This window comes from Collinsella sp. OM08-14AT (assembly GCF_003438115.1).
GTDB lineage: Bacteria > Actinomycetota > Coriobacteriia > Coriobacteriales > Coriobacteriaceae > Collinsella.
The window spans coordinates 19,848-75,606 of sequence record NZ_QSTE01000010.1; the positions used below are offsets into that span (position 1 = coordinate 19,848).

Sequence of the window (55,759 nt, forward strand, 5' to 3'; positions counted from 1 at the left end):
CCGCCGCGATCGAGGAGGGCGTCGAGGAGGAGCGCGCCGCCGAGCGCGAGCACGAGCGCGCGGCCGTGGCCGACGACGAGGCGCGCGAGGCCGGGCGCGTGGCGGAGCTGCGGCGCCAAGGGCTCATCTGCGAGGACTCCGCCACACATGCCGCGGCGACGGCCGCGCCCAACGGCATCGCGAGCGGCTGCCCGGACGATGTCGCCGAGGCCGCGCGCTGCTCGGCGGCGGCATCCGCCCGCGAGGAGGCCGGCGGCGGCGAGAAGCACAAGGCCGGCATGTAAGCCGCGGCGCTTTTAGGGTATACGCCATAGATGACACGTCCGACAGGGGGCCGGTCTCCGGCCCCCTGTCCCATTGAAACCGAAAGGACACGCCATGCAGCCGCTCGAAATCGACTCCGCCGTATTCTGCGACGGCGCGCACTACACGATCATCTCCCGCGAGGACTCCAGCATCCTGACCTGCCCCGTCACGAGCGGGGCAGGCGGATACACGCTCAACAGGGTCGAGGGGCGCGACATCGACCGCGAGATCAGGCGGCTGACGGGCCACGCCGCGTGCATCGCCGTCGACGTCCCGACCTGGTGCCGCATCGCCGGCGACCCGCTCGACGCCGTGGCCGACGCGCTGGCCGACCTGCTCGACGAGACGCCCACGCGCTTCGAGCTCGAACGCCTCGCCGCCGCCTCGCCCGTCCTCACGGCCAACACGCCCGGCATCCCGGTTTTCCCCGGGGGCATCGCGCCGACCGCGAACTCCTACACGCTCGCCGGGTGCTGCCGCTCCGCGCTTGTGCGCGGGCTGTCGAGCCCGGAGCTGTACCGCACCGCGCTCACCGCCGCGGGGGCGGCGATCTCGGGGGCGCGGCGCATCGCCGCGAGCAGCCCCGACACCATCGGCGCAGCCGACGCCGTCCTCACCGCGACGATCGGCCTCGGCGACACCGACACCGCCGAGATCGGCGCCGGCTGCGCCGACGCGCGCGAGGACGGGAGCCTGCTGATCGAAGGCGCCGCCTGGCCGATCTCGGAGGGCGAGGACGAACGCGCGTTCTTCGGCTTCGAGGATACCGCCGAGGACCCGAGGAACCGCATGCGCGAGGTGCCGGCAGGGGCCGACGGGGCCAAGAAGCTCGCCGACGCGGCCCTCGCCGCCTCGTGCGCCACGCTGTCGCCCAACACGGCCGACCCCTGCCTCGTGGCGCGCCTCGCCGCCGAGGCGCGCGAGCGCTCCCTGTCGCTCACCGACCCCGAGACGCAGGCACGCGGCGCCAAGAGGGCCGCGGGCTCGAGCGCGCAGGACGAGGCCGCCGGGCGCGGGCCGGCGCTCTAGGGGCGGGGCTTCCCGTTCGGGAACATGCGTTCACACGGCGGGGCCGCATTCCTATCATCAGGGCAATATCCGCGCCGCCGGCACCTTCCGCGCGGCGGACTGCCTAAGGAGTTTCGCCATGGAGCACATCGTCCTCGAATACGACAAGGACACGCGCACCGCGCTCGTCGTCGCCATGTCGGGCGGCCGCGAGCCCGTCCTGAGCGGGCACGCATCGCCTTACATCGTCGCCGACGGATACGATTTCGAGTCCCGCACCTGGGGCGCCGGGCACTACTTCACCGATATCGCCCAGGCGAAGATCGACTACGAGCGCTCGTGCCGCCATGCCTACCCGTTCGCGGAGGGCAAGCTGCGCGACGACGAATTCTGCACGATCCGCTGGTGTCGCGAGGATATCGCGGAAGCGCTCTCGGAATACCTCACCTACCCCATCCCCGCCACGGAGAAGAACATCGATGCCGCGATCGGGCAGCTCATGTTTCGCGACGGCCTCCGGGACCGCTCGACCGAGGACGGCTGGGAGACCATCGGCGCCATCATCGACGAAGACGAGCTCGACTTCGGAATCTCGAGCGCGCAGGGCGTTGACTTCTACAAGGAGGCCTTCGACCTCTCCGTGCGCACCGACGCCGTGATCTGGCCGAGCAGCGAGGGGGGCGCCGCGTTCGTCATGGCATGTCCCCCCGACAGCGAGGACGGCGACCTGGCCGTGTACAAGATCGACGGCGGCCTCATCGGGGATGACGAGATCACCGTCGACGACATCGAGCGCCTGGGCGGCACGCGCATGCTGTGCGTGTACAAGCACGGCCTCGACGGCATCGAGGGCATCCGCGCCTTCGCCAACCGCATGGCGATCCACAGGTTCCGCGAGCGCATCACCGTCCGCGATCCCTTCGGCGACCTGCCCGACCTCGCGCCGGCGCTGCGCAATGCCGCCGTCCCAGCGCGCGCGGCCGTGCAGCAGCCCCGCGACCCGCAGGGCATCGCCGCCGCGGCGCTCACGGCCGCCGAGGGCGGCGGCAAGGCCGTCGCCGAGCACGGCGGCAACAAGCACTGACGTTCTTCTATTTTGCGGCCGCCGGCCCTCGCCGGCGTGCCGCCTGTCCATTTAGGAGCTTTCGCCATGAATCAGAATACGGTTGCGGTCAATGACGATGACGAGGTCGTCTTCAAGATCAAGCGATCGGCTATCGCCGAGGCGCTGCGTTCCGATTTCGAGATGCCCATTCCCGTGACGGATGAGAATATCGAGGTGGTCGCCAACCAGATCACCGCCCTGATCGAAGAATTCCCCACGGGCGTCCCGACCGAGTTCTTCGACCTCGGTATCGACCACCACAAGGGAATCGATTTCTACCGCAAGGTTTACGGATTGCTCGACGGGCCGCGCTGCGGCACAGCATGGGCATCTGAGGACAGCTCCCTCGTCTATTTCGCCGTGACGGACGAGGCCGGCGGCCTCACCGTCTTCCACGTCCCGTCAGCGGCCCTAGCCCAAATCGACAGACGCGACCAGGGCGACCTTCACGGACTCAGCGGCGCGATACGGGATCTCCATGTCGATGACGCCTATGCGGAAAGCGATCGCGTGCTCGAATTCGCACGGAACTCCCCCGCGGCCGCGGCGTTCGGTTCGGGCAGCGAGCCGGAATTAGGATTTTACGGAGTCGTCTACCTGTATCGCGAGGACGGGAAAATCGACTTCAGCGCCGCAGTCGACCATTTCGCCTTCAAGGCCGACGGCCGTGACCTGGCAGCCCTTCGCGAGCTCTCCGATGAGGAGCTGGCTTCCGAAATCGAGAAGGCCAGCGTCGCGATGAACGGACTCGTGGACGCGCACATGAGCCATGTCCATGGGCTCGGCGGGACCGAGGACGACAGCGCCGCGTACTATGCCGCGCAGAAGCGGTACTCGGACCTCAAGTATGAATCGGCGCGCCGGCTGCATGCGTCTCTCGATTGCAGGCAGAAGGAAAGTGCCCACGACCCGAAGGCAATTGCCGCGGCCGCCTCGAAGGCCGCGCAGGGCAGCAGCGAGGATGCCGTCGAGCGCGGGCACGGCAACATCAAACACTGACACCTCAGGAGTCCCACCATGAACGAGAATATCGACTTCATCATCCTCGAGCACGATGAGGGCGCCGGGTGCGCCCTCATCGCCGGCGCCGTCGACGGGGTCGTGCCGGCCATCGACGGATACAACACTCCCTACGTCGTCGCAAAGGGGTACGACCATGCGACCCGCGAGTGGGAGGACTGCACGCTGTTCGACGACATCGGGAAGGCGAAGCTCGCCTATGAGCGGCTGCGCAGACGGGAATACTCGCTCCGCAGCGACTTCTATCCCGACTTCTATCCAGAAAGACTGGTAGAGATCGCTGAAGCGGATGTGGCCCTTCATGGGAGCCCGATTCCGCGTGTTCTGATTCCGCGTGATTGTCCCGCCTTTAAACTCGGCGACAGCGTTGACGCATGGAATAGACGTTCGGAACTGCTTTCCGAAAGGATGCGCAGACTGCGCGCACCCCTCAATTGCGATCATGAGCGCGAGTCTCACGATCCGCAGTCCATAGCCGCGGCTGCGGCGAAAGCCGCGGAGGAGCGCGGCGAGGATGCTGCCAAGCGCGGCGGGTATAATCATCAGTAACCTTGCGGCGGGCGTCTCGACTCGCTGCTTTAACTGTTAGGAGTCATAACATGAACGACAAGCTGGACCATTTCGTGCTCGAGTACGACCGCGGGAGCGGTTGCGCCCTGCTGTCTATGACCAAGGCCGAGGGCAGCCGCGGCGCGGACGGCGAGCGCCTTCCGTATGCCGTTGCCCGCGGCTATGATGCATCTGCGCGCACCTGGGAGTCGATCGAGTCTTTCGACGACGTGACGCGCGCCAAGCTCCGCTTCGAGAAGGCGTGCGGGCGCGAGTACGTGCCCGCCGGCGGCAAGCTCTACGACGACGAGTTCATCACCCTGCGCTGGCGCCGCAAGGACATCGCCGACTCGCTCGAGGACGACTGGGGCAACTTCGGCTTCCCCATCCCCGCGACCGAGGAGAACGTCGAGTGGGCCATGGATCAACTCGGGAACCATATCGACGATGCGATTCACGCGGCGGGATGGGGCATTATCCACGACTGCCTCGACCCCAACTCGTTCGACCTGGGGGTCGGACATGGCGTGCAGGCCAAGGAGTTCTACGAGCAGGTCTTCGACTGCGACGGCGACTACGATTCCACCGTCAACGTCTGGCCCTCGGTCGACGGCAGCGGGGTACACGTCTCCGCCTGGCCCGTCACCCCCGGTGGATGCGACCTGGCCGTCTATTCGGTCGATGCCGGCAAGATCGGCGATGAACCCATCACGGTCCGCGACCTCGAGGACATCGGCACGCGCGAGGTCCATGTCGATAACTTCGCGGAGAAGCCCGAGGAGGTGCGCTTCTTCCTGCGCACGGATGCCGACGTGTACCTGTTCGGCTCCAGCCTGGGTAAGTCCCTTGAGGTCGAGGACCGCGCCGGAGAGGATATCGCCCCCGCCCTGCGCGAGGTCCGCACCTACTGTAAGGACGCAACCGAGAAGCGCGACCCGCAGCTCATCTGCGCCAAGGCCCAGGCCGCGGCGGCCAAATCGGCCACGGCCGAGGGCGAGGCCGGCGGCAAGAAGCTCTAGCAGACCATGGCCGCCCCGACCGTCCGAACGGTAAACGCGCAAAACCAAAGACACCTGGCCGAAGCCGCATCGAACGAGGCGGGGTGGCGGCGCTATCTCGAGACGCTTTCCAGGCACACGGGATGCGCCAACGCCTTCTACAACCTGTCGGCGATGAACTGCGCAGGGCTCGCCGCATCCGATTGGCACGAGTGCCGCGAGATCCTGCCCATCTCGACATGGAAGTCGCTCTTCCCCGGCGCTGACATCAAGGCCGCCGATGGCTGCACGGGCGTCTACGGCGTCAAGTCCAGGCCCCGCGGCTCGGACGGCGGGCTGTTCTTCGTGGACGAGCTGTTCCCGCCGGCGCTGCTCGTGGGACTGCCCCCCACGAGGCTGAGGGGAGCCGCGCGCGTGCTCGACCTCTCCGTCGATATCGCGGCTGCGTCATGGAGCGACGCCAAGGCCGGGCTATACCGGCTCGTCAACGTCGCCGACATGGACAGCGACGCCGAGGCCGTGCCGGAAGCCGAGCGCGTGCCGGTCGCATGGGACGACCTCGACGAGAACGCGCGCTTCGTCATCGAGGCGCACTTCCGCGCCCAGGGCCCCGGGTGCGCCAGCCCCGTGCCGCCTTCTGACGACGTGAGGGCCAAGGCCTCCTCGCTCAAGAGGTACGTCAACGAGATCGTGAAGACCGCCGCGCCCCTCATCAAGCAGATGCGCAACGGATACCGCACGGCCTTCGAGAGGCACCGCCGCGAGATCATCCCCGAAAGCGATCCAGGGCGGGAGAGCGTGCACGACGCCGCCGAGCGCGGCGCCGTTGATAAGGCGAAGGCGGGAAGCGCCGCCAGGCATCCCGGTGACCGCATTGCACCGGTCGAGACCCCGAGAGACGGGGCCGAGCCGCACGTCGATACGGAAGACCTCGCGCGCGAGCCCATCGAGAATGCCATGAGGACGATCGGCAGGCATTCCAGGGCGGGAGACCATGGGGCGGGAGCGGTGCCCGCGGCATCCCCCTCCCCCGGCAGCGCCGGCACGGAGAGCGCCACCGGGCGGCACTTCGCGCGGAAGGACGACCCTGTAAGCCTTCCCGGGGCGCCCGCCCAAGACGGGAGGCGCGTGGAGACGCATATGGAGTCCGATCCCCGCCCGGCAACCACTCCCGCACCGGTGCGCGCGGCGAGAGCCGCCGATGGAGGTCCCGACGTCAAAACAGATCGGGTCACAGCCGGCGATGCAGGCGGGGCCATGGCGGCGAACGAGGGCGCGGGGCTCGCCAAATCACGGGCGCAGGCCCATGATCGCCGCCGCGACCGCATCGGGCGCCACGGGCGCCCATCCGAGCGAGGCGCGGACGACGGCGGAGAGGTCGACGTCCTTCGCCCGCGCGGCAGGCGCTACCGCCGAGATGAGGGCGAAGGGACGGACGCCATCGGCCCCGAGCGCCACGCGATGCGCCGCCGGCGCACACCCGATGCCAGGCCCGAGCCCGAGTCGCCGCCCGAGAAGTACTACCCGCACGGAAGGCCGCCACGGGAGGCGGCCGGGCACGCGAAGAGCGCCGCCGCCAGGACCGCCAAGGACCGCGGCAAGAAGAAGAAGCCGCCGACGGGCAAGGGCTCGTCGTAAGGAGATCGATATATAAATGGCCGAACAACTCGAGGCCGGCGCCGCGGACGGCGCCGAATACTACATGGTGACGATCTTAGAGTCCGTCACCTTCAGCTATCCCGTCCGCGCCACGGACGCGGAGGCGGCGCGCGAGAAGGTCGCCGCGCTCATCGAGGCGGGGCGCGTCCGCGCACCGCTCGACCTCGTCGGAGCTCCGTGCCGCCGCGAGGGAATCGAGGTCGTGGGCGCCGTGGAGTCCGAGGACCTTAGCTGTAGGCAGGTCTGCGCCCAGACGCTCACGCCGGGCGAGGCCGAACGGCTCGTGGAGGACGTCGAGGCCGGGAAGCTCTACGAGAAGACGCCGCCGCAGATGGCGCATGCCGCCAAGTCGATCCTCAAGAAGACCGGATCGGGAAAGCTGACGCCGACCAAGCGGGCAAGGAGAAAGTGACCTGGTTCCCGTTCGGGAACCTTATGGGCCGCCGGGCCGCATCGCGGGCCAGCGGCCCTACCATCTTGGGTACCAGAGTGCCGGCTTTCTTGATTGGAGCGCAGAGACGTGAACGAGCATGGACGGAATGAGACGGATATCTTCAGATGTCTCGATGTGGAGTACACGCCCGAGGGCCATTCCGAGGTGTACCGCTGGGACGATTTCCTCAAGATTGCGGGCGGCCACGTCCACAGCACCATGTATCTCATCGATATGGTCTCGGCTGGCGGCGAGTACGAGGGGGATGAGCCGGAGTATGCCTATGCCTGCGAGATCGTCGGATGCTGCGGCCTCCGCGACGGAGTCGCGCTGTTCCGCCCGGTGTCCCACGACGGGGCGAACCTGATCCAGATCGCGTTCCTGCGCAACGATGTCGACGACGCCACCGGGGCGTATACCGAGCGATTCGAGGCGGGATCGTTCGGTGTCCCCTCCGACGTCCTCCCGTGTTCCGAGTTCGGGGTCGACCTCCTGGAGTATTTCAACGGCAGGTCGTTCAAGTACACGCCCGGCGTGAACCGCGGGCTAGACGCCCGCGAGGCGGTCAACTCCATCGAAGATGCCATCGGTTGCGATCTCGGACTGTTCGACGGTTTCTGGCTCGGCGTGCCCGGCGAGACGGATATGCGCGTCGGTCCCTATTCGAAGAAGAGCCTCCTCGACTTCTCGTATTACGCCAAAGAGCTGTCGTGCAGATACGGGTTCGCCGATAGCGATATCCTCGAAATCGCCCGGCACCTGCCTCAGGAGTGCCCCGACCGCCTCGCGGCGGTAAAGGCCTATCTCGATTGCGAGTACGTGCCGGACGGCAATGAGCTTGATGAGAAGACCTACCGCTGGGGCGACTTCCTCGAGATCGCCGGCGGAGACGCCCGCTACGCGGCCATGCTCATCGACAGGACCTCGCCGGGCGAGCCCGAGGAGGGACTTCACCCCGAGACGCTGGTGGACCAGGATATCCGCGACGGCGAGGCCTTCATGCTCGCCGGGCGGCCCATCGTCCCGAAGGACATCTACGACCTCCCGGAGACCGTTCGCGAGCTGTATAAAGAGCTCCTGAACAATGTCGACCGCTCCGGCATGCTCCTCCGCGACTGGCGCGGCTTTCCCGCCGGCACCGATGCGGACGACGTGCTGCGTGCAATCGACGGCGCGTTCGGCGAGACCGAGTACAGCCGCGCCGGAACGGTGTTCGGCGCCTATGCCGCCAACACGTTCATGTCACCCTTCCATGTGGCCGAGGATGCCGCCCACGACGTCACGCCCCTCACGCCCTGGGAGGACGAGGACGGCGTGGCGTTCCTGTCGCGCACCCTGGATGCCGATGCGGGCGCGACCGTCCCCTGCCTTTGGTACTGCATGAGCGGCGGGGAGGAGGGCTTCGAAGTCGACGGCGTCAAGCTCGACTGCTCGAAAATCGGTTTCGACGAGGTCGCCGCGGCGGCAGCCTCCAACGGTCTCGACAGCGTTCTCGCCTATCTCGAGGAGTCCCCCCCGCGGCCTGGAGCCGCTGTGCGATATCGCCGTGCGCCGCGCCGATGGCGGGCAGGCCGATGCAGTCGAGCACTTCGGCCGCCAGGACGAGGCCATGGCCATGCTCAGCGCGATCACGGGATGCAGGATCCAGGCCTACGGCGCCGACACCCTCATCTATCGCGCCTCGCTCGACAACGCCCCCGCGGCGAAGCTCGCCGCGGGGGCGCTCGCAATGAAGGATTGCCTCAGCGGGCGCGGCGGTGCTGTCGAGCATGGGCCCCGTATCTAGCGGACCGGTTCGCAGGTGGCGTGATTCTCGGCCCCGGGCCCTTTTCGGGTCCGGGGCCTTTTGCGTGCAAGACCTCGGCGAACCCGTCGGCTTCCCGTTCGGGAAATGGGGACCATGGCGGGTGCCGGCGGCGATGCGGGCGGGTACTATCGGTCTATAGCGGTGACCGGGTCGGTCCCGTCTTCCCTGTTTGCAGCCGAAAGGACTTCGCCATGGATCTCTTCATGCCCGCGGAACGCGTCTTGTACGACCGGGCCTACTATCTCTCCAATGAGGCGGAGAAAGACTACGCCTCCGAGGTCGCCGAGGAACATGGAATCGACGTCGGCGAGGTGCTGTCTTCCGACGAGCTCATGGACGAGGTTCACGATACACTCGAAAGGCATATCGATATCGATCTCGACGATGAGATCGGCAACTTCGATTCCATGCTGCGCGAACTGAAGCGCGGCGACGACCCGGAACACCCGGCTGAGATCTCCGTGGTCGCCAAGGGGACGGTCGAACGCTGGGACAAGCCCTCACGCGGACTCGTCATTGCCGACTCCCTGCTTTCCCTCGTCTCGGGCACCGGCAGCGCGGATGCCCTCAAGGATTGCCAGATCGACCGTATCGTAGACATGAACGGCGAGTTCCATATCGAAGCCTCTCACCATGACGGCTCAGCCTATCTGGACGTCCGGCTCATCTCCGGGGTATCGCTCGATGCAAATGGGTTCAAGCTCGGCGGCGAATATTACGCGCCCGGCAAAATGAACATAGGTGATTTCCATATCCTCCTGGACAACCTCTACGATTCACCCGATGTCGGGCCGTGCTCGCTGCCGCGCCTCGCGGAGCGCGCCTACGGCACGGCACGGGAGTCCTACCGTTTCGGGGAGACGAGGTTCGACATCTACCAGGTTGCCGCCTCCCCCGACCGGCCCTATACGGTGAAAATCTCGACGGGTGGAGGTGCCTGCGGAGATGCAGGACTACAGTTCGCCTCCGTCGGGGAGGCCAAAGAGTGGTGCTATCGGTACTCCCTTCGCGAACTCGCCGAAGGAGAGAAGAGGCCCGAGCCGGCCGCTGCCGCCGCGACGGCGAAGAGGGCGGCCCGACGCACCGGCGGGGACGGTGCCGGGGATGCCGGCGCGATCAAGCTGTAAAGGCGCGTTTGAAAGGATAGGGTCATGGCTGAGAATTACGAACCCGGCAAGTGGGATGCGGTCGTCTGCAACGGATTTGCCGCCGTCAACGTCCTCTCCTCCACCAACGTCGAGGAGCTGGGTTGGGACTATACCGAAATGGAGCTCGACCCCGCCGGGCGCCATGTCGGGTTCTTCACGGTATCCTCCAGGACGTCCAGGAACCTCGCGATCATCTCGGCTCCTGGTGAGATATCCCTTTTGTCAAGACGAAAACGCAGGGAAAAACGAGCGGTACGCCCTGCTAGACGCATCGCGATTCCGAAAGACCACGAGGGCTCGCAAGGCATCATTAAATGTAACTAATTGATTTGCTATGTACCATTCATAATGGTACATTGATAATTGTTTAGTTACATGAGGAGGCAGAGCATGAGGGAGTACGTCGAGAAGGCGCTGCACACGAGAGTCGATTGCGAGCCCGTCGACGCCTCGGGGCTCCCCCTCTACCTGAGGGGGCTGTACTCCCTGGAGCGGTGGACCGCCTTCGGCGTGCCGTTCGCCGTGGCCTTCCCCGTCGAAAGCCCGACGGTGAAGACCATGGCGAAGCACCGCGACGCCCTGGAGGCGGCCCTGGGGGCCCCTGTGTCCTTCGCCCTCGAGAGCGCCACGGGCTACAGGGTCGGGCGAATGCTCGAGGCGGGCCTGCCCTTCATCGCCCCGGACAAGCAGGTGTACCTGCCGTTCCTGGGAATCGCGCTGAGCAGCGGAAGGAGCCACGCGCGCGACAGGCGGCAGACAGACGTTGGCACGTTCTCGCCCCAGGCGCAGCGCCTCGCGCTCATGGCGCTCTACGGCGACCTCGACGGCGCCAGCGTCACCCAGGCGGCAGGCCTCCTCGGCACGGCGAAGATGACCGCCTCTCGCGCATTCGACGAGCTCGCGGCCGCCGACCCCTCGATCGTCGCCGCCGAGGGGCGGCGGCGGGTGCTGCGCCCCGGCAGAGACAAGATGGCGATGTGGCGTCGCTTGGAGCCGCGCATGTCGAGTCCGGTCGCGAGGGAGCACCGCCTGGGCCGCGTGCCCGATGCGGAGCTTCCCCTTGGCGGGCTCTCGGCGCTGTGCGGACTCTCGATGCTGCAGGACGACCCCTGGCCGACTTTCGCCGCAACCAAAGCGCAGGAGCGCACTCTGGAGCTGGCGGCCGACGCGCGCGACGCTGGTCTCGACGAGCCAGAGGATCCCGCGTGCGTGGTGCAGGTGCTGCGCTACGAGCCCGTGCCGGCGCCGGGATGCGCGGTCGACCCGCTTTCGGCCATCCTGTCCCTTCCCGCCGACGAGAGGGACGACCCGCGCGTCGCGGGCGAGATCGAGAACGTTTTGACCCGGGTGTTTGGAGGCGATCATGAGGGGAATCGATAAGTTCAAGGAGCGCTTCGCGGGCCACGACGGCGAGTACGTCCTGATCGGCGGCGGCGCCTGCGACCTGCTGTTCGGCGAGGCCGGGCAGGACTTCAGGGCCACCAAGGACCTCGACCTGGTCCTTCTGGTGGAGGCGCTGACGCCCGAGTTCGGCCAGATCTTCTGGGATTTCGTCAAGGAGGGCGGGTACGAGAACAGACAGAAGAGCAGCGGAAAGCCTCAGTTCTACCGGTTCTCCAAGCCGGATGACCCGGCCTTCCCCGCCATGCTGGAGCTGTTCGCGCGCACCGACGTCGACCTGCGCGACGCGGAGTCCGGCCTTATGCCGATCCACATCGACGACGAGGTGTCGAGCCTTTCGGCGATTCTGCTTGACGAAGATTACTATCGGCTGCTCGTCGAAAACAGAGCGTCGGCCGGCGGCGTCGCCGTCCTGTCGGTCGAGGGGCTGATCCCCTTCAAGGCCAAGGCGTGGCTCGACCTTTCCGCCAGGCGGGCGGGCGGCCAGGCCGTCGACGAGAAGAGCGTGAAGAAGCACCGAAACGACGTCTGCCGCCTCGCCACGCTGCTCACGGGCGGCGAGCGCCCCGCCATGAGCGAGGGGGTCCGCGCCGACATGCGACGCTTCCTGGAGGCCTACGAGTCGGACCCCGTCGACCCCAAGGCGCTCAAGATCAAGGGCGTCGGGGCGCAGCAGGTCGTCGAGGTGCTCAAGAGCGTCTACCTGCGGTAGCGCAGCTGTCCGATAGCGCTACCGTGCGGCGTCATCTAGGACGGGCCGCAAGGCGCACCCCGCGCCTTTCATCGCCGACTATCTGCGCCACACCGCAGCTACTGGGTATCCACCAAGTAGTTACTGGGCACTACTGAGCAGTCCAGCAGGTTGCGAAGGCTGAGCTCGACCCGGATAAGCTCGACCCCCTCCACCTTTTCCTCCGGCATCAGGTTGCCTTCCACCAGGTCTTTCACTGAGATGCGCCTGAGGGTCACTCCGTCTATATCGGCGGTCTTCACGCTGTCCCGGGACATCAGGGGAGGCACGACGGCGAAAAGGTCGCCGACCGTGGCCTCGTATCTCCTCAGCATCCCCAGCATCGACTTCGCATCGAACTTTCGCTCTACGGTCATGTCCTCTCCGAACTGACGGGTCTTTTGCAAAAGGATACCCTCGGCGCGGTGGTGGAGGGGCGCCCCTTCCCGAACGGGAAGGGGCGTTTCCGTGCGGGTTTTCGGCGAGTAGCATCGATGGGGACAACCGTTTCACTGGAGGTGCCGACATGGCCGATATCAACCCTAACGACAGCGCGACCCTTACCGATGACCTCGAGATCGACAGCTACGATGACGTCGTGAACCTGCTCGGCGCCGGCGAGGCCGCCGCGATGCTCGCGGATGCCGCCGGCAACCGGTTCAACCGGCAGGACATAATGAAGGCCATCCTGAACGGAGGGGATATCCACCTCGACTACTGGCCCGAATACGGGGAGTACGACTATGCCGCGCGCATCTGCGGCGAACTTCTCGCGGACACCTCGCTTGCGTGGGCCGATGGCCTCGTCGACCCGGATAAGATCAAGACGCACAAGGGGCTAACCACCGGCGACCTGTCGCACGCCGTCACCTGCGTGCTCACGGACAGGTTCAACGACGGGCTTGATGAGGCGAGACTTGCGGATTGCAAGAATATCGCCGATGAGTTCGCCCGGGCAATCGAATCTCGGGTCGGCTCGGGGCGCCTCGGGCGCGAACTCTATGTCGACAGCGGATGCCTCCGCGACGACCTGGCCGATAAGTTCGGGTTCTCCTACGACATCGATTTCAGCGGGCTCACCTTCAAGACCTCGCTCATACTGTCCGTCAACGGCCTGTATTCCGAGGGCGACGTCATCGACGCGGCGAGCGACTGGCAGGAAGATTGCCTCCCATGCGTCTGCCATAGGGGCGGCCAGGGCGAGGACGACAGGTGGGAGTACGAGCCCGCCGAGGACTACAGGCCCTTCACGCGTCCCGCTGACATCCCCAAGAGCATCTTCGACAAGCTGTGCGCCTCGCAGGGCACGACCATCGAGAAGGTCGTCAACGACCCCGTTACGCCTTTCGAGCGCAGCTTCCGCGAGGATATCTTCAATATGCCGCAGAATCGCCCTGTCGGACTCGCGGTCCTCGCGACGCTGCCGCTCGACGCGTTCCTGGATGCCAGCCTGTCGATGATCTGCCGCGGCGAGGGCGAAAACGCCGGCACGTTCACGGTCAAGCCCGGAACGTATGAACCCATCTTCGGTATCTACGACCCCGTCGGCGGGTGCGGCGGCACCATGGGCACCGTGCTCGACAGGGATTTCGAGATCGACCCGCACGACATCGCATACACGATGATGGAACCCGTGCGCGGCGAGTGGAAGTCCGACCGCATCGACCTGTACACCCCCCAGGACTGCTTCGGCTTCTCCGACCCCTTCGGAGGGCGCATCGAGTATTCGGAGAAGAAGCCCGAAATCGACGTCGCGGTGAAGCCCGATCCCGTCGAACTGGGTCACCGCGCCTCAGTCGCGGCCAGCTCGACCGCCGGCGACCGTGCACGCGGCGCCGGAATTAGGCAGTAGGGGTGCCGCCATGGACAATCGGGACGCCAAACGCAAGAGGCCCATCACGTGCCTGGAGTCCGGGGTGACCTACGACTCCGCCTACCGGGCGGCCAAGGAGCTCGGTTTCGCCGACTCGCGCAACATCTTCCGCTCCATCCAGCGCGGCACCTGCACCCAAGGGCTGCACTTCTACTATGCCGACAAGCCGAAGCCGGCACCGGAGTTCTTCATCCCGCCCAACAGGGCGCCGCGCCCCGTGGTGTGCCTCGATACCGGGGAGACGTTCGAATCGGCATTCCAGGCGGGCCGCGCGTTCGGCATCACGCCCGGAGGCGTGCGCACATCGGCCAGCACGGGCGTCGAGCGCGGCGGGCTGCACTTCTATTACGGCGACGAGCCGAAACCGGCGCCGGAGTTCTTCAGGGAGCGCCATTCGAAAACCCGTCCCATCGTCTGCCTGGAAACCGGCGAGACCTTCATGGGCAACCCGGCCGCGGCCCGTCCCCTGCATGTATCGCCCGCCGCGATCAGCCAGGCCGTCCGCTACGGATCGTCCGTAAACGGGCTCCATTTCTACCATGGGGACGAGCCGAAACCTGCGCCGGAGTTCTTCAAGCCGGCGAAGGTCAAAGGCGGCAAGAGCCCTGCGGCGATGGCTGCCGCGGCGAAGGCTGCCGCGGGGAATAGCGCTCCGGGTACCGATTACCGCGAGCACGGCATTCAGCGTAATCGGCGTGCGGTACAATAGGTGCGGTCGGTAAGGCGCCCTCGGTTTCCGAGGGCGCCTTCTTTCGCTTTCGGGGTCGTGGCGATGTGATGCGCAGCGCCCGCCGGTTTCCGGCGGGCGCTATCGTGTTGGGTTTTATGGAATGGTATTCTCGGTGTGAGTGGTTTATATTTAGACCACATGGGTATAGTTGTCGGTAGGGAGACAGGAGGGTTTCTGTGAAAAGCGTCGAGGCAATCAAGATTCTGCATGGGTGCGACCTGGAGGGCCGAATCCTTTTCCGCAGCCGCGAGCTGGGGGCCCTTTTCGGTGAGTCCGGCGATACGCTCCGCTCGACCATCAAGAGGCTCACCGCGGACGGCATCCTCGAGCGCATCGCCCATGACGCGTACCTCTACCTGCTTTTCCACCCCGACGGCTGCGACCTGCTCGGCCATATCGCGGCGTTTTTGTGCCCCGGCGAGGTCACCTATGAAAGCCTCGAGTCCGCAGCATCGCAGTGGGGCTTCATCTCGCAGATCCCGCTCGGACGCATCTCATGCGTGACGACGGGCGCGGAAGGTCTCGTCGATACCCGCTTCGGCGCCATCGAGTTCGTTCACACGAACGATGGTTTGAATGACGTCAAACGGGGAATACTCGACCGTATGCCGAGGAATCGGCTGCCGATCGCGACCGAGGAGCGCTGCCTGCACGACCTCGTCTCGAGGAAGCGCAGCCTTGAGCTTATCGATTGGGATGAAGTGAATGCTGATTGACCTTGAAGAACTTGCCGGGGAGATCGCCAGCAAGGTCAATGGCGCCGGGATCACGCCCGTCATCGAAAAGGAAATCGTCCATTACGAGATCATCCGGTCTCTAGGGAGGAACGGTCTGCTTCAAGACATCACCTTTCAGGGCGGGACCTCACTGCGCCTCTGCTACGGATCGCAACGATATAGCGAAGACCTCGATTTCGTCGCCGGCGATAAGTTCGATTCGCTTCCCCTGGACGACTTCTCCAGGACCCTGCGCTGCGACCTGCTGAGGTCCTATGATACCGAAGTGAGCGTCAGGGAACCGAAGGTCGTCAACGATCTCGACGGCGTCGGGATGCGGAGATGGACGGTCTCGGTAAACACCAACATCGCGCGCCCCGATTTGCCGAAACAGCGAATCAAGCTCGAGATCGCGTCCGTTCCGGCGTATACATCCACGGTCCGCCGCGTCGCGGTCAATTATCCCGAGCTCGCCGGAATGTATGACGACCTTACAATCCGGTGCCAGACACTCGAGGAAATCTTGGCCGATAAGCTGATCTCATTCTCCGCCACCGATACGCATATCAGGCACCGCGACCTCTGGGACATTCCCTGGATCGTCCGTGCGCAGGAAATCGACTTTTCTGCCGTAGCCGCACTCGTCGCGGCAAAGCACGATGACTACCGCTGTCCCGTGCCCCTTGCCAGCATGATCGCTGTCGGTACGCAACGCGCACACGTCTGCTATGCCGACGGGTCATTCACCGGGCAGATGCAGCGTTTCCTATCCCCTGCCGTTCTCGACCGCATGCACGATTTCGATAACCACTGCGATGCCCTCAACGCTATCGTCGAAAAGTGCTACGGCCGCGTCGCCGCCTCCCTCGGCATCTCGGATCAGGTCGAGCATGCCAGGCGCAGGCTCGCAACCGAGATATCGTCGGGATCGATTTCGGCCGCCGGCATGCCGAAAAGGAATCTTGGACTTTCCTAAAGAGATGGGTGTGGGGGCATTATCTTGGCCGCCGGCACGGTCTGGGCGGCGGTCATATCCGTTTCGGGCGTCTCGCGTATGGGAGTTTATCGAATAAAATGCACCCAGTGTCCGGGTGCCTGCCTAGGGTCGATGTGGTCCCCGCCGATTTCCGGCGGGGACTGCCATGCTGTCGCTATCGCTTTTTAGCCGGGTGCTCCTTGCTCCAGGTCGCACGGCATGAGTTGCTGCAAAATGAGCGTTCGCCACCCTGGGTTCCCGAGAGCACGGTCCGCATACATCTCCTGCATGTCAGGAGGTAGCGGTCGGGATGGTCTCTGGCGAGTAACCACATGGCCTCCATTATGTTTCGAGGCTTTCGCTCGGGGGCGATCTCGGTCATCTTCACACCGGAATACGCCAGGCGGGGCTGAAACAGCCTTCCATCAAATGCCTGTAGCAGTCGATTCGCTATCCGCATCTGATCTTTCACGGGCTTACTGCCGATATCTGAACTTACGACCAGATAGCACCATCTGTCCTCTTCCGGGCGGCCTTTGCGGTCGGTACCGTCGGGCTGTTTCGTCTCGAGCGAGGTGAGAAACCTGATGAACCCGTTCCCCTCGCCTTTCAGGCGATGATCGATGGCGGGCCGCGTCGACGGCCTTCCGATGTCGACTAGGTCGGCGTAAAGGGGCCACGCCTTTCGTATATCGAGAGGCGCGTCGGAAATCGCCATGGTATCTGTGCGGTAGAACGGGTTGTATGCCACTGGGATCGCAAAGCAGGCTGCCGGGCCCATATCGAACCGGTCTTTCTGACCCGATGGCTCGACCTTGCGAAACCGTGCAGCCTCCAGGATGGCCTTCGGGTCGGCGCCGGCCCTGTAGAGCCCTCCTATGCGCAGGACTATCGAGAGCAGGTTCCTCGCAAAGACCCAATCGTGCAACGGCTCGACGACGGCGCGGAACTGCGAATCGAGGTAGGATAGGTCTTCGGCATTCGAGAAGTCGAACCCGTCGATAAGCTCCCTTGCGGCCTTCTTTCCCGTCCTGCCGATTTCCCTATAGCCCGTGCCGCCTGTTCCTACGGGCTCGGCATATGGATCGAAGTAACACTCGGACAGCAGACCTCCTAGGTCGGATGGGACTAGGTCCATTTCGCCCTCGATGCCACGTTGGAGCTCGCTCGGTACGAAGATGCGGCTTGCGAGATCGCCTTCCGAGGCCAACATGGGGCCGAGACCCTGGGCCGCCAGGACCAGCGAGCGCGCATCCCTCGCCATCATGAGCTCATTGAAACCGTCTGGGTCGATCGGGAGACAATCTGCCCCTATATCGCCAACTGCCAGGATCCTGACGAGGACATGCATGCCCGACTTCCCGTCTCTCGCGATATAGATTCGATCGGTGCGCATATGGCTCCCCTCTTTCAGTCTTCCTCGGTCTGGCGGTATACGCGGAGCTCCCATTGCTTCCGCTCGACTTTCGCCACGGCGTCCAGGATGAAGCCCGTGGCGAGCGAGATGGCGGCCGTGAACATGAGCGCCGCGGCGAGGATGGCGGTCGGGAACCGCGGCACGAGGCCGGTGGCGAGGTATTCGGTCACTACCGGCATGCCGGCACACAGGCCGCCGATGCAGAATATCAGGGCGACCAGCGAGAAGAACTTCAACGGGCGGTAGTCCTTGAAAAGGGTGCCGATCATCGCGATCACCTTCAACCCGTCTTTCACGGTGTTCAGCTTCGAGACCGAGCCCTCGGGACGGTCGCGGTACTCCACCGGGACGTCGGCGATGCGCCAACGGCGGTCGACGGCGTGAATCGATAGTTCGGTCTCGATCTGGAAGCCCTCGGATAGCACCGGGAAGGTCTTCACGAACGGCCTGGACATGGCCCGGTACCCGGTCATGACGTCCTCGAAGCCGTAACCGTATATCCACCTAATCATGGCGCGCACGAGGTCGTTGCCAAAGCCGTGGAAGGCACGGGCGTTCTGCTGCGCATAGGCGCCGTTGGACAGGCGGTCGCCCACGACCATATCGGCCTCGCGCGCGAGAACGGGAGCGCAGAGGGCTCGCGCCGATTCCGCCGGATAGGTGTCGTCGCCGTCGACCATGAGGTAGCAGTCGGCATCGATGTCGCGGAACATCTGGCGACAGACGTTGCCCTTGCCCTGGCGCGGCTCGCGCCTGACGGCGGCGCCGTGCGCGCGGGCGATCTCGGCGGTGCCGTCGGTCGAGTTGTTGTCGTAGACGTAGACGGCCGCCTCGGGCAGTTCACGGCGAAAGTCGTCCACGACCTTGGCTATCGTCGGAGCCTCGTTGTAACACGGGATGATAACGGCGATCCTGTCTCGGCTCACTGTCGACTTCCCTATTCGATGTCCAGGTAGGTGCACGGGACGCTGACGTATCCGCCCCGGGGGTCCAGGACCTTGATATGGTCGTGGGAGGACTCGATAACGTCCGCACGGGCGATATCGCCCGGAAGGCGGAACAGGTCCTCATGGTCGATGTAGGCGGCGCAGTACGTCCAGCCGCCCCTGCGGATGATGACGAGCTCGCGGACGCCGGTCTCGTGTCGGCAATATTCGGAAACGGTCATCGGTCTACTCCTTGTCCTTGCCGGATAGATTCCTCTCGACCTGCTTCAGCAGCTCGAGCTTCTGGGCCTCGATCTCGTTACGCTTGCGCAGCTCGTCGGCAACCCTCTCCAACCTGTCTTCAAGGCCATACAGACCACTTACATTTACGGACATTTCGATTTCCTTTCCCACAAATGCGATTTCGGGTCTTCAATCGATATGCGGGGATACGCCCCCAATGTCCAGAGTTCTACCCGCGGTGGAAAAATCTATTCGTTGAACGGGGTAAATATCGAAAAAGGCACCCGGTTTCCGGGTGCCTTGGCGTAGGTGTCGCGAGCATATGAAGGCGTAATACCATTAGCTTGTTCTGACAATTATACGAACGTTGCCAATGCTTACGCGGTATTTAGCCGTGAAGAAGCCTTCGAAGCCAGGGCGGAACTCCCCCACCTCAATCACTTGCGTCACTCTAAAGGTGCGACCGTCGCGCCACGCGATGCTTAGTGGCTCCAAAAAGCCATCGTCGCGCACGTGCGCGACGACGTCAACGTATCGCTTGTGAACGCGTCTCATTCTGCCGTTGCCGTCTTTTATCCAATCTTCCATATATCCGATTATCAAACAGGAGCCCGTTATCAGGTAGCGAACAAACGATGGAGATTCACTGAGTGAGCAAGCAGATCAGCGTTGCTGTCATCTTGCGAAACAAATAGATCAAGCGGTTTATAGCTATGCTTTCTTTCGCTCGATCTTCCTTGTTAACTTCCATGGCTTAACTTCCCCAAGTGTTTCAATTTGTAACGGGAAGGTGAAACGCCCGCGGCGGCCGTTTTGCCGCCGCTGGTATCACTGTTGTTACTTTCTAGAAGAGGTCGGCGAACATCGAATCGTCTTCCTCATAGTCGTCGCTGTCATCATCGTCGTCACTGTCTTCATCGAACGCTGGATGTCCTTGTCGACCTCGACTCGCCAAGTCAAGGCTTTCCTCCAGCTCGTCGAGCGTCACGGTCTCAAGCCTGCCAGCCCGGTAATCCTCGACCTTCTTCAATAGACCGTACTCATACTCAAGTCTGTCAATCTCGGCGGACTCAGTCTCCGAGCCGCCGGGTTCGAGGTCGATACCTGCCTCCGAGCCGTCTCCCGCGGTGTCCGCGGTAGACTCGGGTGAATCCGCATCGGGGCCGTCTTCCGCTGAGGCTCGGTCGTCGGTGCCGTCTTCGGCGGCGTCTGCCGTAGCGCCATCGGTTTCCGCGTCTTGGGACGGCTGCGGTTCGCTTTCGGTCTCGGCATCGTCGGCATCGGGATCGTCCGAGACGGTGCCGCCGCCGCTCACCATGCCGCCCGCGGTCTTCATGGCCACGAGCGCGCCGCCGAAGGTCATGAGCTCCATGTGCGCGTACTGCTCCGGGTCGACCACGACCGTGGGCTCGGGGCGGAGCTCCATAAGGTTCCGGTCGCCGCGCGTCCAGGTTCCGCGGGTCCAGGTGATGCCCGAGTCCAGGTCGTTCCAATCGATCAGGTCGTCGGCCATGAGCATGCCGTCCCCGAATGAGAGCACAGTCGGCACGATTGTCTCGTAGCTGCCGGACTCATAGTAGATGCAGAGGCCCTGCCCGTGGTCGCCCAAGTAGTTGCCGCTGTCGTCGAACAGCACCTCGAAGACGGCCGGAGCCAAACGCGAACCGTCCTCGGTCCTCACGAGGATCGGCTTGCCGTCCGCATAGACGCCGTCTATGGCGTCCAGCTCGTCCGGCTCGATGATCGTCACGGCGCGCTTGAGGAGTTGCATGTCGTCGCTTGTTGTGATGAACACGCTGCGCTCTAGAAGCACGCCCTGGTTCAGGTAATCGGAAATGTCGAGGAAATCGTCCTCGAGCATGATGCCGCTGTGCAGGTCCATGCGCGTCGTCTCGATCACGCGGGCCCTGTCATGCATCTTCACGATGATGTTCACCGTCTATCTCCTCCTTGTGTAGTTCGCCGGCGTATAGCCGTCGTCGTCGATATCCTCTCGGATCTGCGTATACGTCCGCGCGTCTCTCGTCTTGCCTTCGTCCCTCTTCTCGAGTTCGAGGTTCTTGACCTTCGGATGGCTGTTCAGCAATGCGTTGACGTCGGCGATGGTCGGCTCACCGCCGAGGCTGTCGATGTCGGCCTTGGCGATGACGCCGGACTCCACGAGGTCTTCGAGATATTTCATCTGCCTGTCGGTTGCGGGGCGCTGGAGGTACGGCTTCCATCCGGGCTTCGCGCTCCTGTCCGTCTCGCCGGGCGCGGCGATCGTCACGGGGGCGTCCTGCGCCCATTCGCTTCCGGCTATGCCGTAGGCCGACCGCTCCGCGCGCAGGTCCTCCTCGCGCTGCTCGCCGATGATCTTCGCCTTGGCGCGCTCATGGTCGCGCTCGATCTGCTTGATCTTGTCGGGCGTGAGCGCGCCCGCCGCGATCGACTCCGAATAGGCCTTCCGGTAGCGGACGTACTCGCTCGTCAGCATTGCGGTCTGCTCGGCGGTGATGACCTTGGCGCCGCGGCTGTTGCGCCCGGCGCCTTTTTGTCTCTCGCCGCGGCCCCGCACATCGGTGGGGCCGATCGGCATCTGCGATGAGGTCAGGACATCGACCGCGGCGGAAAGGCGGCGCGAGCGGTTGCGGATATCGCCTGCCGCGGAAATGAGGTTTGCGGCGTCCGCCCTGACGCCATCGCGGCGCTCGAGGAGGTCCGTGTAGGTCCTAACGGTGAGCTCGATGCCGCGCTCGGCCATCCATTTGCGGATCACCTCCATCTCGCGAAGCTCGGCGGCGTTATCCTCGCGCCATGCCGCGAGCGCGCCGTGGCCGTCCGGGCGCGCGGTCAGCTGCGCGGCGCAGGCCGTGTACACCTCGACCTGGCGGATCGCCTCGGCCGTCTGCTCGGCCTCCAGCTTGAGTGCGTCGGCCCTCGCGTCGAGCGCTTCGACCTCTGCGGCGAGGCGCTTGGCATCGGCCGCCATGTCCGCGTAGCTGAGGTAGCCGCGCTCGCGGATGATGTTCACGGCGTCGGCTGCGGCGGCGAGGCGCGCGGCGGAGCGCTCGATCTTCTTAGACCGCTCGAGGTTGTTCGACGCGACGGCCTCGAATGTCATGGGCGGTAGTTTGACGTCCGGGACAAGGTCCTCGGCGCACATCCTCACGTTCGGACGCCGTCCCTCGAGGCGCACGGAAAGGCGCTCGCGCAATCCCTCGACTGTATATGAGTCGTCCAGCTTGTAACCTTTCACGGGGCGCCCCTTACCCTCGGGCGGGTAGAAGGTCAGCACGCCGCGGCGGTTGATATTGATGCGGTAGCCCTTCTCAGCCAGGCGGCACTCGAGTGCAGACCATGTCCGGCAGCCCTGCAATGCCGACTCGATGTCGTCGTGCATCGCGTCGGTCCAGAGCTTCCTTCCGCTGTACCTGGCGCGTCGCTGGGCGTCCGTCTCGTGTCGGCGCGCCGGGCGCGCCTCCTGCAAGACGACCTCGCGGCGGCTGTCGGGGCGCGGCGTGCGCGCGTACCAGGAACCGTCCTCGTCCCTCGTGAACTTGAAGTTGTCGAATGCGCTGTAGCCGTAATCGCGGCAGATGCGCTGGAGCTCCATAGCGTCGGCCTGAACATCGTCGTCGTCGAGGTGTATCTTCCTACCGTCGACGGGGTTGACGGAGTTGACGACGATATGTGCGTGAGGGATGCCGTTGTCTATATGTGTCTCGATCACCCACTGGTAACCGCCGTAGCGCTCGCGCACCCAGTCGTATGCCAAGGTGTCGACCGCTTTGGCATCCAGGCCGTCTTCGGGATCGGGTGAGATCACGAAGTGGTAGTACTTGCGGCCCGTATCCTTGCCGAACATCTGGCGCGTCGCGTTCATCTGCTCGTCCCAGTCGGACCTATCGAGATCGATCGAGCTTGAGCGAAAGGTGACAGCTCGGCCGTTGCGCGCAAGGTAGTCCTTGATCTGCTTGCAGCCGCCGAACTTGCGGGCGAGCGTCTTGAGCATCGCCATGCTAGCGCTCCACTTCTGATTGACGCCTCAGCTGCATCATGAGGCCGCGCGTCTCCGCCAGCGCCTTGCAGTATGGGTCCTTCAAGGTGGCGACGAAGTTCTCGATCTGCGCCGCGAGCTCGCGGCGGCGCTCCCTGCCCATGTCGGGCATGTCCTGGAGGAGTATAAGCGTGTTCGCCGCGGCGGCGAGCTGGTTCAGGTTCACGCCCTGTTTGTTGAGCTCGTAGAAGAACTTCTGGAAGAAATCGGGGTCGCCGATGTAGTACATGGGCGTGTGAAGGATGCGGTCGACCATGAAGCGCGATTGCGTCATGCCGGCCTTTCTCGCGGCGTCTCGGATGAAGGTGTCCTCGTAGGGCGTCACGTTGAAATGCTTCTGCACGGTGCGGTGCTCGGTGTCGAGCAGACCTTCCAGCGCCTCCTTCACGTCGACGCACTCGCCGCCGGGCAGCTTCGACAGCGTGAACTCCTGCTTGCCGTAAATCGCCGCCTCGCGGATGAAATCAGAGACGGTCAGGCCGGCAAGCTCCGCCTTCGCACGAACCTTATTCAGTTCGGTTTCAGTCAGGCGAACGCGGATATAGCGTCCCCTGCCGTCTCTGCTGGCTGTCAAAATCTCTCCTATCTCCTCGCGCACCCGTGCGCGACCCCGGTCCAAGGGCGGAGCCCTGGCAAGCGCCGGAGGCGGGCGGGTTTCCGTCGGCGGGCTGTGCCCGATGGCGGAAATCTGACCGACTTCGGCGGCATACTTGTGGCCACATCTACGATGGGGGTACAAGTATGCGTCTCTTGCGAAGTTTTCAGTATCCTACCCCTATTCGCCTGGGTTTATACCGCCTTGCACCGGTCTGTCTGTGTCGAAACGATGTCCCCGTTTATGCCGTCGGCTGTCGCGTTCGAGGCGAACGGGATACCGCCCGGCGGTTGCGTGCCCGATCCGATTCGGATACCGTCGCGAGCGTACAGGTTGTTTTCAGCGATGAGAAAGAGGGCCATATGGATGCCGACGATTGCGCCCGTATCGTCGAGGGGGTTGCCGCCGTGCTCGATCTGCTCGCGGCCGGTGGCGATGCCGTGGACGACCCGGCGCCGATCTACGAGCTGCTTGCGGAGAGGTGCCGCCATGTCCGGGTGGCGCTCGAGGTCATGACGGGCTGCGAGTAGCCGGGGCGCGCATTTTCGGGTTCGGGTCTTGTCGGCGGGCGCCGCTGGGCGGACCTGTCCGGCGCCGCCCGGGGTCGTCGGTCGCGCATCGGGGCGCGGCGGGCACCCGTCCGGCCGTGTCCGGCGCGAGCGTTTCCGCTCGCCTCGCGGCGGTGCCTCGTCAGTGTTCGGAGCGATGCCGCCGGCTTGCGGCCGCGGCATGAAAATGGCCGCCACCGTGTTCCGGTGGCGGCCATTCTGCCGCGTATTCGCGTCCTGTCGGCTCTACGCCCTCTTGTCCGCGAGGCGTTCGTAGTCGTCGCTCGAGAGCACGACGGCGTACACGGCGCCGTCCTTCATCAGGTACGCCATGCCGTTGCGCTCGATACGGCGCTCGATCTCGGCCTGCGGGTCGCTGACGCCGCCGAGGTCGACGCTGGACTCCATCAGGCGTCGGATATCGTCCATCGTCAGGTTCTGCATCTGCTCGGTGAACGCCTGGCGCTTCTGGCGGGCGCGGCGCTTCTCGCGCTTCTCGGCGTCTGCCGCCTTCTTGGCGGCGTCTGCTGCGCTGTCCTCAGCAGACGCCTTCGGCTCCTCGGTCCCGATCGGCTCGATGTCGTGCAGGGTCTCGCTATCGGTATCGAACATGTTCTCCCTCCCTTCGTATCACGTTGCCGGCATTACCTTTCGATGCTACCCAAAAGCGGCCGAGCCCATACACCGCCCGCCGCCTCCGGCGGGATGCAAACGCGCGAGGCGTTTGCGCCGCCGACCTCGCCATGTGCGCAAAACAGATCCCCATCATCGGTTTCCGATGGCGGGGATCTCTGTTACTTGAAACCGCGACGGTGCGAGCCGGCGGTCTTCATGTGGCATCCGGCATGCCCTATGACGATCAGCTCGTTTTCCCGGTCGATGTAGAAGTGGAGGCGGAAGGAGTTCTTCTGGCTCCTCCCCTTTATGTGGGCGGAGATGTCCACGGTGCGCCCGCCGTAGCTCCTCTCGCGCATCTTCATCAGGTCGACCTGCGCCCTGGTGGCGCTGCTCTCGCTGAACGTGAGCTCGTATCCCGTCCGGCGCTGGAACTCGTCGGCGACCCGGCCCTCGCACCCGTCGTCCTCGAACAGAAGGCCGTAGAGCGCCGTCGCGGCGCCGCGCACGATATCCCATTCCTCGGCTAGGTTGCCGTCGTAGGATTTCGCGGAGTCCAAGGCCTCGGGCAGGACGACGATGCGGTCGGGCCAGATGGAGCGAGCGAGCTTCAACAGGTCCGTCAGGTCGCGCGGGATCGCCTGGAGGCATTCGGCCACTCTCGCGGCCCCGTCGTCGTCCGACGGGGCCGCGCACTGCGCCGCCTTGCGCTCGAGTGCGCGCTTCTCGCCCTCGAGCCGCTGGACGGTCCTCGTGAGCTCGTCCACCTTCGCTGCGGCGTCGGAGTAGCTTCGCTCCTGGTCCGTCGCGATCTCCTCCCAGGCCTCGGCATCGGAGCGCAGGCGCGCGATCTCCGCGCGCAGGCCGTCGATATCGGCGACCGGCTCGGCCGCCGCCTTCGCGCGCGAACGCAGGCGATCGATGCGCTCGCCCTGCCTCTCGCTCTCGGCTCGGCTGCGCAGCCACAGCACGTCGCCGACCCCGGCGACGTCGCCCGGCCGGGCGTCGATGCCGCGGCCGAGGCCCTGCATCAGCACGTTGATGAAACCGTCGCGCCCGCCGGCGGAATAGCGCTCGACCCTGTGGCGCGTGAAGAGCGTGCAGGCGGATAGCGATTCCTCGGTCGATAGGTCGATGCCCGGGCGGTACACCATGACGGCGGACCGCCCGATCCTGTAGCGCCCGGCCGGTGTCCGGTCGGGCAGCAGGTCGCGGAACGCCTGCACCAACGCGCCGTCGCGCATGTCGATGACGTAAACCGTGGCCATGCCGACGAGTTTCGACGCAAGCTCGGTGGCGTCCCAAACGGGGGTCTTGCCGTCGTCGTCGGTCGTCATGAGGACGATCGGCAGGCAGCGCGCGCGGTCGGTCAGGCTCGGCATGAAATCGCCCCTCAGCGTGTCCGCGTCAAGGTATATCTCCTCGGCGCTCACGCGCGATGGGCCGATCCTGACGTCGAGCCCGCCGCACGCGAGGATGTCGCGCACGACGCGCGGCACGGACGGGAACGGGCTGCGCTGGTATCCGAAAAAGCCGTTGACGGCGTAATGCGATACCTGGACGTTGAGGATGCACCCGCCGTCTCCGGCGGGTGCGAGGCCGATCCTCGTGTGCCAGCGGCGGCGCGAGAACTCGCCGTCGAGCTCATCGGTCTCGACGGCCCATGCCGCGCCCTGCGCACCCGATAGGCCGAGAAAGCGGACGGCCTTGGCGACGTCCGGCTCGTCGGCGGCCGTCCAGCCCGAGGGCACCGCGATGTCCGCGGCGCCCTCCGGTACGTCCAGCCCCTTGGCGTGCAGCCAGCCCATGACAATCGCCTTCACGGTCCCGGACGCATCAGCGCCATCGGCCGCGGCGACCTCGAAGCGCGCGCGATAGTGCGGGGTCTCTCCCGATATGGTCCTCAGTGCGGGAGCCAGGGCGGGAGGCGTGGGGCGCCGGATGGGTGCGGCGGCAGGTTCGGGCAGCTGCCCGGCTTGCGCCCCCGGACCCTTCAGGACCCTTCAAATGGCCTCCTTGAACGGAGCCTCCATCACGTCGTAGACGGTGTCGGGGGATGTCACCTTCGCGACCTGCTCCAGAGCGAGCATCATGTCGTTCGCGTCGCCCTCGTTGCGGAACACCATCACCGGGGCCGTCCCCAGATTGCCCGTGCACATGAGCGTGTAGCACTTGGCCGGCTCCGTCTCCGGAGCCTTGGTCCCCGCGCCCGCCGTCTTCTGCCCGTCCGCCTTCGATACCTTCTGCATTTCCGTCTCTTCCTTCCCCATGCCCTGTGACTGTCGCTCGGCATCGGTCTCCGATGCCGCCTTGCGCTCCTGGCGCTTCCTTGCCTTTCGGTCGCGGCGCTCCTTGGCCCTGCGTTGTTCGCGGTTCATCGGGCGCCTCACGGTTCCCGCGCCGTCGTCGAAGCCGTTCCCGCATGCCTCCGCAGCGAGGTCGAGCCCTTCGGCCTCGACCCATGAGTCGAACTTCCCGATCGCCTCGTCCTCGCCGCACCGATATGTCTTGACCATGAACTTGGCGTTCGGCATGCGGACGTGGGCCTCGTAGCAGCGGTCCTCCGGCTTCCATAGGCCGGCACGGTAGCGGTCCCCCCTTATGAGCTTACGGGTCGACATGGACAGCCCCTTCCATCGCGGGCGCGTCCGCGCCCCGGACGACCATCGCCCTCCCGCAGGACGGGCAGCGCGCGCATACCGATACGGCCACGCGCCTGCCGCAGCGCCCGCAGGTGTAGGAATACGCGGCGCGCCTTGTGCGGCCCGTGCGCTCCGGGCCAACCATAGGCGAGACCGGGGCGAGCATGTCGGCAAGCCGCATCGCCGCAGTCTGAAAAGCAGTGCGGTCCGCCCTCTTGATATCCAGGGCGGCGAGCGTGCGAGCGGTGAAGCTCTCGGCATCCAGCGTATCGGTCGCCCGCGCCTGGCGGCGGAGGCCTGCGAGGCAGCCGAGGTCGCCGCACGTCATGCCGTCGGCATCCGGCATCGCCTCGCGGGCCGCCGCGAGTCTCACGATCGCGTGCAGGCAGCCGAGGTAGCCCAGCCGCCCGGCGGCGTCCACGGCGTCGCAGACGGCATCGGCGAAACTCGTGCGATCCATGTCGGCGACGCGCTGCGCGACGGCCTGGAGGCGCAGGGCGATGCAGATGCGCCCAGCATCGGGTCCCATCTACGCCGCCTTCTTGCCGAGGTCCGCGATATAGGGCGCGACGCGGTAGCCCTGGGCGCTGTACTCGAATGCTGTCATTTCCGTTTTCCCTTCTATTCGATACCGCACGGCCCGCCTAGCGGTCCTTGCGCAAATGGTCCTCGAGCAGCGAGCGCATGAGATCGCTCGCGCTGCGGTAGCCCTCGCCGCGGTGCTCCACCAGGTACTTCTTGAGCTGCCAGTAGAGGTCGTCGGGGACGATCACGCTCAGGCGGTGCGACGGGCCCTCGGCCTTCGCCTCCCCCGCCTCGGGCTCGGGGGCGGGGTTCACGACCTTTTCGACGATCGTCTCCTGGCGGTCGATCATTTCCTTGGAAGTGTCCGTGAAAAAGCTGTTGATGGCGGAGTCCGCCTTCTTCGTCCGTGCCATTACAGCATCGCCTCCACCTTGTCCAGAATCCCCTCGATCGCGTCCGCGGCGCGGCCGCCCGGCTGCACCTCGGATACCGGCTTGTTGAACGACGCGCCGCGCTTGAACGCCTCGGCAGTCGGCACGCAGCCCAGGATGGGCAGGTCGTCGGCCGCAAGGAAATCGGTGAAGCTGCGGTCGATGACCCGCTTGTCGGAATAGCGGTTCACGATCAGCCCGATCTCAAGATCGGGGCTGACGCTCGTGATGAGCTGGATCGTGCGCTTCATAGCGCGCAGGCCGCGCTGGCTGGGCTCGACGGGGACGATCGCGATGTCGGCGACCTCCACGCAGCCGCCGAGCTTGTCGTTCAGATAGCCCGGGGTGTCGACGACGGTGACGGCCTTCTCGCCCTCGACGGTCCTCTGCTCGTGACTCGCGCCGCCCTGCGGGTCGAGGTTGATGAAGCCGACCTCGCGCCCGCGGCGCTCGAGGCCCCAGGCGATCTCGTCGGCGAACGTCGTCTTGCCGACGCCGCCCTTCTGATTGACCAAAACGATTGTCTTCATGTGTTTCCCTTCTACGGGTGCCGCCCGATTTCCGGGCGGCCCTCTCGGATATCTGCCGCCTGCCGGCGGCGGGCACGGGGCCGGCGAGTCGCTACCGGTCCCGCATCCGCCGACGGCAGGGCGCTAGGGCCCTGCCGCTGCCATATATGTACCCAGTTATGCGGATGCGTAAACGCACATCTGCATACCTGTGCGGATGCGCGTTTACTTATTCTTGCCCGTCGGCGCCGCTATGCGCCGTATTCCGACGCCCTCGCGGCGCGATACGCGCGGCGCGTTTCGACCTCGCGGCAGTACTCCTTTCGTGCCGCCACCGTCCTCTCCGCCACGTCGTAGGCGTACGCGATGAGCGCGCCCGCCACCGGGAATACGGCGCAGTTGATGTAGACATAGCTGTATGCGAGCATGAACCACATCCCGACGAGCCCCGCGACCAGCGCGGCGGCGGCGGCGACCTTCTCCCTTCCGCTCGGCTCCATTACTTCCCTCTTGCAACCGGCCATGACGGCCTCCTTCCGATATTCGGCGATCCCGCGCCGATGCGGTCGCGGCCTCCCTTGCCGCCGGTATGTATGTACCCAGTTGCGCACATGCGTATACGCACAAATATGTAAATTCGCAAATGCGCGTTTGTGTAACTTGAGAATGTGCGCCGCACCCTGCCCGGGTTCCGGGCGGCAGGGCCCTGACCTGCGTTTTCCATGACCGGTGAGCCGAAGGGACCCCATCCATCCTGCAGGCCGCCGGTTGTGGGTAACGTGTGGAGGGCTGATTGCGGCATGAAAAAGCCCCGCCGAAATCTCCGGCGGGGCAATCGCGTGGGCATGAGGGCTATATATATATGTGGGCTAGAACGGGATATCCTCGTCCGCGATCTCGAGGGCAGGAGTCTCGGGGACCGTGTACTGGAGCTCGCCGCCGCCTGCGGCGGGAGACGCCGACGAGGACGAAGCGGGGCGGGCGTTCATGAACTCGATATCATCGACGATGACCTCGAGCTTGCTGCGGCGCTGTCCGTCTCGCTCCCAAGAGCTGTAGCGCAGCTTGCCCTCGATCGCGACCTTGCTTCCCTTGGAGATGTATCGGCCCACGGCCTCGGCACGGGTGCCGAACATGGTGCAGTCGACGTAGTTGGGATAGTCCTCCCACTCGCCGGTCTGGGGGTTGCGGCTGCGGTCGTTGACGGCCACGCCGAAGCTGAGCACCTGCGAACCGCAGTCCCAATCGAGTACGTACCCGGCAAGGAGCATCTTGGCATCCAGATGGTCCTTGGACATCCGCCCGGATCTTCTCCTCGAGGGTTCGAGCCGGCCTTTCGGTCCCCGGTTCCGGGGTACCTCCCTTGCCGTTCTCCAGGGCGCCTTCCAGGGCGGGAGGCGTGGGGGCGTCGGGGTCCCTGCCGTCCATGAGGTCTCGGATGTAGGCGCGGACCCGCGACTCGTAGCGGCGCGGGCACTCGATTTGGACCGGCTCCTCCATCCTGTGCTCGAGGGAATCGTAGAACTCCACGACCTCGTGGCTGGCGATCAGGCGGTTCGGCTCGATCTTGGGGAACACGGTGAGGCCGGCGGCGGAGCGTACGCGGGACAGGCCGACGTACAGCTGGCCCTCGGCGAAGACCTTCGTGTGGACGCAGCAGGCATCGAACGTCAGGCCCTGCGACTTGTGGATGGTGATGGCGTAGGCGAGCTTGAGCGGGATCTGGGTATAGGTACCCACGACGGCGGTCTTGACCCTGTTGACGGGCCTGCCCTCCTCGTCCATCTCGACGACGGCCTCGGACTTGTTGATCTCCCATCTGTGCCGCTCGATGCGGACCTTCTCGTCCACCCCGTCGAACTTGACCGTCACGCCGTCCGCGGACGCGTCGGTGACGGTGCCCTGCGTGCCGTTGACGTAGCCCTCCTGCGGGCTGTTCACGAGCGACATCACGCGGGCGCCGCGGCACAGGACGATCCTCTCCGGCGCCATCTTGTCGCCGTTTGACACCGTGCCTGTCGCGGCGGCCGCGAACTCGACCTTCGGGGCGTCGAGGGCTTCGACGTTCTCGCGGTTGATTGAATCGGCGATGCGGTTGTTGGCGCACAGCACCAGCGTGTCCTTCGGCAGGTAGGCGCGGGAGCTCTTCGAGTGCGCGTTGAAGTAATCGAGGCACGACGCGTCGCCGACGCGGGCGCGGTTCAGGTTGTCGATGAAATCGGGGTCGGATTGGCGCACGACCTTCTTGAGGACGTGCGGCTCGAAATCGAAGCCGGCCCAGTACCTCGACTTGAAGCACCAGCCCTGGAGGTTTCCGGGATAGAACTTCATCAGCAGCGCGGAGTCGCGTTCGGTCACGACCGGCGGCAGCTGGAAGAAATCGCCGACGAGGACCACCTGCTTCGCGCCGTTGCGCGTCATGGACTGGGAGATCATCCCCATCACGTGGTCGAACAGGTCGATGCGGCACATCGAGATCTCGTCGATGATGATTACCTTCGCGGCGTCGAGCACCTTGCGGGACCCCTTGGGGCCATCGGGGGCACAGACCCCCGGCGCGATTTTCAGCGTGCGGTGGATCGTCGAGCCGTCCGTGAGGTTCAGCGCGGCGATGCCGGTGGGCGCCAGGGCGAGGAAATCGACATTGCGCGCCTTCAGGTCCGATATGAAGGCGTTGAGCACGTAGCTCTTACCCGTGCCGGCGTTGCCCGAGAGAAACACGTTCCTCCCGTCCCTCAGCGCGCTCAGCGCCTCGGCCTGTTCCGGTGTAAAGCGGTCACCGTCTGCCATTTCCATTTCCCGTCATCCGTTCGACCAGTAACGGGGAATTGATACCCGCGCAAGCGAAAAAATATACGCTGAACGGGGGTTTCGCAGAAACTATAGGAAGTTTTGGAAGGCGGGGCGGATATGCTTCCGCGCATTTCCCCGCGCGCCCGTATACCCCGATGCGCAAACGGGTACGATAGCCTCAGAATGATGTGGGTCCCGCGCAGCCGAACGGCTTGTCTTTCCCATGCGGGCATCGCGGATTTCTTTCATGGGTGGGACTTCGGTTCGAGAACAGGCCGCGATCTCGCAAGGGGTCGCGGCCTGTTCATCTGTGCGTCTATGTCTTTATGCGTGCGCGCATATGTGCAATGGTGCTGGTGTGTATATATGCGTGTGCGCATATGTGCCTCGGCGTATGTATGCCGATGTGCGGATATGCATCCGGACAGATGTGCCGGTGATCTATGCGGGAAAACCGGCGCCGGTCTCGCATGAGCTCTTCCGCCTCAACATCGCCCATATCAGCTCGATTGCCGGGGCGACGCGCACCTGCCGGAATTCGGAAGTGTCGTAGCGCTTCCGCAGGGCGCCGCGGGCGTCGGGCGAGTACACGGCCGCCCCCTTGGGCAGCATCCCTTTGGAAGCCAGCGAGTCGGCGAGCTCGAGCGGGCACACCAGCCAGTTCTCATCGCCCTCGAACGTCCTGCCGTGGCCGCTCGTGAAATCGTCCATACACGACTTGACCTCGACGAACGTGAAGGTGCCGGCCTCGAGCTCGGCGGCGGTCGCATGGTTCGACGATCGGTCGCGCGGACGATGCGGCCTGTAGGCCACGAAATCGACCCGGCGGGCGTCATCGACCCAGACCTCGCTCGCGACCAGGGCGTTCTCGCGGCACAGCCTCGCCCATACCTTCTCGGAAAGCTCGGCGGTCACCTCGCCGCGGTTTCGTTTCCCCTCCATGGGACACACTCCCCTTCGATGCAAAACTCGGCGGTCACCTCGCCGCGGTTTCGTTTCCCCTCCATGGGACACACTCCCCTTCGATGCAAAAGGCCGCCCGACGGTCTGCGCGACGTGCGGGCGGCCCGCCCCGGTACTACTCCTCGGAACCCTCCGGCTTGCGGGGCCGGAAGGGCACCGGCTTGATGATCGACAGGTCCATATGCCTGCGAGCCTAGAAGAATATAAGCCAGATCGTACCCAAGAGCAGGGAGACATATCCCACAGCGGTCACGAGGAAGTCTATGAAGGCGAGGGCCGCGGCAATATCGACCCGGATGCCACAGGGGGCCAAGTTCGATGCGAACCCATGCAGGGGATACATGGCACAGATGAGGCATATCGATTCGAGACCTGCCGCCAACAGGGGATTCACCCCCGCCAGCTCCCTCGGATAGAGCAAGCCCATCAGGACGGAATCCGCCACCAGCGCCGCCCAAATCAGGAACACGCCGACCTTAAATGCCTTGGTGTCCTCGACCAATGCCAGGGGCATCATGCAGCCTAAGAAATCGAGCAGTAAGGCCGAGGCGATCAGCGGGACGACCATCACTCCACCGAGTTCTCGGCGGAGTCGGCATCGATATCGGGGTTCGAGAGCAGGCCGTTCAGCAGGGACGGCAGGTCGATTCCCGTGCTGTCTTTCAGGCCGGATGCGACCTGGTCGACAATCGATGTGGTCTCCTTTACGAGTTTTTGCGCGTTGCCCGATCCGTACATCTTGATGGAATCGACGGCAGTGAGGGGCTTCGCAACCTGCTCGGCTACCTTGGGCATGATGTCGATGTAGCGATTGGCGAGCAGGTAGGGGTTATCCATGCCGTTGTTCGCCACGGCGCAGGCGTGGATGAGGATCGCGTCCTGTGTGGGGATCTCATTTTCGGTGGTCAGCTGCACCTGCACGGCACCGAGGGAGAGAGTGTCAACGCGCTGGAGGAGCGGGATAACGAATGTACCCTTACCGGAGACGCTGCGCATCTTACCGGCGCCGGAGACAATCATGAGCTTGTCCGGCGGGCATTTGCGCCAGCAACTCTCGAACACCATCGCCACGACCAAGATGCCGACGATGATGGGGAGCAGGCTGAAGATTACAGATTCGAAGAACATGCAGCTTCCTTTCTTTAAGGGCGGCCCTGACAGGGCCGCCCGGTGATAAACAGTTGCTTGTGAGGGGAATTACGCCAAGAACTCAATCGGACGTACGAGCATCACGAAAAGCGTGGCGATGCAGGCGAGAACACAGAGCGTGAGCGAGAAGGTCCATACACCGTGCAGGATCTCGACCTGCTCGGAGCGGCTCAGGCTATTGAACCCGCCGCCGTATCTTGTCCAGATATCGCGAAGTATGTTGATGATGGGCATTTAGCACTCCTGTGAAACTAGAAAGTGTTCGGGTTCAGGTTGCTCAGCATTTGCTGGAACTGCTCAAGTTCGTGAGCAATTCGTGGTTAAAAAACCACGAGAAATGTGACCATACATGCGAGGGCGCCACCAAGGAGAACGAGGATCCATGCGCTATTTATGAACTCGTCCAGCTCGTAAGGGCTCAGGCTATTGAACCCGCCGCCGTATCTCATCCAGATATCGCGAAGTTTCTCGATAACGTGCATCTATCACTCCTGTGAAGCTAGAAGGTGTTCGGGCTCAAAGGCGGTGGCGATCATGGAGCTCCAGTAATTCGTATAAGAGAAGAGGCAAGGCCATCACGAAGAGAGACGGCAGTAAGATGTAGCAAAACGCTGATCTTATAATGATGTCGTTGGCCGTCATCAGGGCCTCGAATGCTTTCAAGGCCTCGTCTGGTTCCGCGTCGGAAACCGATTCGCCCTGACTGCTTTTCATATCGGCTTGTTCGGTCGCATCGCCGACAGGCGCACTTCCGTTCATGTCGACGTCGACGACGACATGATCACCGTCGTCGGAGATCACGGCGGCGGTCGCGTTCTCGGCGTAAGCCGCGGGCGCGATGCAGCCGAACGATGCTGCGGCTATGGCCATGGCGGCGAGCGGCTTCAGCGCCCTTGCGGGTATTCTCATTTCAGTTCTCCATTCCTTCCGAAATGTTCCGGTGCGCGCCCTCCCTCGGCGCTGTCCGTTTCCCCTCAGGTGGTTATTCCCCGTATCCGGCGGCTTAAACGCCGGATACGGAAAACGGCCGGAAACAAGGCGCCCACCGGGGCTGGAGCTCGATGGGCGCGTGTGCGGCTATGTGCATGTGCGTAGATATGCCGACGTGCATGTGTTCCATTGTGCGAGTGTGCGTATGCGCAACTGCGTATGTGTGCGTGTATGCGTATGTGCGATTGCGGAACCTACAGGATCGTATCGAAACCGGGCCTGCCCAGATCCTGGCGAATGCTGCCGGTCGTGAGCTCGACGTGCGGGCGGCCGTCGGCGCCGAAGACGAGGTTCGTGGCGCCCGCCCCGGGAACCACCGTATCCACCTGCCCCGTCGTGAGATCGCATCGCATGTTGCCGACCTGCTGCTCGATATGCACCGTGCCGTCGGGTTTCAGAACGTTCCTGATCATGGCGTGCCACCTTTACGCATATATGCGGATGCAGATGTATGGGTATGTGCGGATGCGCGGTTGAGCGTTTGCGTGTGTATGCCAAAGCGCCTGCGGGCGCATCCGCACCCCCATGGTATCAGTGCCGGGGCGCGGAGTCCTTCGAGACCTCGCGGTCAGCGTCGGCGACCTTGCCGGGCGACGGCTTCTCGGCCGCCAAGGACGCGGCGGCCTTCCGGGCGGCCGCGGCGATGGAGGCCGGGGTCCTCTCCGGCCTCACCCAGCCGTAGGCCTCGGCCATCTCCTCCATGTCGACGATATCCCGATTGAGATATACCGGCGAGATCTCGCCGGTATAGGCCCGCTCCAAGTCCTCGACGATCGCGTTCTCCGCGAGGAAGTTGTCGCTCGCCAGGCGCCAGTCGCCGTCGGCCTGCTGGAAGAGGACCGGGTCGGCCCCCTCATCGGTGTAGTAGACGAGCGTCGACGCCTTCTGCCCACCATCGGCATCGATATCGTACGAGAACGTCTTCGCTTTAAGGTCGGAGATGCGGAAGGCGACCTCGCCGGCGCCCCAGTCCCCGGCGAGGTCGCCGTGGACGGCGTATGCGTCCGCCTGCGTGTCGCCGTACAGTCCCCCCATGATGAAGTAATCGTACCCGTCCACCACGCGGTAGACGCCCAGCGTGCGGCAGTCGGGGTCGTTGCCCTGGGCACGGACGGAGTCCAGGGAGTCCTTCAGGCGGACGGCCGCCGGGTAGGTCGAGCACAGGTAGACCAGGCCGGGGTCCGGGACGTCATCGTGGATGCCCCGGTCGAATACGCAATAGCCGCCTCGCCTCGCGCTATCCAGTGCGGATTCCAGGGCGGCGAGCGCGGGGGCGGATTCCTCGCGCTCGAGCTCGCGGGCCATCGCCGAGACAAGTTCGCCGCCATAGGTTCCCAACGGCACCTTGCCGCCGAGGGCCTTGCATGAGTCGACGAAGCGCGCGCAGTCCCCGATGTCAGGGAGAATCACCGTCAGCTGGCTTTCCCCATGCCCAAAGCCGATCTCGCCGCCGCGGCCGTCAAGGATCCCGACTGCGACGGCGGGAGGATACGCCCCGTCTACCATCTTCGCCGTGATGATCTCACGTTCGAGTGCGTCGCCCAGCATGCCCTCGATCATCTGCCTGTCCATCTTGAAACTCCATTCCATTGCCCAGGCGCATCTGGCCCATGCGTGTCCTTCTGCAAAATGCTAGCGCCGATCACCGATGGGGCCGGCGGTGCGGGTCGGGGCTTTCCGAACGGGAAGTGCCGTCGGGCCGCAGGGCGCGCAGGCGCCGCGCGATGTCGCGGATCTCGAAGCGCGCGTCGAAGCGGTGCGGCATCCCCTCGCCCGCCCAGAGCATCCCGGCGCGCCCGGTCGCGATCCGGTCGACGCGGGTGAAGTCCAGCCCCAGCATATCGCAGATGCCCCTCACCTCGTCATGGACCGGCGAGCAGGCGCACCGCATGGCGCCCTCGCCCGAGACCTCGCCGTCGAGCTCGAGCCCGTACAGCTCGTCGCCGTAGAGCGCGGCGATGTGCTCCTCGGCCTCGCCGGCGGACATGTCCTCGATCTTCTCCACGGGAAACCCCAATCCCTCAGGGAGGGCGCGCGGCCGTGCGCCCTCGTATGTGTGTATCTGTGCAGGTATGCGCATGCGCAAACGCGCAGATGTGCGGACGCGCATGTACATACCCATGCGGACGTCAGCGAGGAAGCCCGCGGACGAGCGATGCGAAGTCCGCATCGACGCGCGACCGGTCCAGCTCCCAGAGGTCGGCGATGAAGTCGAGCAGGACCCTCACCGTCCCGGTGCGCTCGGGTCGCGGGAGGCGCGGCACCAGCAGGACGACGGAGTAGAGGGCCTGTTCGTAGCTGCGCCCCTCCTGGGGGGCACGGCGGCTCATCGCCCGGCCCCCTCGGCATCGCAGGGCGCCATGCGGCGGTCCGGGCCGTCCATCTTGACGCGCTCGGTCATCTCGGCCAGGCGCGAGACGATAGCCAGGGCGTCCTCCTTGCGGCCGTACTCCGACAGCACCGCGGCGAGGCCCGCCTGGGTGTACTGGCTGGTGACGATCGTGGCGCGCTCGGCCTCGTAGCGGCCGTTGACGATCTGGAACAGCTTCGCGAGCACCCACTGGGTCGAGGAGTCCTTGCCCAGGTCGTCGATGATCAGGACCGGGACGTTCACGTACCTGCGGATTACGTCGGCCTCGCTGTCGCCGCCCTTGTCGAAGGTCGAGCGGAGCTCGGTCATGAGGTCCGCCGAGACGACGAACCTGACGCCGTGCTTGGGCCTGCCCTTCGGGACGGGCCGGTACGCCCAGTTGCCGAAGCGGGGATCGAGGCGCGAGCCGGCGTAGTCGTAGGCGATACGGCACGCCATCTCGGTCTTGCCGACCCCGCGCGGACCGTAGATGTACAGCCCGCCGCCGTGCGCGAGGCGCGCGTCGTAGGCATGCTCCGGGGCGGCCACTCCCTCGGCGATGCGGCGGGCGAAGCGCGGCGGGATGCCGGTCTTGCGCACGACCGCCTCATGGAACGCGGGGTCGGTCGCGGCGAGGGCGGCTACGTCCACGATCTCGAGCGGAGGCAGGGCGCCGCCGACGGGAAGCGGCGCGGCTGTTGCAGCCGGGGCCTCGGGCACGGGCGCCGCTGGCACCGGAGTCCGAACGGGCGCCGCGGCGGGGGCCGGGTGCTCCGGCTCGAGGTAATGCGGCCCCATCTCGTGCCACGCGTCCGCCTCCGCCCTCCAATCGAGCACCGGCGTGCCGTCCGCGCGCCGCCAGGCGCGGGCATCGTGGTATGCGTAGAAGAAGTTGCCGTAGAAGGCGTTGGCGGAGCCGCGGTCGTCGTAGCCCTTCCCGCGGACGTAGGCCTCGACTTCCTCGAGCGCGGGTCTTTTCGGCCTCGCCTGCGCTTGCGTGTCGTTCATCTCGGTTCTCCCTCCGTCTGAGCTAATCGTCGTTGAACTCGCTGAAATCGCTGTCGGCGGCCACGCGCTCGGCGACGCTCATGGCCCTCTTCCCACCGGACGGGCCGGACTTACGGGCGGAGCGCGGCGCGGGCTTGCGGCGCCAGGCGTTCACGACGTTCTTCCATCGGACGATCGGCACGCCGCCCGCGCGGACCCAGCCGGTGGCCTCGTAGTAGTCGAAGAACTCATCGGGGTCGATCACGCGGTAGGCGGGATTGTCCGGGTCGGGGGCGTCATAGCCCTTCTCGTGCACGTACTTTCGGACCTGCTCGCGGGTCGGCGCCTTCGACGGGGCGGCCCTCTCCTCGGCGGCGGCCACGGCGCCGGAATCGACGAGATCGGCCCTCAGGTCGTAGAACCTCAGGCCGTTTCCGGCGGCGAGGAACTTGGGCAGCGACATGATGTAGCGGCCGTCGGTGTGCGACGCCGCGTACTCGCGGCGGTATGTGTCGTAGGCGCGACCGATGCGCGGAAGCGTCCAGCCGTCCGCGAGGGCGCGGGCATAAGCCTCGGCGACGTCGGCGAAGACCTCCGCCTTGCCGATGGACATGCGCATGAGAGCAAGCACCTCGGCGTTGGGGACCGGGACCTCCGTCTCGAGCCCAAGGCCGGCCTCCGACGCGACCTTCACGACCGTGACCGAGTCGCCCGCGGCCTTCGACACCGCCGGGTTCTCGACAGACGGCCGCGCGCCCGCGCGCCCTCTCCCACTAACATCAATAACAACATCCTTGTTAGTGTCGCAAAAATTGGTACACGGCGAAATCGTTTCCCCAGTTGGGCCCGTGTACCAATTTTTGGTACACGGTGAATCTAGTTGCAAACTAACGTTAGTTTGGCCGCCCGTGTACCAATTTTTGGTACACGGCGAATCCTGCGGGTTGTTGATAACTTCGTTTTCGACGTCTTCCCCAAGCGAGTTTTCAACAGTGGCGGCATCGGTCGATTTCGAGTTATCGACAGGCACGAAACGGCGCTCCTCGGGGATCTCGGCATTGACCACGTAGCGGTTCGAGAGATAGCGCCCGCGGCCCTGCGCGCGGCCCTGGTGCACGCTGATGTAGCCGCACTCGACCAGGGTTCGGCGGTGGCGGTAGTAGGTGTTGCGCGACATCGCGAGGTGGGTGCAGATCGTGTCCACGGACGGGAACAGCGAATGGGTGCCCGCGCCGGCATGGGCGCAGAAGTAGGCGTAGACGCCCTTGGCCGACGACGACAGGCGGGTGTCCTCGGTCGCCTTGGCCGAGACGATGCCGAAGCCGCGCTCCATGAGGTCGCCGCCGAAGACGACGACCGCGCCGTCGCGGTCCAGGATCTCGAACGTCTCGTCGAGCTCGTCGCGGGTGCGGCCGGCGGGCTGTGCCGCCATGCCGCGCTCCTTTGCGCTACTCACGGCACTGCACCCCCTCCCGCACGACCTCGGCGGGGATCGGGACCATGCAGAGCTCCCCGTCCCGGTCCTCGCCGTAGGGCGTCACGATATCGACGATGTAGCCGCCGCGCTCGAGCGCGGCCAGCGCCTCGTCGTAGTCGCGGCGCGGCAGGCCGGCCTCGGCCGCCGCGATGTCGCGCGCCGGGCACTCGATCGCCACCGACATGGGGTCGCGCGCCACGATGCAGCAGAAGACCGACTTCTGCTCGAGCGTGAGGTCGCCGTCGTCGAAGATCGGGCGGATGCGCCGCGCCCAGAACCTATCGCCGACCGTCATCCTCGCCGTGCCGGCCTGATTCCCGGCGGAATCTTTCCTTCCCATATGCCATCCCTCCATGGTCATCCATCGCGGGCCCAGGCCCGCATCCTGTGTCTGTATCTACCCAGATGTGCAGATGCGTAATCGCACAAATACGTAAAAACGAAAATGTGCGGTTGCGCATATGCGCATATGCGTACATGCGTATGTATGCTGATGTGTGGGATGAAAAAGGCACAGGCCGTTTGGACCCGTGCCTGAATCAGCGCGCGTCGACCTTGAGGAAAGTCGATACCTTGATCTCGCTCTGCCCGCCGGCCTCGGCCCTCCTCGGCCGTCCGTCGAGAAACGATGCCGCCCTCGCCTCGGCCAGCTCCCCCTCGAGCACCACGGCGACGCCGGGGGCGAGGGAGGCCGCCACGGCCATCGCCACCGGGCCGAACGCGACGCAGCGGAACCTGTGCTCGACGCGGCGCGAGCCCGCCGCCTTCTCCTGGGACAGGCAGAAGCGCGCGTGCGCGGGCCCCCTGTCCGGCTCCGTGAACTCCACGGGCCCGAACACGAGCCCCGACACCACGATCCTGTTGACCGTTTCCAAACCCCGACTCCTTCCTTCCCAAGCCATCCGTCTCGGAGGTTAAGCCGCCGGCTGCGGCGGCCTGGGGCTCTTTATGCCCATTGAGGGGGAGTTTCAACGCGCGGGTTGCGCGATTTGCGGCAAACGAAGGCGCTTTTCTCCATAAACGGTCCATATGGAGAGAAAAACACAACTCGATCGGGGGCATTTCCGCGGTTCGCCCATGGGATAGGTAGGCTTTCGGTCGGATCCGGAGCCATGGGTGCGGGAGGTTTCCACGCCCTAAAAATGAAAAAGCCCCCTGAACAGGGGGTTTGAAAATAGGAGGGAGCGATAATTGCAGCCATCAAACAGCAGGATCTTCGGGCGACTTGCGGTTTCTTTTCTAGCCATTTCGTTCCAACCCTGTATCAAATCCTCAAACCAATACCGACATTTGCGCTGCTAGAAGCATAAATCGTCCTTCCAGACGGAGATAGGTCGGATTACCCTGTCTCCATCGAAAGAACCGCCTCCGGAGCCATCTCGAGCCATGCGGGAGGCATGTTTCCACATCACCAGAAAGGAGGCCGGACGTTGCCGGAAGCGAGGATCAGGTCGGTCAGGGAGCTCAGATGCGGCGTGTGGGAGGTTGACATCATCGACGCGTCGCGCAAGCGGCTCCGCAGGAGGTTCCGGGCGGAAAGCGCGGACGGCGCGCGCGCCGCCGCGCTCGCAGCCCTGCCGGGGCCGAAGGCGTGCACCCTCGCCGAGGCCCTGGACCACTACTTCGAGATCTTGGCGGCCAAAGGGACCGCCAAGAAGACTATCGCCCACTACCGCAAGGAGTGCAGGGCCCTCGAGGCGGTCGCGGGATGCTGCCTCGACTCGATAAGCCCCGCCGCGGCGGCGCGGGCGCTCGAGTCGGCCGAATCCCGCGGCGTCTCGCGCGTTCGCTGCTATCGGCTCAAGACCATCTGCGCCGCCGCGGGCAGACATGCGCTCGCCGACGGGCTGTGCGCCTCCAACCCGTTCTCGGAGGTCCCGTTCGACGTGCCCCGGCCGCCCAGGAAGAAGCGCCCGATCTCCCCTTCAGGCCTCAAAGCCGCGCGAGCGCTCGGCGCATCGGGATCCGGGCATTCCGCCGCGGCCATCGGCCTCACCCTCGGATGCGGCCTCAAGCCCGGCGAGATCTGCGGGATACTCGCCGACGACCTCGATGCGGAGCGCATGACCGTCACCGTCCGCGGAATCTGGCGGGAGAGCGTCGGCGAGCCGAACTTCTTCGTCGCATATCCCGAGCCCTCCGTGATGCGGCTGCCGGCATGGCTCGGCAGCGCGCCGCGCTCCTGGGCCGCTGCGGCCGGATCCAGGCTGCTGCTCGAGAAGAACGGCCGCCGCCGCGACGTAGAGCACCTCAGAAGCGATACGAACGAGCTGTTGCGCATCGTGGGCGCCGGATGCACGCTCTACGGGCTCAGGCTCGCCCATGATGAAGGGGAGGCGTGAGGAACATGCACTACGAAAGGGTCTCCCTCGCCCGCCGCGGCGGTTCCTGGAGGATGAGCTACCGTGCGGTCTACGATGCCGAGCACAAGGGCGATCGCAAGTGGGTCACGATCGGCGCCGCGGCGAGCCGCGCGGAAGCCGAGCACCTTGCGGCCGAATACCTCTACAACCTCCCCCGCGACCCGGAAGACGAGCGGCGGGCCGCCGCCATCGAGGCGACGGAGGGCCATATGCCCACGGTCGGCGAGCTCAGGCAGGACGACATCGACCATGCGCTCTCCGTCGGCGCCATCGAGAAGTCGACCTATACCGGCTACTGCCAGCACGTCAGGCGGCTGGGCGACCTGGGGGAGATCCCCGTGGACAGGGTCACCGCCCAGGACGTGCAGCTCTACATCGACTCGCTCGTCGAGGACGGGTACTGCTCCGAGACCGTGAACCTCATGCTCTGGACGGTCAGGGAAACCCTCGAGCTCGCCAGCTTCCGAATGCTCCGGACCCCGCTCGACCTGCGCAGGATCCGCGCGCCCTGTTCGCAGGCCTCAGATGCGGCGAGATCTGCGCCCTGCGCTGGACGAACGTCGATTTCAAGCGCCGCATGGTGCGCATCACGAACGCCATCGGCGCGCTGCCCTCCTCCAACGGCTACCTCAAGGGGCCGAAGAGCCCGGCCGGCATGAGGGCGCTGCCCATCGCGGACGGGCTCATGGAGGGGCTGGAGCGCCGACGGGCGGAGCAGGAGGCCCGCTGCCGCGATGCCGGCGTCCCGTTCACGGACGAAATCTTCGTCGTCGGCGACATCGACGGCGCGTTCATGGTGCCGAAATATGCCAACCAGCTGTTCAGGACATTCGTGCGGACGTTCAACATCGGCGGCGGAAAGTGCGGCCTGCACCGCCTGCGGCACACCTTCGCCACCGAGCTCATCATGTCCGGGGTCAACCCTAAGACCGTGTCCAACTGGCTCGGGCACACGGACCCCTCCTTCACGCTTAAGATCTACGTGAGCTCCAGCCCGGAGAACCTGCGCGCGAGCGTCGATACCGTCAACGAGGTCATGGCGCTGCCGGAAGGATATGACGGGCAGGGCTCCGAGCTGCCGGCGCGCATCCGGGGCGACGAGAAGAAAGAGGAGGCGGAAGAGCCCGCGCCCGATCCCAAGGCGCCGCGGCCGGTGAAGATCATCTCATGGGAATCGCTCGCGTGCGGCTAGCCCGGGGATTCGCAGATGCACGGGCGCGTTTCCGCGCCCGTGCGTACATGCGTAAATAAGAAAATGCGCGAATGTGCGTATGCGCATGTACGCGTTTGGGTATATATGTATATATGAATCTGAACCGCGTCCGGCTTCCCGTGCGGGAAGGCCGCATTGCGCACGGCGCGGCGCGGGCGGATAATCGGCAGGTCGCGGCATCCCGCCGCGCCATCATCCAAGGAGCGACCACCATGGGCCTTTTCAAATCGAAGCGAGACATCCCCGACGAGGAGATCTACCGCCCCGGGGACAGGTACTTCGACCCCGAGCTCATCAAGTCCAGCGACCTCATGAGGCGCTGGTCGGACCTCTACAACGCACATGAGGCCTCGACCCATGTAGTCGAGGAGGGCTACACCGCGGAGATCGCCGTAGTCGGCACGCTCTACGACACCTTCTACATGACGGGCGACATCGACGTGCCCGGTGCCGTCGAGATGTGCTTCACGCCCGAGCAGATCCGCGAGCACCCCGAATACGTCACGTACAACGCGTTCATCCCGCCCCACCAGCTCGGCTACACCATGGACGAGGTCGACACGTCGCGCACGCATTGCAGCGTCGTGAACTACGTGGCCGTGCCCGAGGGATATTCCGTCGCGCTCGGGCAGGACGGCCGGCTCCACCTCTACGACCCGCAGGACAACGTGTGCTGCGTCACGATGCCGAAGATGTTCCAGCCCTGGTTCGATATCGAGTCGCCCATGGGGCATATAGGCACCCAGGCGCGCCGCCGCTACCTCGTCAGCACCCGCAGCCCGTTCGAGGACGTCGGGCATGCCGCCCACCGCTTCGCCGAGCACGACGACCCCGAGACCGGGGAGCATTGGATCGACACCGACGCCCATGCCATGAGGGCGCCGTCCATCGCCGAGGACGAGCCTGTGCAGGCGGAGGCGCCGTCGTGCGCCCGCGCGCTCCCGCGCAAGGGCTGATTCGCGCAGATGCCCAGATTCCTAACTGCGCAGATGCGCAGCTATAGATATATGCGCATGCGCATATATGCCGGTGTGCTGATGTGCGCACGCGCACGGCTCAGAAGTCCTCGGCCATCGCCCTCGCGACGTCGAGCAGGGTCCTCTGCTTGGCCGGGTTCATCATGTCGTAGTAGGTCCGCATCTTGCGCCAGCGCAGGGCCGACTCGTCCTTCTTCCTGCCGCCCGCCCTCGGGTCGCCGATCTCGGTGAAGGCCGTGACCATGTTCACGCCGTACTCGTTGAGCAGCGCTCGCAGGTCCCCCGGCGACACCCACAGGGTCCCGGCCTCGTACTTGTACACCGTCGTGGCCTTCTTGCCGATGACGGCGCCCGCCTCATCGCCCTTCAGCCCCGCATCGTAGCGGTAGCGCTTGAGCTGCGCCGCCAGCTCGGACTTCTCCGGAATCCTCGACCTCATCGAACGCATCACTTCCTTCCATGTCGAAACGCACGGGGCATTTCTACCCCGTGCTGGCAAGTATCGCACCGCGCGCCATCCACCCGTTCCTATACTGTTCCCGTCGGGGGTCGATACGGCCCCGATACTTTCGGTATCGGAATATGGAACGGAAGGCTTCCGACATGAACAGACAAGACGGCATACACCTGGACGCCCTCGCGGCAGCCCTCGGGGAGACCGGCGACACGGCTCTCGATATCGTCCGCGGCACGGGGATTCCGCTGCCCAAGATCCTGAGGCTGCTCGGGCTCTCCACGGCGTCGCGCGCCGCGCCCGCGCTCGACGGGCTCGAGATCGTCCAGCTCTGCCTCTACGCGGAGCTCCCGCTGTCCGCCGTCATGGATGCCGAGGAGGGGCAATGAGCTCAGTCATTGAGGACCTGGCGGCTCTGCCGAGATTCCTGACCGTCAAGGAGACGTGCGCCTTCCTGGGCGTCAGCGCGTCGACCGTCAAGAGGTTCGTCAAGTCGGGGGACCTCAGGCAATGGACCCCCGAGCGGGGGCACCGCAAGATAACGCGCGACTCCGTCGCCAGGCTCGTCGGGGTCGACCCCGCCGTCATCCCGAACCGGCGGAAATCGACTGAATAGGAACGCCCGCAAACGGTTATAATGCCACCGTCGATGGTCCGGCCTGCCGACTGCATCGACCTCACCACCTGACCTTCCGCCGACCCCGGCCACGCCACCTGACCCCAGCAGGCCCATATCCATACCTGCTCTACAGAAGGGGTCAGAAGAAATGGCAGCAGAAGACGAGGCGGTACAGCTCGCGTTCAGGACCGGCACGGCAGCCGTGCAATCAGCCTCAGAAATCATCAAGTACCTGCTCGAGGGCCTGGCTCAGGCGCGGCGAGCCCGCGCGGCCGGCAACAGGAACGACCGCATACCGGCGAGATTCGCCCGCGCCCTCACGCACGGGGCCGCGAACGCGATCGACGGCCACGGCGAGAAGGGCATCGTCTCCGCCGAGACCGTGCGCGCCCAGAACCCGGACCAGTACCGCGAGGCCATGGTCTTCCCCGGGGCGGTCGCCGACAATCGCGAGGACATCCAGAAGCTCAAGCGCGAACTCATGAACCACGGAGTGAAGTTCTCCGTATTCGACACCGTCAACCCCATGGACGGAAGTCCCGCGGTCTCCATCGGCATCCAGGGCCGGGACATGGACATCATGACCCAGGCGCTCGTCAACATCGGCGTCGAGTCCTTCGGCATGGACCGCAAGGAGCTCGAGGAGTGCGCGCGCGGCATCGAGCGCGACGACCAGAACCGCTATCCCCGCGCCTTCAAGCGCAACGGCATCAACTGGGAGTTCGAGCGCACCGGCGACGGCCGCAACAGCTGGGTCGGGTCGGCCGGCGGCCACTCCCGAGAGCAGTATCGCGTGACCCTCGACCCGGACAACGAGAACAAGGCCTCCTTCGAATGCACCCGCAACGGCCGCCCCGTCGCCAGCGCCGAAGTCGATGCCACCCAGGGACCCGAGCTCTGGAAGACCGGCTCGGACGGCAGCAAGGAGTTCTACAACGAGATGAAGGCCGAGGGGGCCGCGTTCGCGGCCGCGCCCGGCATGGTGCTCGAGGCCGCCATCGACCGCGGCTGCTTCATCTCCGAGAACAAGAAGAAGATCGACCCGAAGCAGGCCGCGGCCGCCGAGAAAAACGCCGCGCTGCTCAGCGAGGCCTTGGGAAACTCCCGGGCCGCCTCGCCTGAGTCCCCTGTCGGACAGACGAAGGCGGCCAAGAAGATCGCCGAGAGCAAGATGCAGCCCTCCATGCCTGCGCGCAACGAGGGGATGCACCGATGATCGACCTTGAGACCCTGGCCGCCTCCTGCGCGACGATGGCCGACGAGATCGTCGCACGCGGCAGCTCCGACACGTTCAGATACGACGCCGACGGCGTCCTCGAGTTCGGCGACAACCCTGAATACTATTCGCCGCTCTCGTCGGCCGTCACCCGCAGCGCGTTCCCCGAGACGGCCCGCGAGTACGGCTACACGAGGGAATACCTCGAGCAGGCTGAGCGCCGCCTGCTCGCCTGCGTCATCGGGTACTGCGCGCTCGACGGCGAGCTCGCGTCCATCCGCGACGGCGGCGAGGACCGCGACGGCTTCCGCGTCAACCCGCTCGACGTCCATGAGGTCCTGCTGTGCGCCCGCACCGCCCCGTCCGACCCGCGCGGATGCGCGGCGCTCGCGGGCGCCATCAAGGGCAACAGGTACGTGGACGGCGAGGAAAGCTACCTCGACCGCGCGATGGCCCACATGGACTACAACTACGCCAAGCTCGCGGGATCGCGCTGGTCCTACCCCATCGCCGAGCTCGACGGGTTCCTCGCCATGTTCCCGCCCGCCCGCTCCGAGCAGGGGCCCATCGCGGACCGCGTGCTCGACAGCGCCTCGATGCGACTCAAGACGTTCTTCGCCCTGTCGATGCCCATGGCCGACGCCGCGACCGGGTTGCCCGGCGACGAGGCCGAGGGCGGCAAGCACTACCACCGCGCCGCGGCGCCCGACGATGGCGGCCGCGCCGCGGAAGAGGAGTAGGCCAATGCGCACTCTCAGGGGATTCCTTTATCTTATCCTCGGCGGCACGCTGTGCGGCTGGATGTTCAACCGCATCGCCGCCTGGTTCATCGACAACCCGCTCACCGTCGGCTCCAACCACACCGTCGCCGAGTGGGCCGTGATCTTGCAAGACCCGTTCTACCTCGACTCCCGCACGATGCCGTTCTTCTTCCTGGCCTTCGGCGCCATCGCGCTGGTGGCCATGACCAAATACGACTGGACCGGCGAGCGCGAGGAGCAGAAGAAGCTGCGCGGCGAGGAGTACGGCAACCAGCGCTGGGCGCGCGACGACGAGATGCAGCAGTTCGCGCACACCTCGACCGTGAAGCGCGTTCCCATCCGCATCCCGCAGCGCACCCGCGACGCGCTGCGCTTCGCCCGCAACAACCCGAAGGACTTCATCAAGGCCAGGCTCGGCATGACGAACAAGGTGGCAAACCCCAAGCCCGACTACGTCGAGAAGATCGAGGACGACAACATCATCCTGTCCGAGCGCGCCGAGCTCCAGATGTCCAAGATCCCGGACCCGGCGCTCGAGCGCAACAAGCACGTCTACGTGCTCGGAGGCTCCGGATCGGGCAAGACCTTCAACTTCGTCGGCCCCAACCTGCTCCAGCTCAACAGCTCGATCGTGACGACCGACCCCAAGGGCGACACGCTCAAGCAGTACGGCAACTTCTTCCTGCGCCACGGCTACAAGCTCAAGGTCGTCAACACCAAGCCCGACCAGATCAACCAATCGATGCACTACAACCCGCTGCTCTACCTCCAGGACTCCACCTCGATCATGCAGATCGTCAACCTGCTGGTGGAGAACACGTCGGGCAACGCCGAGGCCGAGAAGGAGGACTTCTTCGTCAAGGCCGAGAGGCAGCTTTACATGGCGCTCATGGGATACCTCTTCTACTTCTACGCCGACCAGCCGCAGTACCAGACGTTCCCGCAGATGCTCGACCTGCTCCAGCTCGCCGGCAAGGACAACCCCAGCCAGACCAAGACGCCGCTTGACATCATCATGCTCGGCACGACCGCCGAGGACGGCTTCCAGGGCTTCGAGGAGTGGATCGTCGCCAACCACGGCGGCGACGAGGCCGCCGCGCAGGCCTCCGAGGAGTACTTCGTCATCAAGCAGTACAAGGGCTTCAAGTCCACCTCCGGCTCGCCGGAGACCGAGGCCTCGGTCATCGCGTCGTGCAACGTCCGCCTGGCGCCGTTCGCCGTCTCGGCGGTCCGCGAGTTCTTCAGCGAGGACGAGCTGGAGCTGGAGATGATCGGCCAGGAGCCCACGGCGTTCTTCCTGGTCATGTCCGATACCGACAAGACGTTCAACTTCATCCTGGCGATGCTGCTCTACCAGCTGTTCGACGTCAACACGGCCATCGCCGACAAGAACCCCGGCTCGCACTGCAAGATCCCCGTGAACTGCATCCTCGACGAGCTCGCCAACATCGGCCGCATCCCCGACCTCGACGTCAAGATCGCGACCCTGCGCTCGCGCTGGATCTACATCACGGCCATCCTGCAATCGGTCACGCAGCTCAAGAAGATGTACAAGGACAACGCCGACATCATCGAGGGCAACTGCGACACGACGCTGTTCCTCGGGCGCTGCGACCTGGAGACCAACAAGAAGATCTCCGAGCGCCTGGGCAAGTTCACCGCCACGGTCCGCAACCGCAGCGAGTCGCACGGCCGCCAGGGCAGCTGGTCTGAGAGCGAGAACAAGATCGGCAAGGAGCTCATGGCCGCGGCCGACCTCGGCAACAACCCCGAGAAGTTCAGCGGCGACGACTGCATCGTGTTCATCAAGAACGCCTTCCCGTTCCTCGACAAGAAGTACAGGACGATCGACCACCCGCGCTACCACGAGCTGCGCGAGGTCGGCGAGTTCAACCTGGACGACTGGAACTGGGACCGCAAGTGCGAGCGCGAGCGCGCGCACCGCGCCGAGGTCGAGGAGATGCGCTGGCGCATCGAGGAGGCTCGCGCGTTCTTCGACCCCGAGTTCTTCATGTAGGAGACCCCCGGCGGGGGAGACCCCGGCGGTCGACATATCTCACCCGCCGCGGCGGGTCAACAGGGCGCCAACGCCATACGGGCGGCGCCGCGACAACAGAAGGGAAAACCCCAACATGGCTTTCTTCAACCAGCTCCTGAACTACCTCTGGCAGATCCTCACCTTCGTCGGCGGAATCACCGCCGCCGTGGGCGTCTTCCGCTGGGTCTCCGGCGGCAAGGCCCACGACGCGCAGGCCCAGGAGGGCGCGGTCTGGGTCATCGCCCTCGGCGGCGCAATGGCCGCAATCGGCCTGGTCGGAGGCAGCTACCTCACCTTCCCCACGATGTAGGGACGACGGAGGGAACTCCATATGACTGCCCTAACGGGAAATTTCAGGCGCGCGGCGGGGCCCTCTGCCCCCCTGCGCGCCGCGCTCGCGGCCGTGCTGGCGCTCGCGCTCGTCGCGTCGGCCCTGGCCGCGCTGGCCTGCCCATCGCCGGCCCTGGCCGTGGAGACCTCCAAGGAGAGCTTCGAGGCGAAATACAAGGACGACTACCACCAGGCGATCAAGGACCGCAAGAAAGACCCCAGCATCACCACGAACACCATGTGGACCGATGACGACCTCATGATGGGCGCCTGCGGGGAGTATCCGGGCTTCGATGTCGTAAACGCAGGGCCCTGGGTCTCCTATTTCGTCTACAGCACCGCCGAGGGCATCGCGAGCTTCTGCGTCGACTGCGGCGAGGCGATGCTGCAATGCATCTCGTCGTCGTGGCTGCTCAAGCTCGACTTCACCGGCGAGGGGTCCGATTTCGCCAAGATGTACTCGGCGGCCGCGGACGTCTCGGTCAAGGTGATCCAGCCGATATGCGTGGGCTTTCTGGGCCTCGCGTGCGTGTGGGCCCTGCTCGAGTTCTCCAAGGAGGTCTCGACCAACCGCGGCGACCACTTCTCGATGGCCGGCAACTACGTCTGGATCATCGTCAAGTTCTCGCTGGTCATGGTCCTCATCAGCCATACCGTGCAGCTGTGCGGCGGCGTGTACGAGGTCTTCCTGTGGGTCGCCAACAAGGTCTCCGACACGCTTGCTGCCGGACAGATCAGCGGCGTGGGCTTCAACTCCTTCATGCTCTCCATGATGGAGATCAGGTACAGCCAGTTCGCGTGGTCGATCGGCTACGCGCTCGTGTCGCTGGTCATCCTCGTCTCGACCGGCCTGTGCCTGATTAAGGTCCTCACGCTCACCATCACCCGCATGTTCGAGATCTACCTGATGACGGCCTTCGCCGGCTTCCCGCTCGTGATGCTCACGACGCGCGAGACAAGGCCGTCCGGCATCGGGTACTTCAAGAAGTTCGCCGGCGTGTGCCTCCAGGCGGCGATCCTCATAACGATCATCGCCTTCGCCGGGATCTGCTTCTCGGCGGCCGGGTCGCTTTTGGCGACCAAGCCGAACCCCGGCATCGACGACGCGGTCTGGACCATCATCTCGCTGCTCGCGTCCATGGCCGGGTGCTTCGGCTTCTCGGCGCTGTGCGGGCAGTCCAAGCATATAGCGGACACGATCATGGGGGCGATGGGCTGATGGTAGAGATCATCCTGCGCAAGGACATCCAGGACTACGAGGCGAGGCCGCTGTTCGGCTTCACGTACCGCCAGGTCGCAACCGGCGCCGCCATCGCGATCACCGCCGCCGGCATGGGCCTCGGCATCTCGTCTTTCACCGAGATCAACACGATGTGGCTGATGCTGATCATGACCGTGTGCGGCGCAATCGGGCTCGTCGGCCTCGGGCGCATCCACGACCTCAAGTTCGAGCAGTGGTTCGCCATCTGGAAGGCCGACCGCGACTGGCCGACGGTCGCCCTGTTCGCCGCCCCGACGCTCTCGCCCCACGGCGACCGCGCCGACGCCAAGGCGAAAGGCGGCAAGAAGCCCAAGAAGGAGACCAGAGCGGAGAAGGCGGCGGCGATGGAGGCCGACGCCGAGGCCGAGGCATAGAGATAACGGAGAAATTAACATGATCTGCCCCAACTGCAACTGCGAGCTCGTGGACGGCACCGCGGTGTGCCCCTACTGCGGCACGCCCCTGGCGGCCGCCTCGCCGTCCGCCGACGCCACCGCGACCATGCCCGCCATCCAGCACCCGGCCGCCGCGCCCGCACCCGCATACCGCGCCGAGGACGTCTCCGTGCCCGCGCCCGCGCCTGCGCCCGAGGCCCCGCAGCCCGCCGCACGCGATAACTGCGCGCAGGCCACCGCATACGGCCGCTTGGAGACCGCCGCGGCCCCGGCCCCGCGCGACCCCTACGAGGACTACTACCGCGAGACCCCTTCGGCGCCTTCATATCGAGAGCCCGCGCCCCGGCCGGACCGCGACCCCTACGATGACTACCACCGCTCCACCCCGAGCCGCGGCGGGCAGGAACCTGCCGCCCGCGACCCGTATGGGGACTACGCCGTATCCGGCGGACGCGGCACCTACGGGGAACATGCCCCGGTCGCCGCAGCCCGCGACCCGTACGAGGACTACTACCGCCAGTCCCCGGCATCCCCGAGCGCGCCGGCGTACCGCGAACCCGCACCCCAGCCGGAGCGCGACCCATACGATGACTGCCGCGACGCGCCCCGCGCAGAGGATACGGACGGGCACGGGCGCCATGGACGGCGCGAGGAGAGCCGCGACGACGTCCGCGCCGAGGGCCGCGACGCACGCCGCCAGCAGAAGCTCAACGCAAAGGCCGCGAAGGCCCGCAAGCGCCGCGAGCGCGCCGCGGAGAAAGCCGGAAAGAAGAAGGGCATGAAGCGCCTTCTGCCGACCGAGGACTACCCCGGCACGCTCGTGCTGCGCGCCGACAAGTGCACGCAGGACGCGCTCGGCTACGAGCTTCTGTGCGAGGACGGCACCATCAAGCTCCAGCAGGGCGTCTACAGCCGCGTCGTCGAGTTCCAGGACGCCAGCTTCCAGGCGGCCCGCGAGTCCGAGCAGCGCGAGATCTACGAGAACTGGTCGGAACTGCTCAACACGTTCGACAACACCGTGCACCTCCAGGTCAAGATCCTGTGCCGCGTCATCGACCGCGACGCCTTCCGCGAGGACGCCTTCCTGCCGCCCGTCGAGGGCGACTACGCCGGCAACCGCTTCCGCCGCGACATCAACCAGATCATCGAGAGCAAGGTCGCCGAGACGCAGCAGAACGTCGAGAGGCGCCGACTGTTCATCGTGACCGTGGAGGCGCCGACCCGCGAGCAGGCGTCCCCGCTGCTCGCCCGCGCGACCGAGCAGGTCATGCGCTCGCTCAAGAACATGGGGATCTCCTCGGAGGAGGTCCGCGGAAACGAGCTGCTGCGCATCATCGACTCGATCACCAACCCGCGCGACTCGCGCGGCTTCGTCTCGTTCGACGACCTGAAGGTCACCGACGAACATGGGGTGAGCGCCATCCAGCTCGGCTACACCACCAAGGACCTCGTCGCGCCCGCCGACCTCACCAAGATCGACGACACCCATATCTCGTGGAACGGACTCGTCGGCCAGGCGCTCTACCTCCAGAAGTGGGCGGGGTCGGTCCGCTCCGACATGGTCTCCAGCCTGGCGGAGCTGCCCATCAACCAGGTGATCACGCTCGACATGACGAGCTGGGAGCAGTCGCGCGCCATCGAGACCGTCGAGTCGATGAACACCGACCTGAAGGTGCAGAAGTCCGACTACGTGCTCAAGCACTCCCAGACCATGTACATCACCGACGAGATGCTGCCGACCAACCTCCAGGACGCCATGGAGAATGCCCGCGACCTGCGCGACGACCTCGTGAGCCGCGACCAGAAGATGTGGTCGCTCACCTGCACCACGATGACATGGGCGGACTCGCTCGAGGACTGCGACGAGAACTCCGGGGCCATCCAGGACGTGTTCCGCCGCTTCACCTGCCGCGCCGTTCCGCTCGTGAAGCTCCAGCGCCAGGGTTTCGCCGCGATGCTGCCCACGGGCCGCTGCGACATCCCTTACGTGCGAAACCTCACGACCGCGCCGCTCGCGGCGCTCGTGCCGTTCACGTCGGTCGAGCTCATGGAGCGCGGCGGCATGTGGATGGGCCAGAACCAGACGTCCAAGAACTTCATCTTCTACAACCGCCGCGACGCCGTCGCGCCCAACGGCTTCATCCTGGGCAAGCCCGGCCGCGGCAAGTCGGTGACGGCCAAGAACACGATCCTGTGGACGCTTCTCACCGACCCCACCGCGGAGGTCATCGTGCTCGACCCCGAGCGCGAGTACATCAACGTCGCGCACGAGATGGACGGCGAGGTCGTCCAGATCTCCGGAGACTCGCACACTTACATCAACCCGTTCGACCTCGAGCTCGTGGAGGGCGAACAGCCTCTCGCCATGAAGGTCGACGCGATCATGTCGATGGTCGAGATGATGGCCAAGAACCTCTCGCCGATGCAGAAGACCCTCGTGGACCGCTGCGTCTCGCGCATCTACGACCGCTACTTCGCCACCCACGACCAGCGCGACATCCCCACGCTGATCGACTTCTACAACATGCTCAACCAGCAACCCGAGCCCGAGGGACGCATGCTCGCCGTCACCATCGAGCGCTACGTCACCGGCCAGGCCTCGCTGTTCAACCACCCGACCAACGTGAACACGCACAAGCGCTTCGTCGTCTACGACATCCGCGACTGCGCCGACAACATGAAGGGCCTGGCGCTGCTGATCCTGCTCGACCAGACGTGGAACCGCATCGTGCGCAACCGCGAGCGCCACGTCCGCACGTGGGTGTTCATCGACGAGATGCAGCTGCTCTTCGAGAACGACTACGCCATCTCGTACTTCGACCAGCTCTGGACCCGTTCGCGCAAGTACGGCGCGATCCCGACCGGCATCACGCAGAACATCGAGCGCATCATCAACAACGAGAAGAGCCGCCTGATGCTGGCGAACTCCGACTTCCTGGTGCTGCTCGGCCAGTCGGCGTCGGACGCCGCGGCGCTGGGCGAGGTCATCAAGCTCTCCGAGCGCCAGGTCGCGATGATGCGCAACGCCGGGCCCGGCGAGGGCCTGCTGGTCGCCGGCGGCAAGATCATCCCGTTCGAGAACCGCATCCCGACGGACTCGGCCATCTACCGCATGGTCACCACCAAGCTCGACGACCTGATCCAGTACTCCAACGAGGACGGGCGCGCCGATGCCGCCCGCCGCGGGTAGCGTGACCCGAGATGGCAGACGAGAAGCCCACCGTCACCGACAAGGCGAGCCCGCTCGAGATGGAGAAGGTCAAGCATTCCTCCCTCGAGTACGCCGTGCAGCACGACGGCCCCGCATACAAGCAGAAGGCCGTCGCGCCCTATAAGGAATCGGCCCTCCCCGAGCTCACGCGCGAGGAGGCCGCCAGGTCCGTGTTCAAGGACCGCGTCAGCGAGTCCGTCGGAAACGCGCTCGGAGCGGCCAAAGGCGCCGCCGAGGGGGCGGCCAAGGGCGCGGCCACAGGGGTCGCCGAGGGGGCGGCCAAGGGCGCGGCCACAGGGGTCGCGAAGGGAGCCCTGCACAGCCCCCGCGCGGCGCTGGAGGTGAGCGCGGCCATCGGCCTTTCCGACGGCAACGCCCAGATCGCCGACGATGGGGCGCGCGCCGCCGACACCGTCGCCAACGCGGCGATGACCCAGGCCGACCCGCGCAACCTGTACCGCGAGGGAAAGGCCGTCGTCGACAGGTTGCCGGCGGGACGGGCCCGCAGGCGCATGGCGAAATGGGACGCGAAGTCGAAGAAGGCCCTCGCCAAGCAGGACAAGGTGCTCAACCAGCTGGAGCACAGAAGGAAGCGCGCCGACACCATGCGACGCGCCGGCATGTCGGACAAGTCCCTGCTCGGGCGCTGGATCAACCTCAGGCAGAAGCGGCTCGAGAACAAGGCGGGGCGGCTCGGCGCCAAGGCAGGGCGGCTCGGCGGCACGAACACCTCCGGCATCCGCGGCAAGATCATGCAGCTGCGCCGCACCAAGGCGACCGTCACGAACACCGTCTTCGGCTGGCGCGGCGTGGCCGCGGCGGGCGCCGCGGTGGGCGGCACCGCGGTTATCTGCCTAGTCGGGATGTCACTGCTCAGCGCAGTCATCGGCGGCGCCGCCGCTTCGTCTTCCGGCGGCAGCGCCGAGGGCTACCTGGACCAGGCGCAGCGATACGTCGACGATGACTCCATCGGGTACTCGCAGTCCACGCGCTGCCACAACCCCAACATGGACTGCTCGTCGTTCGTCTACTACTGCCTCGTCGATTCGGGCTACTGCACGACCGAGCAGCTGGGTACGTACCCGTTCACCACCTCCACCATGGCAGAACCTCTGCTCAAGGCGGGCTTCGAGAAGGTCGAGTGGGACGGGAAGATGGACTCCCTGCAACGCGGCGACATCCTCATCAACACCGAGCAGCACACGGAGATCTATGCCGGCGACGGCAAGGACTACGGCGCGCACGAAGACCTCGACGGCGCCG

61 protein-coding genes and 2 pseudogenes (1 of these 63 running past the window's edge) are annotated in these 55,759 nt (G+C 65.3%); 31 read left to right on the plus strand and 32 right to left on the minus strand.

Annotated features, from left to right (window positions below):
- The 12 genes from DXC18_RS10430 to DXC18_RS06615 form a co-directional block, all read left to right on the plus strand.
- On the plus strand, positions 1–284 hold a 284-nt coding region (locus DXC18_RS10430; RefSeq protein WP_158552005.1), incomplete at its 5' end, for a hypothetical protein.
- A 94-nt stretch (positions 285–378) separates the two neighbouring features.
- Positions 379–1,335, plus strand: a complete 957-nt coding sequence (locus tag DXC18_RS06570) for a hypothetical protein (RefSeq protein WP_117716710.1) — start codon at positions 379–381, stop codon at positions 1,333–1,335.
- A gap of 118 nt (positions 1,336–1,453) precedes the next feature.
- On the plus strand, positions 1,454–2,398 hold the full coding sequence (locus DXC18_RS06575; RefSeq protein ID WP_117716711.1) for a hypothetical protein: 945 nt from the start codon (positions 1,454–1,456) through the stop codon (positions 2,396–2,398).
- A 66-nt stretch (positions 2,399–2,464) separates the two neighbouring features.
- Positions 2,465–3,418 carry a hypothetical protein gene (locus tag DXC18_RS06580; RefSeq protein WP_117716712.1) on the plus strand — a complete coding sequence of 318 codons (954 nt, stop codon included), beginning with the start codon at positions 2,465–2,467 and terminating at the stop codon, positions 3,416–3,418.
- 18 nt (positions 3,419–3,436) lie between these two features.
- Positions 3,437–3,988 (plus strand): hypothetical protein, encoded by a 552-nt coding sequence (locus tag DXC18_RS06585; protein ID WP_117716713.1) that lies wholly within the window; start codon positions 3,437–3,439, stop codon positions 3,986–3,988.
- A 50-nt stretch (positions 3,989–4,038) separates the two neighbouring features.
- On the plus strand, positions 4,039–5,007 hold the full coding sequence (locus tag DXC18_RS06590; protein WP_117716714.1) for a hypothetical protein: 969 nt from the start codon (positions 4,039–4,041) through the stop codon (positions 5,005–5,007).
- Between the two features lie 6 nt (positions 5,008–5,013).
- Positions 5,014–6,624: a hypothetical protein gene (locus DXC18_RS06595; RefSeq protein ID WP_117716715.1), complete on the plus strand. Its 1,611-nt coding sequence runs from the start codon at positions 5,014–5,016 to the stop codon at positions 6,622–6,624.
- Between the two features lie 16 nt (positions 6,625–6,640).
- Positions 6,641–7,057, plus strand: a complete 417-nt coding sequence (locus tag DXC18_RS06600; RefSeq protein ID WP_117716716.1) for a hypothetical protein — start codon at positions 6,641–6,643, stop codon at positions 7,055–7,057.
- Positions 7,058–7,165: 108 nt separating this feature from the next.
- Positions 7,166–10,012 (plus strand): hypothetical protein, encoded by a 2,847-nt coding sequence (locus DXC18_RS10590; protein WP_199412231.1) that lies wholly within the window; start codon positions 7,166–7,168, stop codon positions 10,010–10,012.
- A 24-nt stretch (positions 10,013–10,036) separates the two neighbouring features.
- Complete coding sequence (locus DXC18_RS10435; RefSeq protein WP_158552008.1) at positions 10,037–10,357, plus strand: hypothetical protein; 321 nt, start codon at positions 10,037–10,039, stop codon at positions 10,355–10,357.
- 66 nt (positions 10,358–10,423) lie between these two features.
- Positions 10,424–11,413, plus strand: coding sequence for a hypothetical protein (locus DXC18_RS06610; protein WP_117716717.1), 990 nt, complete (start codon positions 10,424–10,426; stop codon positions 11,411–11,413).
- A complete protein-coding gene (locus tag DXC18_RS06615; protein WP_117716718.1) occupies positions 11,397–12,146 on the plus strand; it encodes a hypothetical protein in 750 nt (249 codons plus the stop codon). Before DXC18_RS06610 ends, DXC18_RS06615 begins: the two co-directional genes overlap by 17 nt.
- A gap of 98 nt (positions 12,147–12,244) precedes the next feature.
- Here the strand turns inward: DXC18_RS06615 and DXC18_RS06620 are convergent, their stop codons facing one another.
- Positions 12,245–12,541 (minus strand): hypothetical protein, encoded by a 297-nt coding sequence (locus tag DXC18_RS06620; protein ID WP_199412232.1) that lies wholly within the window; start codon positions 12,539–12,541, stop codon positions 12,245–12,247.
- Between the two features lie 149 nt (positions 12,542–12,690).
- On the opposite strand from DXC18_RS06620, the gene DXC18_RS06625 reads away from it, so the two are divergent.
- The 4 genes from DXC18_RS06625 (at position 12,691) to DXC18_RS06640 (ending at position 16,459) form a co-directional block, all read left to right on the plus strand.
- Complete coding sequence (locus DXC18_RS06625) at positions 12,691–14,016, plus strand: hypothetical protein (protein ID WP_117716719.1); 1,326 nt, start codon at positions 12,691–12,693, stop codon at positions 14,014–14,016.
- Positions 14,017–14,026: 10 nt separating this feature from the next.
- Positions 14,027–14,746: a hypothetical protein gene (locus DXC18_RS06630; RefSeq protein WP_117716720.1), complete on the plus strand. Its 720-nt coding sequence runs from the start codon at positions 14,027–14,029 to the stop codon at positions 14,744–14,746.
- Positions 14,747–14,943: 197 nt separating this feature from the next.
- Positions 14,944–15,483, plus strand: a complete 540-nt coding sequence (abiEi, locus tag DXC18_RS06635; RefSeq protein ID WP_117716721.1) for a type IV toxin-antitoxin system AbiEi family antitoxin — start codon at positions 14,944–14,946, stop codon at positions 15,481–15,483.
- Positions 15,473–16,459 carry a nucleotidyl transferase AbiEii/AbiGii toxin family protein gene (locus DXC18_RS06640; protein WP_117716722.1) on the plus strand — a complete coding sequence of 329 codons (987 nt, stop codon included), beginning with the start codon at positions 15,473–15,475 and terminating at the stop codon, positions 16,457–16,459. Before abiEi ends, DXC18_RS06640 begins: the two co-directional genes overlap by 11 nt.
- A 175-nt stretch (positions 16,460–16,634) precedes the next feature.
- Here DXC18_RS06640 and DXC18_RS06645 read toward each other — a convergent pair whose 3' ends face one another.
- The 7 genes from DXC18_RS06645 to DXC18_RS06675 form a co-directional block, all read right to left on the minus strand.
- Positions 16,635–17,855, minus strand: a complete 1,221-nt coding sequence (locus DXC18_RS06645; RefSeq protein ID WP_117716723.1) for a hypothetical protein — start codon at positions 17,853–17,855, stop codon at positions 16,635–16,637.
- 14 nt (positions 17,856–17,869) lie between these two features.
- Positions 17,870–18,802, minus strand: a complete 933-nt coding sequence (locus DXC18_RS06650) for a glycosyltransferase family 2 protein (RefSeq protein ID WP_199412233.1) — start codon at positions 18,800–18,802, stop codon at positions 17,870–17,872.
- 11 nt (positions 18,803–18,813) lie between these two features.
- The gene (locus DXC18_RS06655; RefSeq protein WP_117716724.1) at positions 18,814–19,044 is read right to left on the minus strand and encodes a hypothetical protein; all 231 of its coding nucleotides are present in this window, start codon (positions 19,042–19,044) and stop codon (positions 18,814–18,816) included.
- 4 nt (positions 19,045–19,048) lie between these two features.
- Complete coding sequence (locus tag DXC18_RS10440; RefSeq protein ID WP_158552011.1) at positions 19,049–19,198, minus strand: hypothetical protein; 150 nt, start codon at positions 19,196–19,198, stop codon at positions 19,049–19,051.
- A 691-nt stretch (positions 19,199–19,889) separates the two neighbouring features.
- Complete coding sequence (locus tag DXC18_RS10705) at positions 19,890–20,981, minus strand: hypothetical protein (RefSeq protein WP_233509034.1); 1,092 nt, start codon at positions 20,979–20,981, stop codon at positions 19,890–19,892.
- A gap of 3 nt (positions 20,982–20,984) precedes the next feature.
- A complete protein-coding gene (locus DXC18_RS06670; protein WP_117716726.1) occupies positions 20,985–23,045 on the minus strand; it encodes a relaxase/mobilization nuclease domain-containing protein in 2,061 nt (686 codons plus the stop codon).
- A gap of 1 nt (position 23,046) precedes the next feature.
- Positions 23,047–23,658, minus strand: coding sequence for a mobilization protein MobC (locus DXC18_RS06675; protein ID WP_117716727.1), 612 nt, complete (start codon positions 23,656–23,658; stop codon positions 23,047–23,049).
- 311 nt (positions 23,659–23,969) lie between these two features.
- On the opposite strand from DXC18_RS06675, the gene DXC18_RS10350 reads away from it, so the two are divergent.
- Positions 23,970–24,209, plus strand: a complete 240-nt coding sequence (locus DXC18_RS10350; RefSeq protein WP_147330261.1) for a hypothetical protein — start codon at positions 23,970–23,972, stop codon at positions 24,207–24,209.
- Between the two features lie 264 nt (positions 24,210–24,473).
- Here the strand turns inward: DXC18_RS10350 and DXC18_RS06680 are convergent, their stop codons facing one another.
- From DXC18_RS06680 to DXC18_RS06785, 23 genes and pseudogenes are all read right to left on the minus strand, one after another.
- Positions 24,474–24,839 (minus strand): hypothetical protein, encoded by a 366-nt coding sequence (locus tag DXC18_RS06680; protein ID WP_117716728.1) that lies wholly within the window; start codon positions 24,837–24,839, stop codon positions 24,474–24,476.
- A gap of 182 nt (positions 24,840–25,021) precedes the next feature.
- On the minus strand, positions 25,022–26,650 hold the full coding sequence (locus DXC18_RS06685; RefSeq protein ID WP_117716729.1) for a hypothetical protein: 1,629 nt from the start codon (positions 26,648–26,650) through the stop codon (positions 25,022–25,024).
- A gap of 195 nt (positions 26,651–26,845) precedes the next feature.
- Positions 26,846–27,463: a hypothetical protein gene (locus DXC18_RS06690; RefSeq protein ID WP_117716730.1), complete on the minus strand. Its 618-nt coding sequence runs from the start codon at positions 27,461–27,463 to the stop codon at positions 26,846–26,848.
- Positions 27,450–28,013, minus strand: a complete 564-nt coding sequence (locus DXC18_RS06695) for a hypothetical protein (protein ID WP_117716731.1) — start codon at positions 28,011–28,013, stop codon at positions 27,450–27,452. Before DXC18_RS06695 ends, DXC18_RS06690 begins: the two co-directional genes overlap by 14 nt.
- 115 nt (positions 28,014–28,128) lie before the next feature.
- Entirely contained in the window at positions 28,129–28,422 is a 294-nt protein-coding gene (locus tag DXC18_RS06700; protein WP_117716732.1) for a hypothetical protein, read from the minus strand.
- Positions 28,422–28,970, minus strand: coding sequence for a ParA family protein (locus DXC18_RS06705; RefSeq protein WP_117716733.1), 549 nt, complete (start codon positions 28,968–28,970; stop codon positions 28,422–28,424). Before DXC18_RS06705 ends, DXC18_RS06700 begins: the two co-directional genes overlap by 1 nt.
- Positions 28,971–29,200: 230 nt before the next feature.
- Positions 29,201–29,473, minus strand: a complete 273-nt coding sequence (locus DXC18_RS06710) for a hypothetical protein (protein ID WP_117716734.1) — start codon at positions 29,471–29,473, stop codon at positions 29,201–29,203.
- A 345-nt stretch (positions 29,474–29,818) separates the two neighbouring features.
- Positions 29,819–30,184: pseudogene (locus DXC18_RS06715) on the minus strand (single-stranded DNA-binding protein); the annotation flags it as partial.
- Between the two features lie 1,108 nt (positions 30,185–31,292).
- Positions 31,293–31,745 (minus strand): annotated as a pseudogene (locus tag DXC18_RS10710) (AAA family ATPase); the annotation flags it as partial.
- Between the two features lie 438 nt (positions 31,746–32,183).
- The gene (locus DXC18_RS06725) at positions 32,184–32,684 is read right to left on the minus strand and encodes a hypothetical protein (RefSeq protein ID WP_117716735.1); all 501 of its coding nucleotides are present in this window, start codon (positions 32,682–32,684) and stop codon (positions 32,184–32,186) included.
- A 214-nt stretch (positions 32,685–32,898) separates the two neighbouring features.
- Positions 32,899–33,273: a hypothetical protein gene (locus DXC18_RS06730; RefSeq protein ID WP_117716736.1), complete on the minus strand. Its 375-nt coding sequence runs from the start codon at positions 33,271–33,273 to the stop codon at positions 32,899–32,901.
- Positions 33,273–33,833 (minus strand): SPFH domain-containing protein, encoded by a 561-nt coding sequence (locus tag DXC18_RS06735; RefSeq protein WP_117716737.1) that lies wholly within the window; start codon positions 33,831–33,833, stop codon positions 33,273–33,275. Before DXC18_RS06735 ends, DXC18_RS06730 begins: the two co-directional genes overlap by 1 nt.
- 69 nt (positions 33,834–33,902) lie before the next feature.
- A complete protein-coding gene (locus tag DXC18_RS06740; protein ID WP_117716738.1) occupies positions 33,903–34,088 on the minus strand; it encodes a hypothetical protein in 186 nt (61 codons plus the stop codon).
- An 86-nt stretch (positions 34,089–34,174) separates the two neighbouring features.
- Entirely contained in the window at positions 34,175–34,336 is a 162-nt protein-coding gene (locus DXC18_RS10445) for a hypothetical protein (protein ID WP_158552014.1), read from the minus strand.
- 34 nt (positions 34,337–34,370) lie between these two features.
- Positions 34,371–34,763, minus strand: a complete 393-nt coding sequence (locus DXC18_RS06745; RefSeq protein ID WP_117716739.1) for a hypothetical protein — start codon at positions 34,761–34,763, stop codon at positions 34,371–34,373.
- A gap of 275 nt (positions 34,764–35,038) precedes the next feature.
- Entirely contained in the window at positions 35,039–35,257 is a 219-nt protein-coding gene (locus tag DXC18_RS06750) for a hypothetical protein (RefSeq protein WP_117716740.1), read from the minus strand.
- Between the two features lie 118 nt (positions 35,258–35,375).
- Positions 35,376–36,416 carry a hypothetical protein gene (locus DXC18_RS06755; RefSeq protein WP_199412234.1) on the minus strand — a complete coding sequence of 347 codons (1,041 nt, stop codon included), beginning with the start codon at positions 36,414–36,416 and terminating at the stop codon, positions 35,376–35,378.
- Positions 36,417–36,486: 70 nt separating this feature from the next.
- A complete protein-coding gene (locus tag DXC18_RS06760) occupies positions 36,487–36,849 on the minus strand; it encodes a hypothetical protein (protein WP_117716742.1) in 363 nt (120 codons plus the stop codon).
- A 124-nt stretch (positions 36,850–36,973) separates the two neighbouring features.
- On the minus strand, positions 36,974–37,174 hold the full coding sequence (locus DXC18_RS06765; RefSeq protein ID WP_114526616.1) for a hypothetical protein: 201 nt from the start codon (positions 37,172–37,174) through the stop codon (positions 36,974–36,976).
- A complete protein-coding gene (locus DXC18_RS06770; RefSeq protein WP_117716743.1) occupies positions 37,171–38,202 on the minus strand; it encodes an ATP-binding protein in 1,032 nt (343 codons plus the stop codon). The genes DXC18_RS06765 and DXC18_RS06770 overlap by 4 nt, the downstream gene beginning before the upstream one ends.
- A 22-nt stretch (positions 38,203–38,224) precedes the next feature.
- On the minus strand, positions 38,225–39,637 hold the full coding sequence (locus DXC18_RS06775) for a helix-turn-helix domain-containing protein (protein ID WP_233509035.1): 1,413 nt from the start codon (positions 39,635–39,637) through the stop codon (positions 38,225–38,227).
- Positions 39,630–39,998: a hypothetical protein gene (locus tag DXC18_RS10450; protein ID WP_147272559.1), complete on the minus strand. Its 369-nt coding sequence runs from the start codon at positions 39,996–39,998 to the stop codon at positions 39,630–39,632. Before DXC18_RS10450 ends, DXC18_RS06775 begins: the two co-directional genes overlap by 8 nt.
- 199 nt (positions 39,999–40,197) lie before the next feature.
- Positions 40,198–40,533 (minus strand): single-stranded DNA-binding protein, encoded by a 336-nt coding sequence (locus DXC18_RS06785; RefSeq protein WP_158552017.1) that lies wholly within the window; start codon positions 40,531–40,533, stop codon positions 40,198–40,200.
- Between the two features lie 555 nt (positions 40,534–41,088).
- On the opposite strand from DXC18_RS06785, the gene xerC reads away from it, so the two are divergent.
- The 4 genes from xerC to DXC18_RS06800 all read left to right on the plus strand — a co-directional run bounded on the left by xerC (position 41,089) and on the right by DXC18_RS06800 (position 44,190).
- On the plus strand, positions 41,089–42,000 hold the full coding sequence (gene xerC, locus DXC18_RS06790) for a tyrosine recombinase XerC (protein ID WP_117716746.1): 912 nt from the start codon (positions 41,089–41,091) through the stop codon (positions 41,998–42,000).
- Entirely contained in the window at positions 41,997–42,680 is a 684-nt protein-coding gene (locus DXC18_RS10715; RefSeq protein ID WP_233509037.1) for a hypothetical protein, read from the plus strand. Before xerC ends, DXC18_RS10715 begins: the two co-directional genes overlap by 4 nt.
- Positions 42,566–43,213 carry a site-specific integrase gene (locus DXC18_RS10720; RefSeq protein WP_233509036.1) on the plus strand — a complete coding sequence of 216 codons (648 nt, stop codon included), beginning with the start codon at positions 42,566–42,568 and terminating at the stop codon, positions 43,211–43,213. The genes DXC18_RS10715 and DXC18_RS10720 overlap by 115 nt, the downstream gene beginning before the upstream one ends.
- Positions 43,214–43,446: 233 nt before the next feature.
- Complete coding sequence (locus tag DXC18_RS06800) at positions 43,447–44,190, plus strand: hypothetical protein (protein ID WP_114538220.1); 744 nt, start codon at positions 43,447–43,449, stop codon at positions 44,188–44,190.
- A gap of 100 nt (positions 44,191–44,290) precedes the next feature.
- Here the strand turns inward: DXC18_RS06800 and DXC18_RS06805 are convergent, their stop codons facing one another.
- Positions 44,291–44,650: a helix-turn-helix transcriptional regulator gene (locus DXC18_RS06805; protein WP_158552020.1), complete on the minus strand. Its 360-nt coding sequence runs from the start codon at positions 44,648–44,650 to the stop codon at positions 44,291–44,293.
- Positions 44,651–44,814: 164 nt separating this feature from the next.
- Between DXC18_RS06805 and DXC18_RS06810 the strand changes: the two genes are divergently transcribed.
- The 10 genes from DXC18_RS06810 to DXC18_RS06855 all read left to right on the plus strand — a co-directional run.
- Positions 44,815–45,054, plus strand: coding sequence for a hypothetical protein (locus DXC18_RS06810; RefSeq protein WP_117716747.1), 240 nt, complete (start codon positions 44,815–44,817; stop codon positions 45,052–45,054).
- Positions 45,051–45,281 carry a helix-turn-helix domain-containing protein gene (locus tag DXC18_RS06815; RefSeq protein WP_117716748.1) on the plus strand — a complete coding sequence of 77 codons (231 nt, stop codon included), beginning with the start codon at positions 45,051–45,053 and terminating at the stop codon, positions 45,279–45,281. The genes DXC18_RS06810 and DXC18_RS06815 overlap by 4 nt, the downstream gene beginning before the upstream one ends.
- Before the next feature lie 205 nt (positions 45,282–45,486).
- Positions 45,487–46,500 (plus strand): hypothetical protein, encoded by a 1,014-nt coding sequence (locus DXC18_RS06820; RefSeq protein WP_199412236.1) that lies wholly within the window; start codon positions 45,487–45,489, stop codon positions 46,498–46,500.
- Positions 46,497–47,240: a hypothetical protein gene (locus DXC18_RS06825; RefSeq protein WP_117716750.1), complete on the plus strand. Its 744-nt coding sequence runs from the start codon at positions 46,497–46,499 to the stop codon at positions 47,238–47,240. Before DXC18_RS06820 ends, DXC18_RS06825 begins: the two co-directional genes overlap by 4 nt.
- Positions 47,241–47,244: 4 nt before the next feature.
- The gene (locus DXC18_RS06830; RefSeq protein WP_158552023.1) at positions 47,245–49,278 is read left to right on the plus strand and encodes a VirD4-like conjugal transfer protein, CD1115 family; all 2,034 of its coding nucleotides are present in this window, start codon (positions 47,245–47,247) and stop codon (positions 49,276–49,278) included.
- Between the two features lie 115 nt (positions 49,279–49,393).
- Entirely contained in the window at positions 49,394–49,609 is a 216-nt protein-coding gene (locus DXC18_RS06835; protein WP_015540155.1) for a hypothetical protein, read from the plus strand.
- 21 nt (positions 49,610–49,630) lie between these two features.
- A complete protein-coding gene (locus tag DXC18_RS06840; protein WP_117716752.1) occupies positions 49,631–50,848 on the plus strand; it encodes a hypothetical protein in 1,218 nt (405 codons plus the stop codon).
- The gene (locus DXC18_RS06845; protein WP_117716753.1) at positions 50,848–51,264 is read left to right on the plus strand and encodes a PrgI family protein; all 417 of its coding nucleotides are present in this window, start codon (positions 50,848–50,850) and stop codon (positions 51,262–51,264) included. The genes DXC18_RS06840 and DXC18_RS06845 overlap by 1 nt, the downstream gene beginning before the upstream one ends.
- Positions 51,265–51,283: 19 nt before the next feature.
- Entirely contained in the window at positions 51,284–54,475 is a 3,192-nt protein-coding gene (locus tag DXC18_RS06850) for a VirB4-like conjugal transfer ATPase, CD1110 family (RefSeq protein ID WP_117716754.1), read from the plus strand.
- Positions 54,476–54,486: 11 nt separating this feature from the next.
- Positions 54,487–55,759, plus strand: the 5' portion of a protein-coding gene (locus DXC18_RS06855; protein ID WP_117716755.1) for a peptidoglycan amidohydrolase family protein. The gene runs 551 nt beyond the window's last position; the window shows 1,273 of its 1,824 coding nt (coding positions 1–1,273); its start codon is at positions 54,487–54,489; its stop codon lies off the right edge, out of view.

Excerpts from the sequence above, each read along its gene's own strand:
- DXC18_RS06620 (WP_199412232.1), bottom strand. The coding sequence starts at position 12,541 with ATGACCGTAGAGCGAAAGTTCGATGCGAAGTCGATGCTGGGGATGCTG.
- DXC18_RS06705 (WP_117716733.1), bottom strand. The coding sequence starts at position 28,970 with ATGAAGACAATCGTTTTGGTCAATCAGAAGGGCGGCGTCGGCAAGACG.
- DXC18_RS06625 (WP_117716719.1), top strand. The coding sequence starts at position 12,691 with ATGGCCGATATCAACCCTAACGACAGCGCGACCCTTACCGATGACCTC.
- DXC18_RS06725 (WP_117716735.1), bottom strand. The coding sequence starts at position 32,684 with ATGGAGGGGAAACGAAACCGCGGCGAGGTGACCGCCGAGCTTTCCGAG.
- DXC18_RS06640 (WP_117716722.1), top strand. The coding sequence starts at position 15,473 with ATGCTGATTGACCTTGAAGAACTTGCCGGGGAGATCGCCAGCAAGGTC.
- DXC18_RS10450 (WP_147272559.1), bottom strand. The coding sequence starts at position 39,998 with ATGGGAAGGAAAGATTCCGCCGGGAATCAGGCCGGCACGGCGAGGATG.
- DXC18_RS06770 (WP_117716743.1), bottom strand. The coding sequence starts at position 38,202 with ATGAACGACACGCAAGCGCAGGCGAGGCCGAAAAGACCCGCGCTCGAG.
- DXC18_RS06805 (WP_158552020.1), bottom strand. The coding sequence starts at position 44,650 with ATGAGGTCGAGGATTCCGGAGAAGTCCGAGCTGGCGGCGCAGCTCAAG.
- DXC18_RS06680 (WP_117716728.1), bottom strand. The coding sequence starts at position 24,839 with ATGTTCGATACCGATAGCGAGACCCTGCACGACATCGAGCCGATCGGG.
- DXC18_RS06850 (WP_117716754.1), top strand. The coding sequence starts at position 51,284 with ATGATCTGCCCCAACTGCAACTGCGAGCTCGTGGACGGCACCGCGGTG.
- DXC18_RS06655 (WP_117716724.1), bottom strand. The coding sequence starts at position 19,044 with ATGACCGTTTCCGAATATTGCCGACACGAGACCGGCGTCCGCGAGCTC.
- DXC18_RS06730 (WP_117716736.1), bottom strand. The coding sequence starts at position 33,273 with ATGGTCGTCCCGCTGATCGCCTCGGCCTTACTGCTCGATTTCTTAGGC.
- DXC18_RS06585 (WP_117716713.1), top strand. The coding sequence starts at position 3,437 with ATGAACGAGAATATCGACTTCATCATCCTCGAGCACGATGAGGGCGCC.
- DXC18_RS06575 (WP_117716711.1), top strand. The coding sequence starts at position 1,454 with ATGGAGCACATCGTCCTCGAATACGACAAGGACACGCGCACCGCGCTC.
- DXC18_RS06845 (WP_117716753.1), top strand. The coding sequence starts at position 50,848 with ATGGTAGAGATCATCCTGCGCAAGGACATCCAGGACTACGAGGCGAGG.
- DXC18_RS06740 (WP_117716738.1), bottom strand. The coding sequence starts at position 34,088 with ATGCCCATCATCAACATACTTCGCGATATCTGGACAAGATACGGCGGC.
- DXC18_RS06615 (WP_117716718.1), top strand. The coding sequence starts at position 11,397 with ATGAGGGGAATCGATAAGTTCAAGGAGCGCTTCGCGGGCCACGACGGC.
- DXC18_RS06670 (WP_117716726.1), bottom strand. The coding sequence starts at position 23,045 with ATGGCGATGCTCAAGACGCTCGCCCGCAAGTTCGGCGGCTGCAAGCAG.
- DXC18_RS06645 (WP_117716723.1), bottom strand. The coding sequence starts at position 17,855 with ATGCGCACCGATCGAATCTATATCGCGAGAGACGGGAAGTCGGGCATG.
- DXC18_RS06840 (WP_117716752.1), top strand. The coding sequence starts at position 49,631 with ATGACTGCCCTAACGGGAAATTTCAGGCGCGCGGCGGGGCCCTCTGCC.
- DXC18_RS06755 (WP_199412234.1), bottom strand. The coding sequence starts at position 36,416 with ATGGACAGGCAGATGATCGAGGGCATGCTGGGCGACGCACTCGAACGT.
- DXC18_RS10435 (WP_158552008.1), top strand. The coding sequence starts at position 10,037 with ATGGCTGAGAATTACGAACCCGGCAAGTGGGATGCGGTCGTCTGCAAC.
- DXC18_RS06745 (WP_117716739.1), bottom strand. The coding sequence starts at position 34,763 with ATGAGAATACCCGCAAGGGCGCTGAAGCCGCTCGCCGCCATGGCCATA.
- DXC18_RS06710 (WP_117716734.1), bottom strand. The coding sequence starts at position 29,473 with ATGGCCGGTTGCAAGAGGGAAGTAATGGAGCCGAGCGGAAGGGAGAAG.
- DXC18_RS10440 (WP_158552011.1), bottom strand. The coding sequence starts at position 19,198 with ATGTCCGTAAATGTAAGTGGTCTGTATGGCCTTGAAGACAGGTTGGAG.
- DXC18_RS06610 (WP_117716717.1), top strand. The coding sequence starts at position 10,424 with ATGAGGGAGTACGTCGAGAAGGCGCTGCACACGAGAGTCGATTGCGAG.
- DXC18_RS10445 (WP_158552014.1), bottom strand. The coding sequence starts at position 34,336 with ATGCACGTTATCGAGAAACTTCGCGATATCTGGATGAGATACGGCGGC.
- DXC18_RS06600 (WP_117716716.1), top strand. The coding sequence starts at position 6,641 with ATGGCCGAACAACTCGAGGCCGGCGCCGCGGACGGCGCCGAATACTAC.
- DXC18_RS06630 (WP_117716720.1), top strand. The coding sequence starts at position 14,027 with ATGGACAATCGGGACGCCAAACGCAAGAGGCCCATCACGTGCCTGGAG.
- DXC18_RS06580 (WP_117716712.1), top strand. The coding sequence starts at position 2,465 with ATGAATCAGAATACGGTTGCGGTCAATGACGATGACGAGGTCGTCTTC.
- DXC18_RS06695 (WP_117716731.1), bottom strand. The coding sequence starts at position 28,013 with ATGGGACCCGATGCTGGGCGCATCTGCATCGCCCTGCGCCTCCAGGCC.
- DXC18_RS06685 (WP_117716729.1), bottom strand. The coding sequence starts at position 26,650 with ATGGGCTGGCTGCACGCCAAGGGGCTGGACGTACCGGAGGGCGCCGCG.
- DXC18_RS06700 (WP_117716732.1), bottom strand. The coding sequence starts at position 28,422 with ATGGCACGGACGAAGAAGGCGGACTCCGCCATCAACAGCTTTTTCACG.
- DXC18_RS06830 (WP_158552023.1), top strand. The coding sequence starts at position 47,245 with ATGCGCACTCTCAGGGGATTCCTTTATCTTATCCTCGGCGGCACGCTG.
- DXC18_RS06595 (WP_117716715.1), top strand. The coding sequence starts at position 5,014 with ATGGCCGCCCCGACCGTCCGAACGGTAAACGCGCAAAACCAAAGACAC.
- DXC18_RS06810 (WP_117716747.1), top strand. The coding sequence starts at position 44,815 with ATGAACAGACAAGACGGCATACACCTGGACGCCCTCGCGGCAGCCCTC.
- DXC18_RS06750 (WP_117716740.1), bottom strand. The coding sequence starts at position 35,257 with ATGATCAGGAACGTTCTGAAACCCGACGGCACGGTGCATATCGAGCAG.
- DXC18_RS06835 (WP_015540155.1), top strand. The coding sequence starts at position 49,394 with ATGGCTTTCTTCAACCAGCTCCTGAACTACCTCTGGCAGATCCTCACC.
- DXC18_RS06735 (WP_117716737.1), bottom strand. The coding sequence starts at position 33,833 with ATGTTCTTCGAATCTGTAATCTTCAGCCTGCTCCCCATCATCGTCGGC.
- DXC18_RS06800 (WP_114538220.1), top strand. The coding sequence starts at position 43,447 with ATGGGCCTTTTCAAATCGAAGCGAGACATCCCCGACGAGGAGATCTAC.
- DXC18_RS06690 (WP_117716730.1), bottom strand. The coding sequence starts at position 27,463 with ATGTCGACCCGTAAGCTCATAAGGGGGGACCGCTACCGTGCCGGCCTA.
- DXC18_RS06825 (WP_117716750.1), top strand. The coding sequence starts at position 46,497 with ATGATCGACCTTGAGACCCTGGCCGCCTCCTGCGCGACGATGGCCGAC.
- DXC18_RS06765 (WP_114526616.1), bottom strand. The coding sequence starts at position 37,174 with ATGAGCCGCCGTGCCCCCCAGGAGGGGCGCAGCTACGAACAGGCCCTC.
- DXC18_RS06590 (WP_117716714.1), top strand. The coding sequence starts at position 4,039 with ATGAACGACAAGCTGGACCATTTCGTGCTCGAGTACGACCGCGGGAGC.
- DXC18_RS06570 (WP_117716710.1), top strand. The coding sequence starts at position 379 with ATGCAGCCGCTCGAAATCGACTCCGCCGTATTCTGCGACGGCGCGCAC.
- DXC18_RS06815 (WP_117716748.1), top strand. The coding sequence starts at position 45,051 with ATGAGCTCAGTCATTGAGGACCTGGCGGCTCTGCCGAGATTCCTGACC.